Origin of the sequence: Collimonas sp. (genome assembly GCF_035566555.1) — a bacterium.
Classification (GTDB): Bacteria; Pseudomonadota; Gammaproteobacteria; order Burkholderiales; family Burkholderiaceae_D; genus Collimonas.
In genome coordinates, this window is sequence record NZ_DATMRB010000007.1 from 1 (window position 1) to 57,352 (window position 57,352).

The following is a 57,352-nucleotide window of genomic DNA, read 5'->3' on the forward strand; positions in this document are numbered from 1 at the left end:
TTGTCGGTCAGCGACCAGAACCAGGGATAGGTTTTCCAGTCGAGGAATACCATGAAGTCCGGCAGGTTGCTCTGGTAGACGCCGTCGCGGCCGATGGCCCGCATCAGGTACATGCCGTGGGCATAGCCGCCCAGCGCAAAGAATACGCCGTGGCCGAGCGAGAGGATGCCGGTGTAGCCCCATACCAGGTCCAGCGCCAGCGCGGCCATCGCGTAGCACATGAACTTGCCGACCAGCGCCACCGTGTAGCTGGAGATGTGCAGCGCGTGGCCGGCCGGGAAGGCCAGGTTGAGGATAGGCAGCAGCGCCAGGATCACGCCGCAGACGATGATGCCGGCCCAGGCCGGACGCGAAAATAATGGCGTCTGCGTCATGGAAATTTGCATGGATGCGGTTGTCATTCGACGCTCCTGCCTTTCAGTGCAAACAGGCCTTGCGGGCGTTTCTGGATGAAGACGATGATGAACACCAGGATGGCGATCTTGGCCAGCACCGCGCCTGCCATCGGCTCCAGGAACTTGTTGACCTCGCCGAGGCCGAAGGCGGCGATCACGGTGCCGGCCAGCTGGCCGACACCGCCCAGCACCACCACCATGAAGGAGTCGACGATATAGCCTTGTCCGAGGTCGGGGCCGACATTGCCCAGCTGCGACAGAGCGACGCCGCCGAGGCCGGCGATGCCGCAGCCGAGACCGAAGGTCATCATGTCGATCTTGCCGGTGGAGACACCGACGCAGGCCGCCATGCGGCGGTTCTGCATCACCGCGCGGACGAACAGGCCAAGCCGTGTCTTGTTAAGGATCAGCCACACCGCCAGCACCACGAACAAGGCAAAGAAAATGATCACGATGCGGTTATACGACAGCACCAGCGAGCCGAGCACGGTGACGCCGCCGGACATCCAGCTAGGGTTGGCTACTTCGACGTTCTGGGCGCCGAAGATCGAGCGCACGGTTTGCATCAGGATCAGGCTGATGCCCCAGGTGCAGAGCAGGGTTTCCAGCGGCCGGCCGTAGAGCCAGCGCAGCACCAGCCGTTCCAGCACGATGCCGACGGCGGCGGTGACGATGAAGGCGGCCGGTAGCGCCACCAGCAGGTAGCCGTCCAGCGCCGCCGGGAAGTACTGGCGAAAGAGCAGCTGGCACATGTAGGTGGTGTAGGCGCCTATCATCAGCAGCTCGCCGTGCGCCATGTTGATGATGCCCATCAGGCCGAAGGTGATCGCCAGGCCCAGCGCCGCCAGCAGCAGCACGCTGCCGAGTGAAATGCCGTAGAACACCTTGCCGATGAAATCGACCGTGGCCAGGTGGCGGTCCAGCACGCCGAGGGTGCGCACGGCTTCGATGCGGACCGCGGGATCGGCCTCGATGTAGCTGCCGTCCGGGTTTTTATTGAGCAGGTTTTGCAGGGCCGGGCGGATATTGGCGTTGGTGCTGGCGGCCAGTGTCTGCACCGCGGCTTTGCGGGTGGCGGCGTCGGGCGAGTGCAGGTTGGCGGTGGCGATGACCTGTTGCAGGATGTCCTGGATCTCGGGATCGCTTTCTTTGTGGAGTGCCGTGCTGATCAGCGGGATCTGGGCCGGATCAGCGGTCTTCATGAGGTCGGTGGCGGCGGCGATGCGCAGCTTGCGGTTGGGGGAGAACAGCTTCAGTCCCGAGAGCGCGCCTTCGACCACGCCGCGCAGGCGGTTGTTGACGCTGATGCCGTCGGCGTCGTCCGGTGTCGGCAGGGTCTGGCCGGTGGCGGGGTTGAATGCTTTTGTATCGTCGACGATCAGGACGGTGCCGTCTGGCCGGGCGTAGAGGGCATCGGTATTGAGGGCATTGAGTATTTTCAATGCGTCATCGTTGGCGAGCGCGGCGATCTGGTTGACGGCGGCGATGCGGGCGTCAGGGTCGTCGCCGGCCAGCGGCTTGAGCAGCGCAGGGTCGATCGCGGCATGGGCCAGCAGGCCCTGCATGCAGAGAGCAAAAGCGAGAAGAATTTTTCTGGAGATTTTCATCAGTATTTTTTATCGCCACCTGAAAAGCAGTTATAGCGCCGCCTCAACAGCAGCTTTTGAGCTGCGACAAAAGCAGTTAAATGGGGTCAGAGTTTTTTTTCGCGGCCTTTTGCGAAAATTACTCTGACCCCATTTAACGGGCCACGGAGTACATACGGTAGGCATTCGCCTTCAAAACCCTCCAACCCTTCCAGCCATCAAAGCTTCTGCTTACCCTCATTCCCCGGAATATAAGGACTCCAAGGCTGTGCACGAATCGTGGTCTTGGTCTTGTTGACCACATTGAACTGCCCGTCAGCCTTGATCTCGCCGATCATCACTGGTTTGTGCAGGTGATGGTTGGTGGCGTCCATTTCCAGTTCATAGCCGGACGGGGCTTTGAATTTCTGGCCAGCCATGGCGGCGATGACTTTGTCGGTATCGGTGGACTTGGCTTTTTCTACAGCCTGCTTCCACATGTAGATGCCGACGTAAGTCGCTTCCATCGGGTCGTTGGTGACTACGGTGCTGGCGTTCGGCAGATTCTTGGCCAGGGCATAGGCTTTCCATTTCTTGATGAAGGCGGTGTTCACCGGGTTCTTCACCGATTCAAAGTAGTTCCACGCCGCCAGGTGGCCGACCAGCGGCTTGGCGTCGACGCCGCGCAATTCTTCCTCGCCCACCGAGAATGCCACGACCGGCACGTCGGTCGCTTTCAGGCCGGCGTTGCCCAGTTCTTTGTAGAACGGCACGTTGGAATCGCCATTGATGGTGGAGATCACCGCGGTCTTGCCGCCGGCGGAGAATTTCTTGATGTTGGCGACGATGGTCTGGTAGTCGGAGTGGCCGAACGGCGTGTACACCTCGTCGATGTCGCTATCCTTGACACCCTTGCTGTGCAGGAAGGCGCGCAGGATCTTGTTGGTCGTGCGCGGGTAGACATAATCGGTGCCCAGCAGCACGAAGCGCTTGGCGCCGCCGCCTTCTTTCGACATCAGGTACTCGGTGGCGGGAATTGCTTGCTGGTTCGGCGCGGCGCCGGTGTAGAACACGTTTTTCTCCAGCTCTTCCCCTTCATACTGCACCGGATAGAACAACAGGCTGTTAAGTTCCTTGAATACCGGCAATACCGATTTGCGCGATACCGAAGTCCAGCAGCCGAACACCACCGACACCTTGTCCTGCGAAATCAGCTGCCGCGCTTTCTCGGCAAACAGCGGCCAGTTGGAGGCCGGATCGACCACCACCGGTTCCAGCTTCTTGCCCAGCACTCCGCCGTTGGCATTGATCTCGTCGATGGTCATCAAGGCCACGTCTTTCAGCGAGGTTTCGGAAATCGCCATGGTGCCGGACAAGGAATGCAGGATGCCGACCTTGATCGTGTCCGCGGCGAAGGCGGACGGCAGCCAGGAACTGGCGGCAAGGGCGAAAGCGCCGAGTGCGGTGGCTTTCAGAACGGTGCGACGTGACATGATTTTTCTCTCCCTGTAGTGAACTATGCTGTAGTGAAATATGAACAAGCAGCTGTAAAGCAAACCATGAAGCCAGAACAAAAAATCGGACAAAAAAAAGCAGCGCGCCTATGGCAGCCGGCGAGACACCGGAATGCATCGGCTACTACATCGCTATAGCAGAATGCATGCCAATGGCCTGGCAAGGCGTGTAGCGGCGATTTTTATACCGGGGCTTAAATTTGAACGAGGCAGCAGGGCTTCGGGGTAAGGCCGCGCGCCCGGATTTGGTGAAATCGGCCGGCGTGGCGAAACAGCTGCACCAGCATGGTGCCAAAAAAGAAACAGGCCGCCCGCTGAACTGCAGACGCTGCGCATCGGTGCAAAAGTCGGGAGATAGGGGAGACAGGGAAAGAAACGAGAACGGCAAGGGAAGAACGAAAACCGTGTCAGCCGGATTAGTCTGCGCTAATCCGGCCTTGGAACTGCGGGGGCGCTTGGTCGTTCAGGGCACAATCGTGGTGAACAGGTAGACCGCGAAGATCACCAGATGCACCGTGCCTTGCATCACCGTGGTGCGGCCGGTGCCGAGCGACAGGGTGGCGACGATGAAAGACAGCAGCAACAGCACGGTGGACTTGATATCCAGGCCGAGCGACAGCGTCAGGCCGGTAGTCAGCGAGACGATCGCCACCGCCGGAATGGTCAGGCCGATGCTGGCCAGCGCCGAGCCCAGCGCCAGGTTGAGGCTGGTTTGCAGGCGGTTGGCGCGTGCCGCCCGCACTGCCGCCAGGCCTTCCGGCAGCAGCACTACGGCAGCGATGATGATGCCGACCAGGGTTTTCGGCGCACCGATGCTGGCGACCGCGGTTTCCAGCGCCGGCGCCAGCGACTTCGCCAGTAATACTACGGCGCCGAGGCAGACCAGCAGCAGGCCGGCGCTGATGGCCGCGATTTTGCCGGATGGCGGCGGCGCATGCACGTCTTCATCGGCGATGGCTTCCTGCGGCAGGAAATAATCGCGGTGGCGCACGGTCTGCACCAGCACGAAGGTGCCATACAAAATCAGGGAAATGATGGCGATGAAGGCTAGCTGGCTTTTGCTGTAGAACGGTCCCAGCGCGCTGGAAGTGTAGTTCGGCAGCACCAGCGTCAGCACCGCAATCGCCGCCAGCGTCGCCAGCGAGGCGCTCACGCCCAGCAGGCCGAAGCTTTGTTCCTTGTGGCGGCTGGCGCCGACCAGCAGGCAGATGCCGACAATGCCGTTGAGAATGATCATGATGGCGGCAAACACAGTGTCGCGCGCCAGCCCGGTGGTTTCCTCGCCGCCGGCCAGCATCAGCGAGACGATCAGCGCCACCTCGATCAGGGTCACCGCCAGCGCCAGCACCAGCGTGCCGTAGGGTTCGCCGACGCGGTGCGCGACCACTTCAGCGTGGTAGACCGCCGCCAGCACGCTGCCGAGCAGGCCGGCCACCAGCAGTAATGTATAGAAGCCGCCCAGGCTGAAGCTGGCGCCGCCCAGCAAAAGCCAGCCGGCGATCGGGGCCGCAATGGACCATATAGGGAGTACAGGGGAAATTTTCATAAGGCGATTGAACACTTAACAAGCTTTTTTTGCAAGCATTGTGTGCAGCCTGTGTTTGCCAACGGCGGAGCAGGCTATCCTGTGCGTCGCGAATCGGTAGGAATTTCACTGAAATTCTGTCGGATTTGTCTCTAATTTCTGCCCGCATGCGGGCGCCGGCACTCAGGCGCTGCAGCAGTGGCCGTACAGCGCCTGGTATAAGGCGCCGACCGAGACGTCGTCCCGCTTTGTCGCCGACAGATGTAGAAAACGCAAGCTGCCGATGCCGGCCGACAGGACCGACATGACATGTTGTCCGGCCGCGCTGTCGTCGATCAGGGCTATCACCGGCAAGTCCGGCTTGAGCTGGCTGGCAGCACGCATGCTGGCAGCCAGTGGCCCGTCCGCCTGCCAATCTTCGGCGGCAATGGCGAACAGGGCCAGGTCGGCGTTCGCCAGCGCAGCGCGCGAGCCGGCATCGTCGTGTTTCGGCAGGTGGACCAGGATGTCGTGATAGCTGCTTTTGGCGGCGGCCAGTTCAGCGCCGACATCCTTGGCGGCGATGCCGCGGATTTCAGCGCCGGTCTTGATGGCAGTCGCCAGCCAGCCGGCCTGCGGCATTTTCGGATTTTGATAAACCAGCAACACATTACGCCCGGCGCGTGCCCGCCGCCGTGCTATCGCTGCAGCCAGCGAAGCGGCGATATCGGTTGCAACGGTAGAGACATGTTCAGAAGCGATAGTCAGGATCATGAACGGCTCATCTCACCAGCCCCAGTTGCCGCGATCGGCCGCCGGCGGCGTATCCCTGCTTTTCGATTTTCATCGCAAACGGCAGCGCCATCAACTCGTCCAGCGCGCGCGCCAGCTTGACCCGGCCGACCGCCGACATCGGCGTCATCGGCAAGCGCAGCTCATCCTGGATGTGGCCCTGCAGCGCCAGCGCGGCTTTCACCGGCGCCGGGTTGGGTTCGGAAAACAGCAGCTGGATCACCGGCAGCAACTGCTTGAAGAGGGTGCGTGCGCGTTCGATCTGGCCGGCCCGCAGCAGTTCGAACAGGCGCACGAAAAGATCCGGCCGGATATGGGCGGCGGCGGAAATCGCGCCGTGGGCGCCCAGGCAGAGCGTGCTGAACAGCGCGGCGTCGTCGCCGCACAGGATGTTCAGGCGGCTGTGATGGAGCAGTTCCGTGGTCTGCGCCAGGCTGCCGCCGCACTCCTTGATGGCAACGATATTGGCCTGGCATTCCAGCGCGATCACCGTGGCCGGCTCGATGTTGACGCCGGTGCGGGAAGGAATGTTGTACAGCACCACCGGGTGCTGCGCCGCCGCGGCGACGGCTTCGAAGTGCAGCCGTATGCCTTCCTGCGACGGCCGTACATAGGACGGCGCCGACACCAGGAAGCCAGCCGGCTGCAGCGTGTTCAGATGGCTGATTCTTTCGGCCACGACGCGGGTATCGCTGCCGCTGACGCCCATCAGCACCGGGCAGCGGTTTTGCACCGCTTCGATGACGCCGCACAGCAGCTTGTCCTGTTCGTGTTCATTCAAGGTGGCCGCCTCGCCGGTGGTGCCGCACACCACCAGTCCGTGGATGCCGGCGCCGGACAGGTTCAATGCGAGCTGCTGCGCGCTGTAAAGATCCAGCTTGCCCTGGCGGAAAGGCGTGACGAGAGGAACCCAGATACCTTCGAAGGTGGTCATGATGTTCTGATTTCAGTAAGAGTTGAAAATGTTTTGCAGCAGAATGCCGGTGGCGGCAGGGGCTGGGCGCTTATGCAGGCAGCATCGGCGTGATGCGGCCGAATTCGGCCTGCGGCAGGGCGCGCATGATGTTGCCGATGACGGAGTCTATCGATTTCTTGTTCAGGCACAGCGAGAATTTCATCTTGCTGGCATGCTCCACCGGCTTGACGCGCATGTAGACCATGAGGTCGCCGCAGGTGCTGACGATGACCCGGCGCAGCTCAGACACCGAGGCGGTATCGACCGTGATCAGCATCATGAAATCTTTTTGCGTGGGGAGATGTTGTTGGCGCTTGAAGCCGAATTGTTGCGGGAGCGGAAAAGGCAGGACGGCGGCTTGCATTTTTCTTGATACAGCTTCTGGAAGCAATGAGAAGTGCCATGTCGATGCTGCTGAAATTACCTGATTCATAGATGGGTTCTACTGGTCGTTTTGGTAGTTACAGATTAGCAGCGGCGACGTAAAGATTCTCTAAAAAGGGATGGTGCAGTTGTAAACAATCCGTAAAAAATGGCGTTATAGACAGCCTCAGCCGCGATCTTGCCTGTTGCGCTTGCGTGGGGCGGCAGCGGCGCCTGCGGCCGGCATGCTGGCACGCAGGAAGTCGACAAACACGCGCAAGCGCGGCAGCATGTGGCGGCTGGAAGGCCATAGCACCGAGAAGCTGCCGTGGCTGACCGCGTAGTCGTCCAGAACCGTACACAAACGGCCGTCGGCCAGCGCTTCCTGCACCACGAACGAGGGCAGGTAGGCCAGCCCGAGGCCGTTCACGGTTGCGGCCAGCAAGGCTTCGATGTTGTTGCAGGTCAGGGTCGCCGGCAGCCGCAGTTCGGGTGCGCCTTGCTCGCTGCGCAAGATCCAGTCCTGCAGCTTGCTGCTGGAGAGGAATTTGTAGCGCAGGCAGGCATGCCGCAGCAGGTCTTGCGGCCGTTGCGGCCGGCCCTGGCGGCGCAGGTAGTCGGGCGCGGCGCAGATCATGAAACTATAGGGCCACAAGGTGCGCGCCAGCAGGCGCGAATCGGCCAGGCTGCCGCTGCGGATCACGGCATCGAATCCTTCTTCGATCACGTCCACCATGCGGTCGCTGAAATCGAGGTCGAGTTCGACTTCCGGATAAGCCTGCATGAAGGCCGACAGCTGTTTGCTGAGCAGCCGGTAGCCGACCGCGGGCAAGCTGATCTTGAGGCGTCCGCGCGGCGCTTCGGTCGATTTCAGCAGTTCGTTTTGCGCATCCTCGATATCGTCCAGGATGCCACGGCAGCGCTCGAAGAACAGCGTGCCTTCGTCGGTCAGCCTGATTTGCCGCGTGCTGCGATGGAACAGACGCACCCCGAGTTTCGCCTCCAGCCGGGCAATGCTCTTGCCGATGGCCGAAGCCGACACGCCCAGCTGGCGGCCGGCCGCCACGAAGCTGCTGGTTTCGGCGGCTTGCACGAAGGCCGCCAGGCCGCTCAGGCTATCCATGCATGGTCTCCATTAAGGATATTTTGTCCGTATATAGCGGACATTCAAGTGATTTAAACATGATTAAAGCCACTATATCATCCAAATCACTTGATCCGAAAAGGAAGCCTTCATGCCCGATACTCTCCATTCCAGCGCTGTCCGTCCGCCGCTCCAGCGCTTCCTGATGCTGGGGGCGGTCTGCCTGGCAGCCTTGGTGCTGCCGCTCAGCTTTACCGGCCCGGCGCTGGCGACGCCGGCGATTGCCAAGGCGCTGGGCGGTAGTCCGATCGCCCTCAACTGGATCACCAACGCCTTCATGCTGGCGTTCGGCAGCTGCCTGATGGCGGCCGGCGCACTGGCCGACAGCTATGGCCGCAAGCGCGTGTTCATCGCCGGCATCGGCGCTTTCGCCTTGAGTTCGCTGGCGCTGGCCTGGGCCCCTGACATTCTCTGGCTGGATCTGTTGCGGGCGTTGCAGGGAGTGGCCGGCGCCGCCGCCTTTTCGGGTGGCATGGCGGCCCTGGCGCAAGAGTTCGACGGCCATGCACGCACCCGCGCCTTTAGTTTGCTGGGCACTACTTTCGGCGTCGGCCTGGCGTTCGGGCCAGTGCTGGCCGGCGCCATGCTGCAAGGTTTCGGCTGGCGCGCCGTCTTCCTGTGCGTGGCCGCGTTTGCCGCGCTGGCGCTAGTGGCCGGTTTGCGCTGCATCCGCGAATCGCGCGATCCCGGTGCCAGCGGCCTGGACTGGCCGGGGGCCATCAGCTTTACTGCCGCCCTCAGCTTGTTTACCTATGGCGTACTGGGCATCCCGCAAAGCGGCTGGAGCAGCCGTCCGACCTTGCTGCTGCTGGGCGCCGCGCTGCTGTTGCTGTTGGTCTTCATCGCGATTGAAAACCGGGTGCGGCGGCCGATGCTGGATTTGTCCCTGTTCCGTTACCCGCGTTTCGTAGGCGTCCAGTTCCTGGCGGCGGCTCCCGCCTATTCGTATGTAGTGCTGCTGGTGTTGCTGCCGCTGCGCTTCATCGGCATCGAAGGTTACAGCGCGATGCAGGCGGGGCAGATGATGATGGCGCTGTCGGCGCCGATGCTGGTGCTGCCGTTCATCGCCGGTATGCTGACGCGCTGGATTTCTGCTGGCGTGATTTGCGGCGCCGGTTTGCTGATCTGCGCTGGCGGCCTGCTATGGCTGGCGCAGGTCGGTCCAGGGCAGGCCACCGGACTGCTGCTGTCGATGCTGCTCATCGGCTTTGGCATCAGCCTGCCATGGGGCTTGATGGACGGACTGGCAGTCAGCGTCGTGCCGAAGGAGCGGGCCGGAATGGCTGCCGGCATCTTCAGCACTACGCGGGTAGCGGGCGAGGGCGTCGCGCTGGCCATCGTTGCGGCGATTCTTGCCGCATTGGTGCAGGCGCGCTTGCAAGGCTTGCCTGGTCCGGCGGCGCCGCAGCTGGCCGAAGCGGCGCAGCGGCTGGCGATGGGCGACATGCCGCAGGCTTTGCAATTGCTGCCGCAAGCCAGCCGTGCGTTATTGTTGCAGGGCTATGCCGAGGCCTTCCATATCCTGCTATGCATCCTGGCCGGGATCACGCTGCTGTCGGCGGCGATGGTGTTCGGCTTTCTCAGCCAGCCGCACGTGCCGGCAGCCAGGCGGCAGGCGGAGCTCATCAAGGAGGAAGAGGCGGAAGCCGCCTGATCTGTGCAACAGCCTGCTATTCCGGCTGGGACAGGCACTGGCGGATACCGCCGGCGATCGCGCCGGCGGCGCGCTCGGCAAACTGCGGCGCCGCCAGGCGCGGTTCTTCATCGGGATTGGCCAGCACGCCGACCTCGATCAGCAGCGCCGGCGATTGCGCGGTTTTCAGCACCACCAGATCGTCAAAACGATGTATGCCCAGAGCGCTGTCGATCAACGGCCGGTTTTCGCCGGCTATCGGGGTGGCGTGATACAGCGACGGATGTTCGCCGATCGCCTGCATATGGCGGCTGATGTCTTTGGCGCATTCCAGGCTGCGTCCGTATTGCGGCTTGCTGGCGGATACGAATAGCGCATAGCCGGAAAACTCGCGGCTCCTGCCTGCATCCAGCCAGGCCTGTTGCATCGAGTCATGATGGATCGAGACGAACAGTGCGGCGCCGCTGCTGGCCTTGGTGCGCGCCTGCAGGGATAGCGGCGAACCGGCCGCGGCGACGTCGGTCACCTGCGCTCCCTGGATGCGCAAGGCTTTGACCAGGGCCACGGCCAGCTGCCGGTTGAGATCGAATTCGCGCTTGCCGGCCGGGCCGGTGGCGCCCGGCTTTTCAGCGCTGTGGCCGGTATCGATCACCAGTTGCTGCGCGCTGCAGAGAGTGCTCAGCCCGTACAGGCAAACCGCCAGCAGCGCTGCTTTGCCTGGCTGGGTGCGCCTCATGTGCTGATCGCCAGCCGCGGACGTTCCAGCGGCTTGAGGTCTGCCGCCAGATGTTGCACCAGATAATCGATGAACACCCGCATCTTGGGCGCCAGGTAGCGGGTCGGCAGGTATTGTATGTAGGCGGTGCCTTGGTAGGCCGAGACGAATTCCCAGTCGCTCAGCAGCACTTTAACCAGGCCCTGTTCGATCGCGCTGCGCGCGGTGAAGTAGGGCAGGCAGGCGATCCCCAGGTGCTGCAGCACGCCTTGCAGCCGCGCTTCGCTATGATTGACGACGTAGCGGCCGCTGATCTTGACGATGGTGGCTTCGCCCTTGTGCAGGAAGCGCCAGTCGGCGTCGCCCGGGGTTTCTCCCAGCGACAGGCAACTGTGGCCGCACAAGTCTTGGGGCTGGCGCGGCGTGCCATGCCGCGCCAGGTACTCTGGCGTGGCGCACAACACCTGCGCCACCGACATCAGCGGCCGCGCCGCCAGTCCTTCGACCGGATGGCGGGTGATCTGGATCACCAGGTCGGCATCGTCGTCAAGCAGGTTCAGCTGGCGATCGTTGAGAATCAGCTGCATGTCGATCTGCGGATACTGCTTCAGGAAACCCGGCACCAGCGGCGCCACCACCGCCTTGCCGAAGGCCTTAGGCATGCCCACCCGCAGCAGGCCGCGCGGCGCCGCAACGAATTTGTCGGCAACCTCCATCGCGGCCTTGGCGGCGTTGACCATCTCCTGACAACGCTGGAAGGCCTCGTTGCCGGATTCGCTCAGGCGCAGCTTGCGCGTGGTGCGTTCCAGCAGCCTGACCGCCAAAGCCTGTTCCAGCCGCGACACCTGGCGGCTGACGGCCGACGGCGTCATGCCCAGTTCCGCTGCCGCGGCGGAAAAACTGCCGGTTTCCACCACACGCACGAACACCGCCATATCCGGCATCAGCTTGATGTATCGATGATTGCTCATTTATTCCCGTTGGGTACAAGTGTTGTTCCGAGCCGATAGATTATCGTATCTGCCCTAGTAAAACATAATAAGCGCTGGCGTGGAGCACGCCAACGTCTTCCCGCTCCGCGGCTTTTCATATGAATGCAGCAGCAACGATTCTTGCCGTTTTATCCTAGGCGAATTTGCCTTTGCTTCCGCCTGGCTCCACGCCGGGCGGGATTTTTTTCCACCGAATGCGGCGGCGACGCCGGCGACAAACCATGCAAGTTCCGGCATCCTCTTCCACCGTTCTCCCAAAAAAAATCTGGATCGCCGACTTGCTGCTATTGCTGGTCGCGGTGGTCTGGGGCACCAGTTACGGTGTTGCCAAACAGGCTCTGGTGTTTTATCCGGTATTCGGTTTCCTGGCGCTGCGCTTCGGCATGACCTTCCTGCTGTTGCTGCCCAGTCTGCGCCAGCTGACGCAGCCGCAAGGCAGGGCGGCCTTGCGCGCGGGTTTGCCGCTAGGGGCGATCCTGCTTGCGATATTGACATGCGAAACTTTCGGCGTCGCCCTCACCAAAGCCTCGAATGCAGCTTTTCTGATCAGTCTGTGTGTCGTATTTACGCCACTGGCAGAATGGCTGCTGATGGCGCGGCGCCCTACCGCCAGTGCTTTCCTGATGGCCTTCGTCTCGCTATCCGGCACCTGGCTGCTGACTTACGGCAGCAGTTTGACATTCAATCTGGGCGACGGCCTGATGCTGGCCGCTGCCTTGCTGCGCGCGGTAATGGTGTGCATGACCAAGCGCCTGACGCAAAACCGCAGCATGTCGACGCTGACCTTGACTGCGGTGCAATCCGGGGTGGTCGGTCTGGGCTGCCTGCTGATCGCCGGCCTGTTCATGCGGGGCGGACTGCCGCCCCTGCCCAGCGCTGCCGGCTTCTGGATGGCCACGCTGTACCTGGTTTTGTTTTGCACCATCTTTGCCTTTTTTGCACAGAACTACGCTGTCCGCCAGAGCGATCCGACGCGGGTGTCCCTGCTGATGGGAAGCGAGCCGGTGTTTGGCGCGCTGTTCGCGGCTTTCTGGCTGGGCGAGCAACTGAGTCTCATGTCCTGGTTCGGCGGTGCGCTGATCGTTGCCGCAAGCGTATGGGCGAGCTTGCCGCGTTCGCTATTTATCGCGCGGCTGGCAAAATAAATGTTCGTTGCCATGTAACATCCAGAGCAGCGGGCAAGACCGCATTTGACTAAATGATTTCATCTTTTCCGCAATGGACGCCGGAGCATCCGGGGGATGAAAACCATCTATGGGCGGCGATAATGCTGTGGGTTTGATTCGTCGGCAGAATTTCAGCTGCGTCCATCATCCAGTGCATGGTTTGACATTTGAATTCTGGTGTGCACATTCAAGCTTTATCAGATGCCAACTAAATTATCCGAGACAGAAAAGCCGCTCTAATAAATTCTGTTTACATGTATCTGAAGCTGTCATATGATTAGTTCCAATAACTATACAGACCTGTATGTACATAAGCAATTTTTCATAGGGCTGTTGATGTTCAAGAAGCATGAATTTGATATTTTCATATCTTTTCATGTCTCTGCCGCAGAGATAAAAAACGATAAATATTAAATAGTAAATTGTTGGCTTGGAACCTGCTGTTGCAAGTAGAACCCTGCCGATTTTTACGGAGATCAATTAAGTAAGCAGGTCGTTGTCGAGACCTGTGTCTGGACCAATATCCTCGGTGCTCCCGCCGTTTGTTCCGCCTGCTCCCCGCGGGCGGAACGTTTTTTTTCCTGCTGATGGTGCTATCTGCTGGCGCCGGCTTTTTCCAGTACAGTGTTTTGTAGGTAATGGCGCTTCAGAAATGGTGAATTTTCGTGCCAGGCTAGGCGCGAAAAGGCGCGGCCGGCCAGGCGCCGTTTCTGAAGTGTCATTATCTGCAAGACACTGCGCTAAATATGTAAAACAGTCGATGAAAATGAGATTTTCTTCTGTCGAGAACGCGAACGAAATACGCGATTCGATAGAAGAAAATATCAGACTATTTTGTATTGCCACTCGGAAATAAATGATTTATTCTGATTCATCGAAAAAGCATATTGAAGTTGCAGGAACAAGATGCATAGCGTTGATTTTTTACACGGCGCCCGCTCCAAAAGAGTAACCGGCGCCGCTGTTAATCCTCAAGAGGGAAGTCCCATGATTTGCGTCAGACCCGATTTGAAATTTCTGCTTTTGCACGCGCCGCATGCATGTCGCGCCACAGCTCCCCCATCTTCCGGCACAGGCGGCGTTAACGCTGTCGCCAACCCCTTAACGGACTAGCGCCGTTATCCGCTGCAGCGCTACCCGCGTTGCAGACTCCAGCGCCAACATCCTTTGCATTGCAGATCGCCCTGCAAGGCTGTGGCGTCCTTCATTTGTTCCATTCAAGAGGAATAAGTATATGAAATCGAGAATCAAAGCAGCGAAAGTACCAGCAGGAAGTTTCAAGTTCCCCCAGGCTTCGGCGTTGTCTATCGCGCTGTCGCTGGTGTTTGCATCTTTGTCCGTGCACGCTGCCGTGGCTGACAACAGCACCTGGGTAGCGACCAAGACCCAGGCTTTCCTGCCGCAGGTCCAGGCCAATCAAAAGAGCGTGGCTGCCGACGCCAGCATAGCGACCCCGGCGGAATCCGCCGTGCAGCTGGCGCAAGGTGAACCGGTGCATGTGACGCTGAGCCTGAACCTGCGCAACGAAGCCAAGCTCGACCAGTTCCTGCAAGACCTGCATACCCCAGGCAGCGCTGCCTACGGCAAGTTCCTGACGCCTGTGCAATTCAATGAAAAGTTTGCGCCGACAGAAAAAGATGTGGCTGCGGTGGTGGCCCATCTGAGCAAATCGGGTTTCATCAACATCGCTGTCTCGCCTAACCGCCAGCTGGTCTCGGCCGACGGTACCGCGGCGACCGTGCAAGCCGGCTTCCGCACCGGATTGAAACGCTTCCAGCAAGACGGCCGCAATGTCTTCGCCAATACCGATGCAGCACAAGTGCCAGCTGCCCTGAGCAACATCGTCGGTTCGGTGCTCGGCCTGCAAAACGTCGCGCTGGCGCAGACCCATCACCGTTTCGTGCTGGATGCCGCGCCAGGCAGCACGCTGCAAGCCAAGGCCACGCCGGCTGCAACGCCGGTGGCGACACCGCACAGCCCGGTAGAGTTTCCTGCGCTGTATAACGTCGGCACCACGCCGACTGCTTCCAACACCACCGTCGGCATCATCTCTGCCGGCGACATCAGCCCGACGATTACCGACCTGAAGGCATTCACCACTGCCAAGGGCCTTGCCACTGTCAATACCGCCATCGTCCAGACCGGTCCTGCCGGCAGCGACTACAGCGATACTTCCGGCCAGGTCGAATGGAATCTGGATAGCCAGACCATCACCGGCACTTCCGGCGGCGTCAAGAAACTGATTTTCTACGCGTCGCCAGACATGCAGTTCAGCAGCATCACAGCTTCCTACAACAAGGCAGTGACTGACAACGTGGCGAAAGTCATCAACGTCTCGCTCGGCGGCTGCGAAGCAGACACCCATAGCACCGGCACCCAGGCGGCCGACGACAAGGTATTCAAGCAGGCGGTTGCACAAGGCCAGACCTTCTCGATCTCTACCGGCGACGCCGGCACCTACAACTGCCAGACCAGCTCGATTTCCGGCGCGCCTGGCGTACCGAAAAACAAATCGACCTATGACGTCAGCGAACCGGCCAGCTCGCCGTACGTGATCGCGGTCGGCGGCACCACGCTGTACAGCAATGCCGGCGCCTACAGCAGCGAAACCGTGTGGAACGAAGGCCTGAGCGCAATCGGCGTCTACGACGACCAGGGCGATTCCGATCCTACCAAGCGTCTTTGGGCAACCGGCGGCGGCTACAGCAAGTATGAGGCAGCGCCTAGCTATCAGTCTGGCGTGATCGCCAGCGGTAAGACCACCCGCGGCCTGCCGGACATCGCCTTTGATGCAGCCAGCGCCAGCGGCGCCACCATCTACTACAACGGTCGTACCGGAACAGTAGGCGGCACTAGCCTGGCGGCGCCGATCTTCAGCGGCGTCTGGGCGCGCCTGCAATCGGCTAACGCCAACGGCCTGGGCTTTCCGGCAGCCAGTTTCTACAAGTACTTCCCGCTGGCGGCCAACGCTGGGCTTCTGCATGACGTCACTTCCGGCACCAACGGCGCCAGCAGCTCCTACGGCTACAAAGCCGCCAAGGGCTGGGATGCGGCGACAGGCTTCGGTAGCTTGAACATCTCTAACCTGAATACCTTCGTCAAGAACACTTCGGATTTTGCGCGCTGATCGGCAAAGCAGTCATCCGGATTTTTTGTAGAAGTTGAGCTGGACCTCACCGCTGCGGGCATTCCGGTTCGCGGCGGTGATGCAACAACAGTAGCAACGGCAGCAATGGCGAAGTCTGCGTAATGTGTTTTTACAGAATGGTGATGACGTACGGAGAAGCGAGATGAAAAAATCGAATCTGGCCTGGCTGGGTGCGGCGTTTGCTTTGGGTGTCGGCAGCATTTATGCGGTCTGGGCAGCCGAGGATTCGGGCACGGCAAAGCACACAGCCAGCGCGGTTGCCGCACAGGGCAAGGGCAGCTCTCCAGGCGCGGCATCGGCGCAGCCAAAAGACGCCGTCAATATCAATCCGTTTGGAAAATAGTCATGACAGGCGCGTATTCAGAGCGCCTGCAGCAAACCAGCATGTGTAGAAGGAAGAATCAGCAATGACCGCATATCTGCAGCGACAAGACCGGCTGGCGCTGGTGACCCAGGCTACCGCAAACGTGACCGGCAAACGCTATTGTTCGCACCATCAGGGCGAAGTGGCGGTGACCGAGGGCGACTTCGTGATGCGCAACAAGTCGCGCCGCTGGATTTGCTTTCGCTGCCAGGAACGCAGCCAGGCGCATCGCGATGCGCTGCTGAAACGGGCAGGGTAATCCGGCCAGGCGAAAAAAAATCGCCAAGGCATGGCGATTTTTTTGCCGGCAGGCCGCGCTGCGGCCTAGCGGAATGCCGCCAGCGGATCGTACTGTTGTCCTGAAAGCTCTTCCTGTTCCTTGGCCTTCGCGCCATTCCTGATGAAGTTGACCGTCGTGACGCGCCATTCGCCGCGTTGCAGCTTCCAGCCGTGGATCACTTTTTGCCAGCCCGGCTTCAGATAATGCTGGTCGGTGCGCGCCAGTTCCCAGTGACCTGCTTCCCATACGTACCAGCCATCCACGTAATCCCAGAACCCGGGGCTCCACACCAGTCCGGCGCGCGAATGCGGCTCGGCTTCCTGCTTGGCCGGCGGCGGCGGATTCTTGAGGATCGGGGCAGGGCCGCCCGGTGCAGGGCTGGCCGGCGCCTTGTTCGAGGGAGCCACGAAAGACGAAAAACGTCCAGAGATGATTGCTGCGATGCTGAGATGCTGTTTCATATGCGCTCCTGAATGTTTCCAGTGCTATCGATTGTACGAAGCGCGACCCCAAAAAATGTGTCCTGTGCATTTACTTACACTTTTCACCGCTCATTTACAGCGGCTAGCCAGGGCGGACATGCGTCATGGCTGCCGGTTTCGATGTGATTTACCTATGAAAAATGGCCCTGTGTAGTGTTTCTGGCTAACCGCCAAGACGCTGCGCGTGCTTTGTCGATAAGACAATAAAACCGCGTTTTCTGCCATCCAAATAGAGGATTTCGACTAGCCCGGCAGACGAAAAAGCCGGATTTGTTTCTTAATGTGTCATCGCTCCTTGGGATATATTAGGCGTTCCAATCGCTGCTTAAAATCAAAAGGAAAGCGCCATGACAGAGACACGCCGCGTCACTTTTTTTCATTGTCCGAATACCCGCTCCAAGGGCACCCGCATCCTGCTGGAAGAACTGGGCGCCGACTATGAGCTGCACGCCCTCAACATGAAAGCCGGCGAGCAGCGCAGCCCGGCTTATCTGGCGGTCAACCCGATGGGGAAGGTGCCGGCAATCCGGCATGGCGACGCCCTCATCACGGAGCAAGCTGCGGTATACCTGTACCTGGCGGACCTTTACATGGACAAGGGGCTGGCGCCGGCGCTAGACGATCCCTTGCGCGGCCCTTATCTGCGCTGGATGGTCTACTACGGTTCCTGTTTTGAGCCGGCGCTGATCGACCGTGCACAGAAAAATCCGCCGGCATCGCCATCGACGTGTCCCTACGGCGATTTCGACACCATGCTGAAGACGCTCACCGACCAGTTGCAGAAGGGGCCGTACATGCTGGGCGAGAAGTTCAGCGCTGCCGACGTCCTCTGGGGCACGGCGCTGACCTGGACCACCGGTTTCCAGCTGGTGCCGATGTCGCCGGTGATCCAGGCGTATATCGACAGGATCAATGCCCGCCCTGCGGTGCAGCGGGTGACTGCTTTGGATGCCGAGTTGTCGGCGCAGCTCGCCAGCCAGGCTGCAGCGAAACCTTAGGCCAGGCTAGCGCAGTAAAAACCGTCGGCCTGCGGCCATGCCACATGAATAAATCAAATAATCCAATAATAGGGAGCCTGTCTTGAATACTGTCGTCAACCTGCTGATCGCCTTGGTCGCTCTACTGCATGTATATTTCCTGGTGCTCGAAATGTTCTTGTGGGATAAGCCGTTCGGCCGCAAGACATTCAAGCTGACGCAAGAGTTTGCCACTGCCTCGAAAGTGCTGGCCGCCAATCAGGGACTGTACAACGGCTTCCTGGCCGCAGGCCTGGCGTGGGGCATCTGCCTGGGGAGCGAGGGCCTCGCGATCAAGATCTTTTTCCTGACCTGCGTGATCGTCGCCGGCATCTTCGGCGGCATCACGGTCGGGCGCAAGATCTTGTTCATACAGGCATTGCCGGCTGCGCTTGCACTGGTCTTGCTGCTGGCGTTCCGCTAATTCTGCAAACTAAAAACTAGAGCCCCGCTGCGCGGCCGGCGGTCACTGCGGCGCACAAGGCCGCCAGTGCGGCGCGCAATGCGGCGGAAATTTCCGGATCCGCGGCAATCTGCTCTTCGCTCAAGCCTGAACCCAGGATAGGCACGGTGACCGAAGCCTGTTCGACGATCTGCGCCGACATCATCGTGACAATCTCTCTGAGCGACGCCTGGGCATGCACAGCGCGCGGCGAAGCATTCAGCAACGCTACCGGCTTGAACACGAAAGCTTCACAGCCGACCATCCAGTCCAGCGCATTTTTCATGACGCCGGTGATGCCGTGCGCATATTCGGGACTGGCGATCAGCAGGGCATCGGCGCCGATGATCTGAGCGCGCAGGGCGGCCACCGGCGGCGGATCGCTGGTTTCGATATCGGGATTGAAGAGCGGCAGATCGCCCAGGCTGCGACACAGCTCGACGCTGGCGCCGGCCGGCGCCAGGCGGGCCATGGCGCGCAGCAGGGCGGAATTATGCGAGGCGGCGCGCAGGCTGCCTGAGATTGCGAGGAGTTTCATGTCGCCCGAAGGATGTGCAGGGGCAACCATTATGCCTACAAGCCTGGTTTATTGCCGGCGCAAAAAAGCCCGCGCGAAGCCTGTTCGGCGCGGGCTTGGTGCGGCAAGCTGGCCAGGCGCTTGCTTACTTGGCGGCCGCCGGTTGCGCGGCATGTGCCGCGGCCGCCTGATCGGCCGCTTTTTTATTCGCCAGGTGACGTCCGACGACACAGCCGCCGATCGCGCCAACCACTGCATGGTGGCCCGCATAGTGGCCGGCCACGCCGCCTACCGCGGCGCCTTTCAGGCAACCCTTGGCGCTGGCGCTGCCAGCGGCGCCAGCCAGTGCAACTGCGCATAACATGACAGCAACGATTCTGGTATTCATGGTGTTCCCCTATTGATGGTGGATGGCGGCGCTTGCGCCGTTTTCAGCTTGTTTCGCTGTTTTGCTTGTTTCGCATTAACGCCTGGTGCCGGGCCTCCGGTTGACAAGCCGGCAAAAAATACCCGGAGGCCACCATTGTTGACCTTTCCGCGCCAGCGATCAAGTGGCCGGCTCGTGCATCTTTTAATGCAAATGAGCAATCCCGGTCAGGTGGGAAAAACTGCAGCCCCCTACAATTGCATTCATCCCCGGTGCAAGCAGCCGGCTTATCCCTTGGAGAAAAGCTATGCTCTACGTACGTACAGTGATGTGGATCTGGATGGCGCTATGCAGCGCACTGGCGCAGCAGACGTTGGCCGCCGATCAGACCAGCAATATCGGCATGCTCAGCCTCAGCACCAGCGGCGAATACGTGGTGCCGGTCGCCGTCTGGTATCCCACCAATGCAGCGCAAACAGAATGGCACGCCGGCCCCTATCTGATCCACGCCACCCGCGATGCGCCGCTGACCCCCGGCTTGCATCCGCTGGTGATCATTTCGCACGGCAGCGGCGGCGGGGAGTTCGGACATGCCGACCTGGCCGAAGCGCTGGCCCGGCATGGCTATATCGTGGCGGCGCCGCGCCACCTCGGCGACAGCCACGACCAGCCGCAGGGGCGCGGCACCGATCAGCAGATCATAGGCCGCCCGTGGCAAGCGGTGGCCACGCTGGATGCCGTGCTGGCCGATCAACGCCTGGCGCCGGCGATTGACGCCAGACGCATCGGCATGGCCGGATTCTCGGCGGGCGGCTACACCACCATGGTGATGGCCGGCGCCAAGCCAGACACGTCCCTGATCGTGGCTTACTGTTCGGCGCACGCCGACGACCATGGGTTATGCGACGCCAGTGCGGAGAAAAAGACGATAGTGACGCGGCCAGGCTGGGCCCTGCCTGTGGACAAGCGCGTGCGCGCGGCGGTCGCCATGGCACCGTTCAGCGTCATGTTCGACGCCAAGGGTGTAGCCGATGTCACGATCCCGCTACGCATCTACAAGGCCAGCGACGACCAGGTCCTGCGCAATCGCTGGAACACCGATCATCTGCTAAGCCTGCTGCCAGCCAGCGTCGAACGCGGCGAAGTCGCGGGCGGCCACTATGTGTTCCTGGCGCCATGCAGCGAGACGCTGAAGGCTGCCGCCCCGGCCATCTGCAACGACGCCGCCGGCATCGACCGCAGCGCGCTGCATGCCAGGCTGAATGCTGAAATCGTTGATTTCTTTGACCGCAAGCTGCCGCCGCAGCCGTGAATCGCCGGCAAGGAAGCGTCCGAGTGCGCAAAAGTGCGCAGCCGGGTGCTTCCGGTTATAGAATTGAGGTTTTCACGGACGGATACTTCAATGCCTCATTCCACCCATATCGGCGCCGCCGCCGCCTTGCAGACCCTGACCACCTGGACCGCCGCCGCAGGCCGCGACGCGATTGAAAAAACCTTCAAGTTTGCCGATTTCAACGCTGCCTTCGGTTTCATGACCCGGGTTGCCCTGCTGGCCGAGAAAATGGACCATCATCCCGAGTGGTCCAATGTGTACAACCGCGTCACCGTGCTGCTGACCACGCACGACGCCAACGGCGTCACCGATCTCGACCTGCGCCTGGCGCAATTCATGGATGGCAGCGCCGCCGCTGCCGGCAAGCATTGAGCACCGCCGCCGCGCCGCAGCCGGTGGCGCTGATCACCGGTGCCGCCAAGCGGGTCGGGCGGGTGATCGCCGAGCGTTTCTCCGCGGCAGGCTACGCCGTGGTGGTGCACTACGGCGGCTCGCAACAGGAGGCGCTGGCGACGGTGCAAGCGATTGCAGCGGGCGGCGGCGTTGCCGTCGCCCACCAGGCCGACCTGCAGTCGCCGCCGCAACTGACGGCGATGATAGCCGCCGCTTATGAACGCTTCGGCCGGCTTGACGTACTGATCAACTGCGCGGCGATTTTTTTTCCCGACACGCTGGCCGATTTTGCGCTGGATGACCTGGAACGCTCCTGGCAAGTCAATTGCCGCGCGCCGCTGTTGCTGACCCAGGCCTTTCACCGGCAAGCCCGGCAGCGCGGCCAGCAGGGCGTGGTGATCAATGTGGTGGACCAGAAAGTGAAGGCGAATTTCCATCCGGAGGATTTCAGCTATACGGTGGCCAAGGCAGCGCTCGGCAACCTGACCGCGATGCTGGCCATGTCGGCGGCGCCGGTGCTGCGCGTGAATGCGCTGTATCCTGGCCTGATGACGCCCAGCGGCGACCAGACCCAGGCCGATTTCGAATATTCCTCGGCTCGCTCGACGCCGCTAGGCTATATCGCGCCGACCACTGAAATCGCCGACGCCATCCTGTTGTTGACCAGGCAATCTTTCAACGGCGCGGAATTCGTCGTCGATGCCGGCCAGAACCTGGTGCGGGTGGATAAGGATGTGATCAACCTGTACCGGGCGCCATAGGGACGGATGTAAAACCTGGCGGATCTGTAAGGAAACGGCCTGCAGAACGACCAAGCTGTACATGACCAGCCAGGAGACGCAAGTGTCTATTTTTATCAAGCTTATCCAAACCTTTGCCCTGGGCGCGCTTGCGTTCGGACTTTCCGCCAGCGCCCACGCCGTCGAATACACAGCACAGAGCCCGGCCAGCCGGGTTGCGCTGGTCGAGCTGTACTCCAGCGAAGGCTGCAGCAGCTGCCCGCCAGCCGACCAGTGGCTGTCCAGGCTGGGCGCCCAGGCCAAGCCGGAACAGGTAGTGCCGCTGGCCTTGCATGTCGACTACTGGGACAACCTCGGCTGGAAGGACCGCTTCGGCGATCATCGTTTCACCGCGCGCCAGCAGGAACTGGCGGGCTATGCCAAAACCACGCTGGTGTATACCCCTGAAATCTTTGCCGGCGGCCGCGAGCTGCGGCGCTGGAGTTCCGGCAGCGCGTTCGACGCCGCCATTGCCAAGATCACGGCGCAGCCATCGCCGGCCGATATCGCGATCAAGCTGTCCGGCACCGCGCCGCGCAATTTCGATCTGGCGGCCAGCATCAAGCTGCGCCAGGATTCCAAGGATAGCCACGACGCTTATGTCGCGGTGTATGAAAACAAACTGGTGTCGAACGTCGCCGCCGGCGAGAACGGCGGCGTCACCCTGCATCATGACTATGTGGTGCGGCGCTGGCTGGGGCCGTTCGCGCTGAAGAACGGCATGGTGCAGATCCATGAAAAGCTCGCACTCGACAGCATCGCCGCCGACCTGCGCGTCGACCGCTTCGGCATCGTTGCTTTCGTCCAGAATACGAGCAGCGGCGAAGTGCTGCAAGTGGCCAGGCTGGCGGTTGATCACTGATCATCCAGCCTTGCTGCATTACGCATATTGAGAACGTCATAAAGTGTGACGAAACTGTAACCCGGTTTTCGTTGCGCTTAACGTCTGCAGCTAACTGGGGTCAGAGTGAATTTTATGCGTGCTTTTTGCAGAACTACACCCTGACCCCACTTAGCGGCACTACGGAGCGCATGCCTCGTTGTTTGAAAAAAAACCAAATAATGCGCTCTGTCTTTCTCCGAATCCGTCATGCGGGGTCAGAGTAATTTACGACGATACAGCCGTCGTAAAAAAACTCTGACCCCGCATGACCCTGTTCATTTAATCCTTGCGCAACAGAGCCTCCACCGCCAGGCCGATCTCCAGGATCTTCCTGTCCTGGCCGGCAACACCCGCCAGCATCAGCCCGACCGGCGCTGCGCCGGAGGCATGGCAAGGCAGCGACAAGGCGCAGCCGTCCAGGAAATTGATCAGCGCCGGATTGCGCAGGATCATGCCGTTGGCAGCGAAGTAGGCTTCATCGCTACCTTCCAGCACCGAGATTTGCGGCGCGACGATCGGCACGGTCGGCATCAGCATGGCGTCGTAGCCGGCGATGCGTTGTTCAACTGCCGCGATCCATTGCTTGCGCGCGGCGAACAGGTCGAGCAGGTCGGCGGCGCTGATTTCCTTGCCGCGCTGTATGCGTGAAATCACGCGCGGGTCGTAGCTGGCGGCGCGTTCGGCGATCAGCTTGCGGTGCCAGGCGAAGGCTTCCGCCGCGGTGAAGCCGCCTTTGGCGTTGATGGCCGTAGCGGTCGCAAATTCTGGAATCTCGACATCATCGATCATGGCTCCGGCCGCTTGCAGCCGAGCGCGTGCGCGGGCGAACGCCGCCGCCACCTGCGGATCGACGCCATCCAGCACCAGCGTGCTCGGCGCCGCCAGGCGCAAGCCGCGCAAAGAAAAGGGTGTCAATGTCGGTACAGGTTCGCCGGCCAGGATCGCGTCGAGCATTGCGCAGCAGCTGACGCTGGCGGCGATCGGGCCCAGCGAATCCAGCTGCGTTGACAGCGGCAGCACGCCTTCCAGCGGAACGCGGCGTGCGGTCGGCTTGAAGCCGGTCAGGCCGCACAGCGCCGCCGGGATGCGCACCGAGCCGCCGGTATCGGAACCGATGGCGGCAACCGCCATGCCGTCGCTCACCGAGACCGCGGCCCCGGAGGAGGAGCCGCCGGGAATCCTCGCATTGGCGCGGTCCCAGGGATTGCGCGGCGTGCCGTAGTGCGGATTGATGCCAAGCCCGGAGTAGGCAAATTCCGTCATGTTGGTGCGGCCGACGATCACCGCGCCTGCCGCCAGCAGACGCTGCACCGCCAGCGCGTTGACGCTGGCCGGCGCGGCATCGTTCAGCGCCACCGAGCCGGCGCGGGTCACGCTGCCGGCGACGTCCAGCAAATCCTTGACCGAAATCGGCAAGCCCTCAATCGGCGAACGCGCCTGGCCGCTGGCGCGCAACAGATCGGAAGCTTGCGCCGCCGCTCTGGCCGGAGCGGCATACAATTCCGTGAACACGCGGCGGCCTTCGCCGGCCGGATCCAGCGCGCGCGTCAGCGCTGCTTCGGTGAGCGCGATCGAGCTGGTGCGGTTCTGGCGCAAGGCTTCGGATAAGCTATGCAGAGTAGGGAGCGTGTCAGTCATACATTCTCGCAAGTGAAGTAAAGGCAGTGCTGGATTCAGGCGACTTCCGGCAGCACTTCAACCGTGTAATGGTGGCGCAGCGTGCGTTGCCGGCGCGGATCGAACAATTCCATTGTAAAGGAATGCGAGGGCCGGATGCCGCCGATCGCCGCCACGGTGCCGCAGGTCATGCCGCTGCCTTCTGCCAGGATGGCTGCGCCGCTGGTATAGCCGGCGATCAGGTCCTGCGGCGTGCGCAGCGAGGCCAGCGCGCCTTTCTGGTACAGCAGCCGCTCACCGTTTTCTTCAATATAGGAACGGATCACCAGTTCATCCCAGTAGTCGGCCACTTCGGCCAGGCGCCAGGCGCTGCTGGCCACCGGCTTGACGCAAGCCTGTTTCGACAGCGCCACGCTATGCGCTTCGAGTTTGCGGTCGGTATGGTCGGAGGCGATGCTGACATACAGTTCGCCGTTGGCGGCGAAGACAAAGGTTTCCACCTCGCCGGACGAATCCGGGCCGACGACCTGCACCTGCGACGCCTGCGTCAGCTGATTGCTGGCGATACGGTAATACAGCGGCACGGCGCTCGGGCGCGAGATGCCGAGTGCGGCCAGTTCTTCAATATGGTGCTCGATAGCGGCGTGATCGCGCCCGGCCCAGCCGGCGACGATCAGGGTATGGATATCGGTATCGAGTTGGCGCGAGCCTTGTTCGGTGTCTACTTGAAAAGAGATGTGCATGATGATTCCAGCTTTAAAAAATAAGGAGTGACGGCTCTTGCCTGTCGATGAAAAAGGACAGCAGGATCAGCGGACTTTCTTGATGAACAGCAGCACCAGTACGGTCGCCGTGAATTCCAGCCCGGCGACAAAGTACAGGCCGGCCGACAGGCTGCCGGTGCTGGTCTTCAGCGAGCCGATCATGTAAGGCGCGGCAAAGCCGGCCAGGTTGCCGATCGAATTGATCAGCGCGATGCCGCCGGCGGCCGCGGTGCCGGTCAGGAACGCCGCCGGGATCGACCAGAACACTGGGAACGCCGCCAGGATGCCGACCGCCGCCAGCGTCAGGGCGCATAGCGCCAGCACCGCGTTGCCGAGGAAGAAGCCGGTCAGTATCAGGCCGATGCTGGCCACCAGCGTGGCAATGGCGCAATGCAGGCGCCGTTCGCCGCTTCGGTCGGAGTGGATGCCGTTCCACACCATGGCGATGGTGCCGGCCAGGAAAGGAATCGCCGAGACCAGGCCGATCTGCAGGTTGCCGACCACGCCGATTTCCTTGATGATGGACGGCGACCAGAAGGCGATCGTGGCATTGCCGCTGACCACGCAAAAATACACGGCGGCGCAGATCCAGACCCGCGAATTGAGAAAGGCGTCGCGCAGCGAAGCATGTTTGCCGCTATGATTTTCCGCCGCCAGCGCCTTGGTCACCGCCATTTGTTCGGCGGCTTGCAGCCATTTGGCGTTGTGCGGCTTTTCCGGCAGATAGATCAGCACCAGGATGCCGGCGATCACCGAGGGAATCCCTTCCAGCAGGAACAGCCACTGCCAGTTGGCGAAATGGCCGACGCCATTCATGCGGCTCATGATGAAGCCCGCAATCGGGCCGCCGACCACGCCGGCGATGGCGAATGAGGTCATGAACAAGCCGTTGATGCGGGCGCGCCGCTCGGCCGGGAACCAGTAAGTCAGGTACAGCACCACGCCGGGAAAGAAACCGGCCTCGAACACGCCCAGGAAAAAGCGGATGATGTAAAACATGGTCGGCGTCTGCACGTACACCATCGCCATTGAAGTCAGGCCCCAGAGGATGGTGATGCGTGCCAGGGTTTTGCGGGCGCCGATTTTTTCCAGCAACAGGTTGCTTGGCACCTCAAACAGGAAATAGCCGACGAAGAAAATGCCGGCGCCAAGCCCGTAGACCGCCTCGCTGAACTGCAAGTCCTGCAGCATCTGCAGCTTGGCGAAGCCGACGTTGACGCGGTCTACCCAGGCCAGCACGAACAGGAACACCAGGAAAGGAATCAGGCGCCAGGCGATTTTCCGGTAAGTGCTTTCCAGCAAGTCTGGCGCTGCGTTGATATTGTTGCTCATGTGATGTCACCCGATAAATGGTTCTGCTGCGCCGCGGGGGCGCAGGATGAAGCGGCGTTTCTGTGACGGCCGTCACCGGCGGCTGCGAGTGCTGCCGGATGAATCGAGTATGCGTAAGGGGCTGGCGGCTGTCCAACAAGAAATTGTCAGCGCGATTGATTGGAAAATCTTATGAGCAAAAGTGGGGCGCCTGCGCACCATTAGCGTCGGCAGAGGCTGGCAGTCTTATATAGCGGGAAACGGCAGTTCCAGCGGTTCCGACGGCAGCCTGGCAATCTCCGGTCCCCAATTCAGTGCGAATTCGGAAGCGGTTTCCTGGGCAATGCTGGCGATAGTCTCAGTCAAGGCATTCTCCGGATCGTTGCGGAACGAAGCCATCAGCAGCAGCGCCGGGAAATCGGCGTCGACCCGCAGCTGCTGCAGGCTGCCGTCGTTCAGTTCGCGCTGGATGATGGCAGGCGGCACCACCGCCACGCCGAAACCGTCGCTGACCAGGCGGATCATGGTGGCCACGGAAGTAATGCAATTGATATGCAGGGACCCGCGCTCGCTGTCGGAAAACAATTGCTCCAGCACGGTGTGCGGCCCGGAATTGCGGGCGAAGCTGACCAGCGGGAAGGCTGCCAGGTCGGACAGGCTCAAGGTTTCGTTGCCGATCTCGAGCTTGGCGCTGCCGACCCAGCGCATCGGGAATTCGCACAGCTTGAGATTGCGGATGTTGGGGGCGATCACTGCATCGGCCTGCAGCACCAGGTCGAGGTCGCCCTTGCTGAACTGCTCGCGCAGGTGGATGGTGGTGTCGCTGGCGATTTCGATTTCCAGCTGTGGAAACAGCTTGTGGATGCGGCCGATCAGGTCCGGGAACCAGCTATGCACGATAGATTCGATCACGCCTATGCGCAGCACGCCGGAATAGTGATCCTTGGCCGACATCTCATCCTTCATTTCACGCATCAGCTTGACGATGCGCTCGGCGTACACCAGCGCCTTGCTGCCGTCGGTGGTCAGGGCCACTTCGCGGGCGCCGCGGTCAAACAGGCGCACGCCGAAATCCTGCTCCAGCGTGGCGATGCGGCTCGATACCGCGGCCTGCGTGGTGTGCAGCTTTTCCGCCGTCAGCCGGAAATTCTTGAGCTTGGCCAGCCAGACGAAAGTTTCGAGGAAGCGGATGTTCATCGGTGCTGTCAGGAATCCGTGATGGGTCGTACCTTAGTGTAGCGCATTGCCTGCGGCATCAGATACGCAGGTTCATTCCTCATCCAGCGGCAGCTTGCCGTCGTCGGTCAGGCTGATGAAGCGCCGCAGCAGGGTGCGCAAGGCGATGGTGTCGACCGTACCCAGACTGTTCAGCAGTTCCCGTTCGGTCTGCTTGCCGCTGTCGCCGATCTCCTGCGCCAGGGCGCGGCCGATGGCGGTCAGGTAGAACAGGCCGCGGTCGTTGCGTTCGCCTTGGTCCACCACGACTTGCAGCAAGCCGCGCGCGGTCATGTCGTCCAGTACATTGATCAGCGGCGTGTGGCCGGCATACACGAACAGGCGGTTCAGCTCGGCCAGGCTGCGGCCATCGCGCGCCGCCAGCGTGTTCAGCACGAAGAACTCGGCATCGTTCAAGCCCTTGGCGGCGCCGAATTCGCGCAGCTTGCCGTACAGATGGAAATACGCGCTGCCGAGCAGGTGGCTCATCGAGCTTTCATCGAAACTGCTGGAGGCAGCGGTGGCCTTGATCAGGGCTTCCGCTTCGTCGGCCAGTTCCTTGCGGGTGGCAATGGCGTAATTACCGCGCTGGTAGACCAGCGGGGCGATATCGGAATGCTCGAAATGCATCACTTCGCCGACCATGATGATATGGTCGCCGCCGTCATAGCGGTAGGCGGTCTTGCATTGCATGCGGGTGGTGCAGCCGGCCAGCAAGGGCGCGCCGCCCATGCCGGGTTCGACTTGCAGGCCGGCGAACTTGTCGTGCGCGCGCTTGCTGAAATGAGTGGCCAGCTGGTCCTGGTCGTGCGACAGGATATGCACCGCCCAGTGCTCGGCGGCTTCAAACGCCGCCAGGCTGTTGGACGATTTGGCCAGGCTCCACAGCACCAGCGGCGGATCCAGCGAGACCGAGTTGAAACTGTTGGCGGTGACGCCAACCAGCTTGCCGTCGGCCTGGCAGGCGGTAATGATGGTGACGCCGGTGGTGAAGGTTCCCAGGGCGTTGCGGAATTCACGTTGATCGAACGGGGTGGACGGCTGGTGTGCGGTGGACATCTAGATTGCTTTCTAACAAATACTTTTTTGCATCATGTTATCAGGCTCTGAGGCGGAACGAGAAATGTTTATGTTTAGCCTTATAGGAGAGCAAGAAGGTCCATGCTACGATATCAATCTATCAATCCCCCCAAGTGCTGAGGCGTCTGATATACGCCTGATAATTTTCCGAGGACCGCCCGATGTGGATAGACACGCACTGCCATCTGGATGCCGCTGAATTCGGCGGTACGCAGACGCAGGTCGCCGCTGCCGCCGCCGAGCAGCAGGTCAGGTGGATCGTGATCCCTGCCGTGGAACGCGCAAACTTCGCGACGGTGGCGGCGCTGGCGGCGCAACTGCCCAACTGCAGCTATGCGCTCGGCATCCATCCCCTGTATGTAGAACATGCCGACGACAGCGATTTGCTGGCCCTGCGCGCCGCCATCGGCAGCGCCATGGCCGACCCGCGCTTCGTCGCCATCGGCGAAATCGGCCTGGATTTCTTTGTGCCCGGAATGGACCACGGGCCATTGCGCGACAGGCAAGAGCATTTCTATGTCGAGCAGCTCAAGCTGGCGCGCGAGTTCGGCCTGCCGGTGCTGCTGCACGTACGGCGCTCGCAAGACATCCTGCTCAAGCATCTACGCCGGATCAAGGTCAGCGGTGGCATCGCGCACGCTTTCAACGGCAGTTTCCAGCAGGCCGAAGCCTTCATCGGCCTCGGTTTCCGGCTTGGCTTTGGCGGCGCCATGACTTTTACCAGGGCCTTGCAGATCCGCCGGCTGGCGGCGGATCTGCCGCTGGACGCTCTGGTGCTGGAAACCGATGCCCCCGACATGTCGCCGGCATGGCTGCATCCGGCCATCAACCAGCCCCAGCAAATCCCCCGCATCGGCGCCGTGCTGGCCGAGCTGCGCGGCATGCCGCCGGCCGACCTGGCGCGCGCCACCGCCGCCAATGCCCGCGCTGCGTTACCGCGCCTGGCTGCCTTAGCCTGAACCAGGCACGAGCGCGCTCCGCATGCGTAGCGCAATCCTTGGCTTCGTGCTTGGTGTTGTGTTTTTGCAAAGCAGAGCTGCCTTGCCTGCGATCTGGCTGCTGGCTTGCCTGGCGCTGGCGTCGGTATTGCTGGTGTGCGCTGCTTATAAAATCCCTTGCTGGCAACTCAAGCTCGCTGCTCGCCTGCTGGCAGGTTTTATCTGCGGTTTCGTCTGGGCGGCCTTGTTTGCCCGCCACTATCTACAGCAGGAACTGGCGCCGGAATGGGAGGGGCGCGATGTCACGGTGATAGGCACAATCGACAGCCTGCCATCGTACTTGGATACCGGCGTACGCTTCAATTTTGCCGTCGAGAAGGTCGTGCAGCAGGGCGGCGAAGCGCCGCTCATTCCCTGCCGCCTGGCGTTGGCCTGGTACCGCAATGGCGACGAAGCGCAAGCGCCGCAGTCCCATCTCACGGCTGGAGCGCGCTGGCAGTTGACGGTGCGCCTGAAGCAGCCGCACGGCAGCGCCAACCCGCACGGGTTCGACTACGAAGCTTGGTTGTTGGAACGTAATTTGCGCGCTACCGGCTACGTCCGTGCAGATCAAGGAGCAAATTCGGCAAACCGGCAATTGCAGCCCTTCGTTTTCACTCCCGGCAATCTGGTGCAGCTGATGCGCGGCCGTTTGCGCGAGCGCATCCTGGACGCCTTGCCTGAACATCGCTACGCCGGCGTGCTGGTGGCGCTGGCGATCGGCGACCAGCGCGCCATCGACCAGTCCGACTGGGAGATCTTCAACCGCACCGGCATCAGCCATCTGGTCGCCATCTCGGGCTTGCATATCACCATGATTGCCGGCCTGTTCGCTGCCGTCATGACGGCATTGTGGCGCCGCTCTTTCTTCGCGAACGCCGCCTTGCCCCTGTTGCTGCCGACGCCCAAAGTCGCTGCCCTGAGCGGCGCCCTGGCCGCCCTGGGCTATGTGCTGCTGGCCGGATTCGGCATCCCGGCGCAGCGCACCCTGTACATGCTGCTGGTGGTGGCGCTGGCCTTGTGGAGCGGCCGCATCGCCAGCGTCTCGCATGTGCTGAGCATCGCGCTCGCCGTGGTTTTGGTGATCGATCCCTGGGCCGTGCTATGGCCCGGATTCTGGCTGTCGTTCTGCGCCGTCGGCGTGATCCTGTACACCAGCGTCGGCCGCCGCACTGCTGCCGGCGATGGCGGTGACTCGCGCCTCGCGGCCGGCTGGCGCAGCCTGCGCACGGCCGGCGCCACGCAATACGCCGTCACCATCGGCCTGCTGCCGCTGACGGTGCTGCTGTTCGGCCGTGTCTCGCTGATCTCGCCGCTGGCCAATGCCGTGGCGATTCCCTTGGTTGGCCTGGTTGTCACGCCGATGACGCTGGCCGCCAGCGCGCTGCCGGCGCCGCTATCGACGTGGTTGTGGCGTGCTGCACATGCATTGGTAGAACAGCTGGCGATCCTGCTCGGCTGGCTCAGCGCCTTGCCGTTCGCGGTATGGCAGACACCGGCGCCGCAGGCGTGGACAGCGGCGCTGGCGCTCTTTTCCACGGCATGGCTGCTGGCGCCGCGCGGCTGGCCGCTGCGCTGGCTGGCGCTGGCCGGCTGGCTGCCGCTGCTGCTGGACGAAGGCAGCCGTCCGCCCGCCGGTGAAATGTGGGTGACCGCGCTCGACGTCGGCCAGGGCATGGCGGTGCTGGTGGAAACCGCCGGCCAGCGTCTGCTGTACGACAGCGGCCCTTATTACTCGCCGGGTTCCGACGCCGGCAACCGCATCATCGTTCCCTACCTGAAAGCGCGCGGCATCACGGCATTGGATGCGCTGGTGATATCGCACGTCCACAATGACCACTCCGGCGGCGCCCTGTCGGTCATGGATGCCGTCAAGGTCGGCGCCGTGTACTCATCGCTGCCGCCGCAGCATCTGATAGTCCGGGGCGCAACCGTTCATCAACGCTGTCAGGCAGGGCAGGCATGGCAGTGGGGAGAAGTGAAGTTTGAAATGCTGTATCCGGAGATGGAACAATACCAGGCATCGGCCGCGCAGCAAACAGACAAGCCGCACATGGTCAGTTGCACGCTCAAGGTCAGCCTCGGCCAGAATGCCATTTTGCTGCCCGGCGATATCGAAGCTGCGCAGGAGCAGCAGCTGCTTGCCCGCCATGGCGGAGATTTGAAATCCACCGTGCTGCTGGCGCCGCATCATGGCAGCGGGACTTCATCCTCGGCGGCATTCCTGGCGCAGGTAGATCCGAAGATAGTGTTGTTCCAGGTTGGCTACCGCAACCGGTTCCATCATCCCAAGCAGCAGGTGGTAGCGCGTTATGAGGAGCGCGGGGTAGAGCGGTTCCGGAACGACGAGGGAGGAGCGATCTTGCTGAAATTTGGCGATAGCGTGGCGATTGATACCTACCGGAATCAGCATCGCCGTTATTGGTATGGACGTTGAATTGTCGGCATTCCGGCGCGCTACCTTGCCTGGCTAGCGGCTCCGCGTCGCCAGTCCCACGGACTGGACGGGATGGATGCGTTTAGCGTCTTCTGAGTAGCAGCTCTAATATTCCCTTTGTCGCATCGCAACTTTCGGTTTTAAATAAGACCCCATCAAAACAGGTTTGTTGTCTTATCTATGACTGATCCGATTCGCCCGATTTTGCATTTTATTCACGGCAACAGTTTCCCTGCAGGCACTTATCGACAGTTCTTACAGTTCCTGGAGCGCGACTACGACGTCCGCTCGCTCGACGTTCATGCCCATAATCCCAAGTATCCCGTTACCGACGGCTGGCCGGCGCTGGTGCAGGAACTGATCGACGAACTGGCGGCGCGCTACAGCCAGCCGGTGATCCTGCTCGGCCATTCGATGGGCGGCGGGCTGGCCTTGCTGGCGGCGCAGCGGCGGCCCGACCTGGTCAGCTGCGTGGTGATGCTGGATACCCCGGTGGTGGTCGGCTGGCGTGCTACCTTGCTGCGCGGCGCCAAGGCGCTGGGTCTGAATAACCATGTGCCGCCGGCCAAGTTTTCCGCCAAGCGGCGCAATCTGTGGCCTAGCGCCGAAGCGGCCTACCAGCATTTCGCCGGCAAGCAGGTGTTTGCCAGCTGGGCGCCGGAAGTCCTGCGCGACTATATTACCTACGGGCTGGAAGAGGATCAGGGCAATATGGTGCTGCGCTTCCGGCGCGACATCGAAACCGCGGTCTACCGCACCTTGCCGCACAATATGGCTAGCGTGCTGAAGCGGGGGTTTCCGGTGCCGATCGGTTTTGTCGGCGGCATCGATTCGGTCGAGTGCCGCCAGGCCGGGCTGGATGCCACCAAACGCCTGGTCGGCAAATATTTCAAGCAGATCCCGGGCGGCCATCTGTTTCCGATGGAGTCGCCGGAACTTGCCGCCGCCACCACGCATCGGATGATCGAGTCACTGTTGAACCCCGGCGAAGCAAAGCTGCGGCAGCCGCGCAACCGGGCATCTAACGCATAAATGATGGTCAATTCGTGGTTCCAGGCCCGGCATGTTGTAGGATACAGGGCTATTTCCCTCGAATATTGTTATGTCATCAACAAATAGAACCAAGCAAGATACAAACAACACGCGCTCCGGCAACGGCAGGAAAAACGGCAAGGGCAGCGTAGCCCACGCATTGCTGCTGACGGTGGGCGGCCTGTTCCTGGCGGGCGCGGTGATCGGCGGGCTGCTGCTGACCTATGCGCTGGTGGTCATGACGCCGCAGTTGCCGGATCTGGGCGCGATCACGGATTACCAGCCTAAGGTGCCGCTGCGCATCTACACCGCCGACCATGTCTTGATCGGCGAGTTTGGCGAAGAACGGCGCAGCCTGGTCAAGCTGGACGATATTCCGGCCGACATGAAAAATGCGGTGCTGGCGATCGAAGATGCACGCTTCTACCAGCATGGCGGCATCGACGTCATTGGCATCTTGCGCGCCGGCCTGACCGACATCCTGCACGGCGGCGCTTCGCAGGGCGCCAGCACCATCACCATGCAGGTTGCGCGCAACGTCTTCCTGTCCAGCGAAAAAACTTATTCGCGCAAGATCTACGAAATCCTGCTGGCCTACAAGATCGAATCGGCGCTGAGCAAGGACCAGATCCTCGAGGTCTACATGAACCAGATCTACCTGGGCCAGCGTTCCTTCGGCTTCGCCGCGGCCGCGCGCACCTATTTCGGCAAAGACCTGAAAGACATCAGCCTGGCGCAGGCAGCGATGCTGGCCGGCTTGCCGAAAGCGCCTTCGGCCTACAATCCGGTGGTCAATCCCAAGCGCGCCCACGTGCGCCAGCAATACATCCTGAAGCGCATGCTGGACCTCAAGTTCATCACCCAGGAACAGTATGACCAGGCAGTGGCGGAAGACATCCAGGTCAAGACCAAGGGCAACAACTACAACGTGCATGCGGAATACGCCATCGAAATGGTGCGCCAGATGCTGTTCGCGCAGTACAAGGAAGATACTTATACGCGCGGCCTGACGGTCATCACCACGCTCAATTCGGCAGACCAGGACGCCGCCTACGACGCCGTACGCAAGGGCGTCATGGACTATGACCGCCGCCACGGCTACCGCGGTCCGGAAGCGACCATCGAGTTGCCGGCCGAAGGCGATGCGCGCGACCAGGCGATTGAAGACGCCTTGCAGGACAAGCCGGACAATGACGATATCCTGCCGGCGGTGGTGCTGAGCGCGGATCCCAAGCAGGTGCAGGTGATGCTGCGCAACGACAATACCGTCACCATCAGCGGCGAAGGATTGCGGCTGGCCGCTGCGGCCTTGAGCGCCAAGGCTGGCAAGGGCTTGAAGATCCAGAAGGGTTCGGTGATCCGCGTCATCAATACCGCCAAGGGCTGGCAGATCACCCAGCTGCCGCAAGTGGAAGCGACCATGGTGTCGCTGACGCCGCAGGACGGCGCGATCCGTTCGCTGGTGGGCGGTTTCGACTTCAACCAGAACAAGTTCAACCACGTCACGCAAGCGTGGCGCCAGCCGGGTTCGACGTTCAAGCCGTTCATCTATTCGGCGGCGCTGGAAAAAGGTTTCGGCCCGGCGTCCATCATCAACGATGCGCCGGTGTCGTTCCCGGGCGGTCCCGGCCAGGATGCCTGGGAACCGAAGGACGACGATCAGCCTGACGGTCCGATGCCCTTGCGCACCGGCTTGCAGCGCTCGAAGAACCTGGTCTCGATCCGCCTGCTGGATGCGATCGGCGTCAAGTATGCGCAAGAATTCGTCACCAGCCATTTCGGCTTCGATATCGACAAGACGCCACCTTACCTGCCGCTGGCGCTGGGCGCCGGCCAGGTGACCCCGCTGCAGCTGGTGGGCGCTTATGCGGTGCTGGCCAACGGCGGCTATCGCGTCAATCCTTACCTGATCTCGCAAGTGACGGATTCGCGCGGCAACGTGCTGTCCAAGGTCGAGCCGCAGGTCGCCGGCCAGAACGCGACGCGGGTGCTGGATCCGCGCAACAGCTTCATCATGACCAGCCTGCTGCAATCGGTGGCGCAGCGCGGCACCGGCGCCGGCACCAACGTGCTGCACCGGACCGACCTGGCCGGCAAGACCGGCACCACCAACGATGCTTTCGACGGCTGGTTTGCGGGTTACCAGAATAGCCTGGTGGCGGTTGCGTGGATGGGTTACGACCAGCCGAAGAGCCTGGGCAGCCGCGAGTTCGGCGCCCAGCTGGCCTTGCCGATCTGGACCGAGTACATGGGCCGTGCCTTGCGCGGCGTGCCGCAAACGCAGATGCCTATGCCTGCCGGGATCAGCACCATCAACGGCGAGTTCTACTTCGATAATTTCACGCCGGGCAATGGCTTCATCGCTTCGCTGGGATTAGGCGCCGGTGCGCCGGCGCCGCTGGAAATCGGCCCGGATGGCGTGCCGTTGCCGCCGCCAGCGCCGCCGGCGCCCGGCGCGGCGCCGACCACGCCGCAAGAGGATGAGAAACAGAATATCCTGAAGCTGTTCAGCGGTCACTGACGCTGCGCTGACAGGCGCCAGCAAAGCCGGCGATGCCCACAAAGGGTATCGCCGGCTTTTTTTTGAATGTCAAATAGATTGCCGCTTATTTTTGGTTTTGTCTCGCTTTTGTTTCGACATGCAAGTGGTTTTTTTAAGGAAAGAACAATACACTGCGTGACAGCCGCGCTTGCATAGACCATTCATTCATCGACCGCATGGAGAAAACTGTAATGCCTTTTAGACGCTTGCAAGGAATCCGCCGCTTTCCCGCTTTGTTCATGCTGTGCCTCATGTGCGGCGCGGCTGGCGCCCAGGCCGCGGCCAGCCTGCCCAGCGTTGAAAGTTTCTTTGCCTATCCGACCCTGGTCAACGCCCAGCTGTCTCCGGATGGCCGCTACGTGGCGATGCTGGTGCCGGCCAAGGATGGCTATGTGCGGCTGGGCGTGATGGATGTCGCCACGCGCGTGCCGAAAGTGATCGCCAGTTTCGATGCTGCCGATATCAGCCAGTTTCACTGGGTCAACAGCGACAGGCTGGTGTTCGATGCCGGCGACCGGACCATCGGCCTCGGCGAGCAGACCCAGGCCGGCGGTTTATATGCAATCAATCGGGACGGCACCGATTTCCGCCAATTGGTCTTGCGCGATCTCCAGCAGCAAAGCGGCAGCGTGCGCAGCGTCTTGCCGTGGTATACCTTTTTCTATTCGACGATCCGGAATTCAGACGATATCTACGTCGGCCAGGTTGATCCGGGCGGCACCGGCAAGATCAAGCCGATCCACCTGCTGCGCCTGAATACCCGGACCGGCCGTTCCGCGATAGTAGACCGTCCCGGCCTGACCATCCGCTGGCTGATGGACTGGCAAGGCGAGCCGCGGGTCGCCACCACGCAGGATGGCGACATGGAGTCGGTCTTCTATCTTGATCCCGAGCAGAAAAGCTGGCGCAAGCTGATCGAATTCAATACCTTTACCGGTCATGGCTTCGTTCCTTATTTCCTGGGGCCGGACGGCAGCCTGTACGTAAGTTCGCGCCAGGGTACGGATAAAACCTCGCTGTACCGCTACGACCTGGCGAAAAACAGCGTGGAGCCGCAGCCGCTGGTCTCGCTCCAGGGCTACGATTTTTCCGGCGCTATCGTCAGCAACGACAAGAAATTCCTGGGTGTGCGTTTCGAGACCGACGCCGAAGACACCAAGTGGTTTGATCCGGAGATGCAAGCGATGCAGCAGGCGGTCAATGATTTGCTGCCGTCCACGGTGAACCGGATCAGCGTTGCCGGCCATGCGCAGACGCCCTATGTGCTGGTCAGGTCGTATTCCGATATCCAGCCGGTCGCCTATTTTCTGTATGACAGCAAGGAGAAAAAGCTGACCGCGCTCGGCAACTCGATGCCGCAGATTAATCCGCAGCAGATGTCGGGCAAGGACATGGTCCACTATAAAGCGCGCGACGGCCTGGAAATCCCGGCTTACCTGACCATGCCGAACGGCGCCGGCAAGAAAAACCTGCCGATGGTGGTGCTGGTGCATGGCGGCCCTTATGTGCGCGATGGCGCGTGGAACTGGAATCGTGAAGTGCAGTTCCTGGCCTCGCGCGGCTATGTGGTGCTGGAACCGGAATTCCGCGGCAGCACGGGTTTCGGCTGGAAACACTTCCGGGCGGGCTGGAAGCAATGGGGCCTGGCCATGCAGGATGACGTTGCCGACGGTGCCAGGTGGGCGATTGCGCAAGGCATCGCCGATCCCAAGCGGATCTGCATTGGCGGTGCCAGCTATGGCGGCTACGCCACGCTGATGGGCTTGATCAGGGATCCGGATCTGTATCGCTGCGGCTTCGAGTGGGTCGGCGTGACCGACATCAACCTCATGTACAACGTCAGCTGGAGCGATATCTCCAGCGAGTACCTGAAGTACGGCATGCCGGTGCTGGTGGGCGACCAGCAAAAGGATGCCGCGCAGTTGCAAGCCACTTCGCCGCTGGAAAACGCCGCGCGCATCAAGCAGCCCTTGCTGCTGGCTTACGGCGGTGCCGACAAGCGGGTGCCGATCATCCACGGCAGCAAATTCCGCGATGCCGTCAAGGCCACCAATCCGGACGTTGAATGGATCGAATATCCGGAAGAGGGCCATGGCTGGCATCTGCAGAAGAACAATGTCGATTTCTGGAGCCGCGTCGAGAAATTCCTCGGCCGGGAAATCGGCAAGCCTTCATCGGCCTCTGGCGACTAGCTGGCCCAGGTCCGCTGCAAGATCGTCTTCTGCAGATGCGGCGCCGCCAGGGTGCCGTAGACGCGGCCGCCCATGGCTTCGCCGCGGCTGGCGATGAAGGCCTCGGCGACCACGGCCGGCGCATGCTGCAGCATCAATGCGCCTTGCACCGTCAGCACCAGGCGCTGGACGAAACGCCGCCCCAGCATTTCGCGCTGTTCCGGCGGCGTCGCCAGGTCTTTCATCAGATCGTCCAGCATGCTGGCCAGGCCAGGGTGCTGGCTGGCGCTCTCACCCAGCTGCGCCAGCAGCAGGCCGAAGCCGGCCGGCTCGCGTTCGATGGCGCGCAGCACGTCCAGGCACATCACATTGCCTGAGCCTTCCCAGATCGAATTGACCGGCGCCTCGCGGTAGAAGCGCGCCATCGGTCCGGTTTCCACATAGCCGTTGCCGCCCCAGATTTCCATGCATTCGCCGGTGAATTCCAATGCTCGCTTGCAGATCCAGAATTTGGCGGCGGGCGTGACGATGCGGCGCCAGGCGCGCTGCAGGGGATCGTCGGGATGCTCGAAGGCGCTGGCCAGCTGCAGCATCAGCAGGGTCGCTGCCTCGCTCTCCAGCGCCAGGTCGGACAAGACGTTCTGCATCAGCGGCTGTTCCGCCAGTGCGCGGCCGAAGGCGCTCCTGTTGCGCGCGTGGTGCAGCGCCTGCACCAGCGCCTGGCGCATCAGGCCGGCGGCGCCGATCACACAGTCCAGCCTGGTGTGGTTGGCCATTTCGATGATGGTCGGGATGCCGCGCCCTTCATCGCCGACCATGATGCCGAAGGCCTCGCGGAATTCGACTTCGCTGCTGGAGTTGGAGCGGTTGCCAAGCTTGTCCTTGAGACGCTGGATCTGCACCGGATTCTTGCTGCCGTCGGGCCGCCAGCGCGGCACGAAAAAACAGCTCAGGCCCATCTCGGTGCGCGCCAGCACCATGTGGGCATCGCACATCGGCGCCGAAAAAAACCATTTATGGCCGGTCAGCAGGTAGCCGGCGCCGCGTCCGCTGCCGCCTGCCAGCGGCAGCGCTGCTGTGGTGTTGCTGCGCACGTCGGAGCCGCCTTGCTTTTCTGTCATGCCCATGCCGATCAGGATCGAGTGCTTATGCTCCAGGGCGAGGTCGCGGCTGTCATGTTCGCATGACAACAGTTTTGCCTGCAGCGCGGCATACAGCGCCGGTTCCTGCTGCAGCACCGGGATCGAAGCAAAGGTCATGGTGGTGGGGCAGAGCGAGCCGGCTTCAAGCTGGGCATGGAGGAAATAGCCGGCCGCGCGCGCTACGTGGCTGCCGCTTTGCGGCTTGATCCAGGGCAGGGCGTGCAGGCCCTCGCGCCGCAGCATGCCCAGCAAGGCATGCCAGGCCGGATGGAATTCGACCGCGTCGATGCGGTTGCCGAGGCGGTCGAAGGTGTTCAGTTCGGGCTGGTGGCGGTTGGCCAGCTCGGCCAACTGCCAGCTTTCCTTGCTGCCGAGTTCGGCGCCGTAGCGCGCCAGCGCATCGGCATGCCACTGGCCTTGCAGACGCTGGACGCCGCTTTGCAGGATGGCGTCGTCGAGATAAAGATTGTTGCCATACAGTTCAGCAACCTGGTTCGTCACTTCGTGGGTTTGCCCTTGCATGCCTGGTCTCCTGATATGCTTCGGTATTGGGGGATATCTCTTGACTTTACCCTTTGCTGCGGCCTTCGGATAGCTGCTTTATTGCAATTGTTTAGAGCCCGCTTTCAGTCCCGCAGCCATTCCCCGGCCGACCGGTTTCTGGGTTGCCGGCCGCTGCCGTCAAGCCGCCGAGTTTAAAAAGCATGCTGGCTTCGTCTGTCAGGTAAAATGCCGGTTGTACTTCACAACATGCAGACCTTATTCGCCTCTATGTCCTACCAAGTCCTCGCCCGTAAATATCGCCCCAGAAGCTTCGATACGCTGGTCGGCCAGGAACACGTCGTAAGGGCCTTGACGCACGCCTTGGAGCAACAGCGTCTGCACCATGCCTATCTGTTCACCGGTACGCGCGGCGTCGGCAAGACGACCTTGTCGCGGATCCTGGCGAAATCGCTGAATTGCATCGGCGCCGACGGCAACGGCGGCATTACCGCAACGCCGTGCGGCGTGTGCGACGCCTGCGTGGCGATCGATGCCGGCCGTTTTGTCGATTATATCGAGATGGACGCCGCCTCCAACCGCGGCGTCGACGAAATGGCGCAATTGCTGGAACAGGCTGTGTATGCGCCGTCCAATGCCCGCTTCAAGGTCTACATGATCGACGAAGTCCACATGCTGACCAACCATGCCTTCAACTCGATGCTGAAGACGCTGGAAGAGCCGCCGGAACATGTCAAGTTCATCCTCGCCACCACCGATCCGCAGAAGATCCCGGTGACGGTGCTGTCGCGCTGCCTGCAGTTCAACCTGAAGCAGATGCCGCCCGGCCATATCATCAGCCACCTGGACAATATCCTCGGCCAGGAACAGATCGAATTCGAAACCCCGGCCTTGCGTTTGCTGGCGCAGGGCGCGCACGGCTCGATGCGCGACGCGCTGTCGCTGACCGACCAGGCGATCGCCTATGCCGCCGGCAAGGTGACGCTGGAAGCGGTACAGGGCATGTTAGGTGCGCTGGACCAGTCCTACCTGATCCGCGTGCTGGATGCGCTGGCGCAAAAAGACGGTCCCGGCCTGCTGGCGGTGGCCGACGACATGGCCAGCCGCAGCCTGTCCTACAGCGCCGCGCTGCAGGACCTGGGCACTTTGCTGCACCGGATCGCGCTGGCGCAAAGCGTGCCGGCAGCGCTGGCCGACGATTTGCCGGAACGCGAAGAAATCATCCGTCTGGCAGGCTTGTTCGATGCCGAAGAAGTGCAGCTGTTTTACCAGATTGCTGTCCACGGCCGCAACGAACTGGGCCTGGCGCCCGACGAATACGCCGGCTTTTCGATGACCTTGCTGCGCATGCTGGCTTTCCGCCCGCAAGCCGATGGCAGTACGGTGGCGCCGCCGGTTGCCAGCCGGCCGCGGCCGCAGGCTAGCGCCGCTCCGGCAGCTGCGGCTGCACGGCCAGCTGCTGCGGCGCAAGCCGCTGTTGCGAATGCCCCGGCTCCTGCCGCGGCGCGCTTGAGCAGCCCGCCGCAAACGCTGAGCACCAGTGCTCCGGTAGCCCGTCCCGATACCGCTGGCATGAGCCCTGCCAGGGCTGCACTGGAAGCAGCCCGTGCGGCAGCTTCCTCACGCAAGGGTGGCGCGGCACGTCCGGCGCCAGCGCAGCCGGTTGCCGCCGAGCCTGCGCCTGCGCCGGTAGCGGCCGCTGTTGCGTCGGTGGCTGCGCAGCCGCGGCCTGCGGCGCCAGTCTACGAGCCGCAAAATTCCTCGGTGCCGCCATGGGAAGAGGAAATCCCGCTGCCGATGGATTTGCCGGATACCGAGTTTTCCAGTTCGGCGGCTGAAAAAAAAACTGAATCGTATGCGCTAGCGCCGTCGCGCCCAGTTGCCAATGGCGCCGGCAGTGCGCGCCAGGCGCAGCGCCCCGAGCCCGTGGCGCCAGCGCCTGAAGTACCGGCCGAGCCCTTGCCGCCGCTGGTGCTGCAGCCCGACGCCAATCTCAACTGGGACGGCAACTGGCCTGTGCTGGCAGCCGGCCTGGCGGTGCGCGGCGTGGCCCACCAGCTGGCGCAGCAGAGCGAACTGATCAAGTGCGACAGCAGCGGTCCCGCCACGCTGATCCATCTGCGGATTCCGCTCGACACCTTGCGTTCCGCCGGCAGCGTTGATAAATTGGCGGCCGCGCTGACGGAACATTTCGGCCGCACGGTGAAAGTGGAAACCGAACTCGGCACCGTGCGCCATACCGCCAATGCGCAGGCGATGGCAGCGCAGGCCGAACGGCAGCGGCTGGCGGAACAGACCGCGCAGAACGATCCGTTCATCCAGAGCATGATGCGTGAATTCGGCGCATCGATCGTACCCGGATCGATCAAGCCGATAGGTGAGGCGAAGTAGGAGGGCCGATAGCGCCTGGCCTTTGCTTTGCAAATTTAATTTTTTAACAGGAGAAGCACCATGATGAAGGGCCAACTGGCAGGGCTGATGAAACAAGCCCAGGCAATGCAAGACAATATGAAAAAGATGCAAGACCAACTGGCCTTGATCGAAGTCGAAGGCGAATCGGGCGCTGGCCTGGTGAAAGTCGTGATGACTTGCAAGAACGCCGTCAAGCGTGTGGCGATCGATGCTTCGCTGCTGGCGGACGACAAAGACATGCTGGAAGACCTGGTGGCTGCCGCGTTCAACGATGCAGTGCGCAAGGCAGAAGCGTTGTCGGCTGAAAAGATGTCGGGCCTGACCGCCGGCATGCCAGCCGGTTTCAAACTGCCGTTCTGATCATCCCGTCATTGAGCGCTGCGTGAAAGTACCTTCCAGTCTTACCTTGCTCACCGAAGCCTTGCGTCATCTGCCTGGCGTCGGTCCGAAATCGGCGCAGCGCATGGCGTATCACCTGCTGCAGCATGACCGCGACGGCGCCGCTCTGCTGGGGCGGGCGCTGACGCAGGCGGTCGACCAGATCCGCCATTGCGCGCAGTGCAATACCTTTACCGAGAACGAGGTTTGCGAAACCTGTCTCGATCCTGAGCGCGATCCGACCTTGCTGTGCGTAGTCGAAACACCAACCGACCAGCTGATGATTGAGCAGACCCTGACTTTCAAGGGGCTGTACTTTGTGCTGATGGGGCGGCTGTCGCCATTGGATGGCATCGGCCCCAAGGACATCCAGCTGGAAAAACTGGTGGGCCGCGCTACCGACGGCATTGTCAAGGAAGTGGTGCTGGCGACCAATTTCACCAACGAAGGCGAAGCCACGGCGCACTACATCAGCGAAACCATGAAAGCGCGCGGCTTGCAGGTGAGCCGCCTGGCGCGCGGCGTGCCGGTCGGCGGCGAGCTGGAATATGTGGATGCGGGCACCATCGCCCGCGCCATGCTGGACCGGCGGGCGACTTAGCCGTCCGTTCCGTGAAGAACACGAAACCCACGAAAGAAGCGCAAATCAGCTCATGTCGATTTCTGCTTTCTTCGTGGGTTTTTCGTTTTTCGGAAAGATTTTTTTAGAGATGGCTAGACAGATCGTGCCGCTCAACTGAATTTCTGTTATTTTGCATAACTAGAGCGAAAGATATCGCCGCGCATGTAAGGCCCCGTTAGGGAGTGAGTTGAACATTTGTGCTGGCCGTACCTGGCGCGTTGCTGCGTTGCCCACCGCTTGCAGTGCTCGCACTGCGGCGCGTTGGGCGCCTTGCATCGCATCCAGCTACGGCCGCACAAATGTTCAACTTGCTCCCTAACGGGCCCTAACTCAAAATCCCGAAAAGAATCATGAGGAGACAACATGAAATTAAGCTGGAAGCAGTTCGCAATTGCTCTTTGTTTGTTCCTGGCCGGTTATCTGACATTCAACAGCAATCTGTTTGCGCAGACGCCGGAGAAGACCAAGGTATCCATCGCGGTCGGTGGTAAAAACCTGTTTTATTACCTGCCTTTGACGATCGCCGAGCAGCTCGGCTATTTCAAGGATGAGGGCCTGGATGTACAGATTTCCGATTTCGCCGGCGGCGCCAAGGCCTTGCAGGCCCTGATCGGCGGCAGCGCCGACGTGGTTTCCGGCGCCTTCGAGCACACCATCAGCATGCAGGCCAAGAACCAGCGCATCACTGCTTTCGTACTGCAGGGCCGGGCGCCGCAGATCGTCATGGGCGTCTCCAACAAGACCATGCCCAACTTCAAGAGCATCGCCGACCTCAAGGGCAAGAAAATAGGCGTCACGGCGCCGGGTTCGTCGACCAGCATGATGTCCAATTTCGTGCTGGCCAAAGGCGGCCTCAAGCCGACTGACGTTTCCTACATCGGCGTCGGCGCGTCGGCCGGCGCCTTGTCGGCGCTGCGCTCCGGCTCCATCGACGTGATCGTCAATCTCGATCCGCTGATCACCATGCTGCAGCAGGATAACGAGATCAGGATCATCTCCGACACCCGCACCCTGAAAGACACCAACGCCGTATTTGGCGGCCCGATGCCGGCGGCCACCTTGTACGCTTCCGCCGATTTCATCAAGAAATATCCGAACACCACGCAGGCCCTGACCAACGCCATGGTGCGCGCGCTCAAATGGCTGCAGAAGGCCACCCCGGCTGACGTCGCCAAGGTGGTGCCGGAAAGCTACCAGCTGGGCGACCGCGCCTTGTATCTCGACGCTTTCAACAAGATGCGGGAAGCGCTGTCGCCGGACGGCATGATCCCGGAGGAAGGCCCGAAGGTTGCATTGCATACGCTGGAAGCCTTCGATCCCGAACTGGCCGGCAAGAATATCGACCTGTCGCAGACTTACACCAATGAGTTTGTCAAGAAGGCTGACGCCAAGTACAAGTGATCGGCCGCCCGCCGCCTGTTCCGCCTGCGGGCGGCACAGCTGGAACAGGCGGCGGACTGTAGACGGCTTCCGTTGAAATCTTCTTCGGCTCAGGCCGTATCTCCCATGACTTCCGCATCGACTCCTGCTCTATTCCTGGACAATATCAGCTGCACCTTCGTCTCCAAGGACGATCGTTCGCAGCGCTATACCGCGGTGGCCGACACCAGCTTGTCGATTGCGCCGGGTGAATTCGTTTCTGTGGTGGGCCCGACAGGCTGCGGCAAGTCGACCCTGCTGAATGTCGGCGCCGGTTTGCTGCAGCCTTCCAGCGGCAGCGTCAAGGTATTCGGCGAGCCGCTGGCCGGCATCAATCGCCGTGCCGGCTACATGTTCCAGGCGGAAGCGCTGATGCCTTGGCGCAGTGCGCTGCAAAACGTCATCGCCGGCTTGCAATACCGCGAGACCGATGAAGCCAAGGCTCGCCAGCTCGGCGAAGAATGGCTGGCGCGGGTCGGCCTGCAAGGCTTTGGCGACCGTTACCCGCATCAATTATCCGGCGGCATGCGCAAGCGGGTGGCGCTGGCGCAGACCCTGATCCTGGATCCCGACATCATCCTGATGGATGAACCGTTTTCCGCGCTCGATATCCAGACCCGGCAGTTGATGGAAAACGAAGTGCTGGCGCTGTGGAGCGCCAAACGCAAGGCGGTGCTGTTCATCACTCACGACCTGGATGAAGCGATCGCCATGTCGGACCGGGTAGTGGTGTTGTCGGCCGGACCGGCCACCCATCCTATCGGCGAATTCGCGATCGACCTGCCGCGCCCGCGCGACGTCGCCGAAATCCGTAGCGAGCCGCGCTTCGTCGAACTGCACCAGCAAATCTGGAGCGTGCTGCGCGACGAGGTGCTGAAGGGCTACCAGCAGCAAAAAAAAGCTAGTTAACGCGATCTCTACAAATAGCGTCATCCCCGCGAACGCGGGGATCCACATTGCTGAATATGGCAGTGAACATGGATTCCCGCGTTCGCGGGAATGACGGGGCGCCTAGGCGTCGCCGACGAGGCCGGGGCGCGTAGCTGGGGGCGCCCAGGCGTCGCGACAACTTCAACGTTCAATAATGACTGGACAGTATTATGTGGAAAGCCATCAAGCCGAATTACAAGAACCTGCGGGTCTATCAGGCGCTGGTGCTGTTGCTGTTCTTCGGCATCTGGCACCTGGCCACACGCAATCCGCAGACGGCGTTTTTCTTTGGCGAGCCGCTCAAGGTGCTGCACCGGGTCTGGCAATGGTTCACGGTCGGCAGCGGCAGCCTGGAGGTTGGCTTCGGCGACCATACCTGGTTTACCCTCAGCTTTCCGGCGGAAATCTATTCGCACCTGCTGGTGACCCTGACCGAAACCATGCTGGCGTTCGGCATCGGTACGGTGCTCGGCCTGGGCGTCGGTTTGTGGCTGGCGCTGTCACCGCTGACCTCGGCCATCCTCGATCCCTACATCAAGGCCTCCAACGCCATGCCGCGCGTGATTTTGGCGCCGATCTTCGCCATGTGGTTCGGCCTCGGCATCTGGTCCAAGGTGGCGCTGGCGGTAACGTTGGTGTTTTTCATCGTCTTCTTCAATGTCTACCAGGGCGTGCGTGAAGTCAGCCCGGTAGTGCTGGCGAACGCCCGTATGCTGGGCGCCAACCAGCGCCAACTGCTGCGCACGGTCTACCTGCCGTCGGCCACCTCCTGGGTGTTTTCCAGCCTGCATACCTCGGTCGGGCTGGCGTTCGTCGGCGTCATCGTCGGCGAATACCTGGGCTCGGCGCGTGGCGTCGGCTATCTGATCTTGCAGGCGGAGGGGGCGTTCGACGTCAATACCGTGTTTGCCGGCATCCTGGTGTTGACTGCGTTTGCCCTGGTGCTCGATACGGTGGTGGGGATGATCGAGAAGCGCTTGATGAAGTGGCAGCCTAAGAGTGGTGAGACTGAGCGCTTGTGACATTCATCCTGCATGGCTGGCTGCCGGCCTTGCAGGAATCAGGCGCATGTATATCAACTGCGCTTGAAGCTATCCACCGCCCGCCGTCCCACCGCCGGATCGTCGGTAAAGAAACCATCGATGCCGGCCTTCAGGTAAGCCTGGATTTCCGCCACCGAACCATCCACATTGCGGGTGGCCGCTGAGCCGTTGCTTTTCAGGCTGGTCGGCAGGAAGTTGTTTTCCGGGCGGAAGGTGTAGGGATGCACACGCAGGCCGGCGGCGTGGGCGTTGCCGACCAGGGCGGTGGGCGTGCCCAGGTTGCCCTTGCTGTCCTGCGGGATGATGCTTAGCTTGTAAGGGCCGACGCCGTCGGCGTAGGCCGCCACTTCCTGCATGCCGGCCGCCGTCATCAGGTCGCCATATGTGCGCTTGCTGCCGGCCAGCACGAAATCGGGCGGCTGCACCTTGTCGTCATCCATCAGCTGGATCAGGCGGTAGGTCGGATGGCTTTTGCCGATTTTCGCGCGCAGCGTTTTCAGGTTGGCGGTTTCAAACGACTGGATGTAGATGGTGGCGCGCCTGGCGCTGTAGTCGTCCTGTGCCAGCACCGTCAGCAGGCGCTCTTCCAGCGGCAGGCCGATGGACTGGAAGTAGCTTGGATGCTTGGTTTCCGGGTAGAGGTGGATGGTACGACCGGTCTTGGCCGACATGCTCTTGGCGAGGGCGACGATCTCAGTCAGGGTCGGGACTTCAAACTGGCCGTCGTATTTGGTATTGTCGGGACGGATCTGCGGGATTCTTTCCTTGGCGCGCAATTCCTTGATCTCGGCCAGGGTGAAGTCTTCAGTGAACCATCCCTCCAGCTTGTTGCCATCGATGACTTTGGTGGTCTTGCGGCCGGCAAACCTGGCGACCGTGGCGACGTTGGTGGTGCCGGAGATTTCATTCTCGTGGCGGGCCACCAGGAAACCGTCCTTGGTCGCCACCAGGTCTGGCTCGATGACGTCGGCGCCGTCTTCAATGGCTTGGGTGTAGGAGGCCAGGGTGTGTTCCGGCCGCAGCGCGCTGGCACCGCGGTGGCCGATCACCAGGGCCTTGCCGTGGTCGCTGTTCAGTTCACCGCCGCCGCTGCCGCAGGCGGTGACGGAAAATGCCGCAACCAGCGCCAGCGGCAGGGTAACAAAGCTTGCTCGTATCATGATGGCTCGGAGGAGAGTGGCAGAAATGGCCGATTCTACAAGTAAGTTATGACCTTGGAATGACAATCATTCAAGAAAAACTCGATGCGTAATAGCTTGTTTTATAACAATTAAATACAAAAGCAATTGCGATTGCCCTCAAATCACCTATTCTCATCATGTCATAGTGATTATGTTGTCCGTTCTCCAATGTAATAAAATGCCGACCCCCAGATGAATGCCCGGCAGGGGCTTTAGATGGATCTTATGGACATGCACGATCGCCGCCGGCAGCTGAAACGGTTGCGGCGCTGAGGCTGTTCCCTGGTTTTTGAGGAGAAATACATGACAAAACTCGACCTTTCGCGTCGCAGTTTTTTGAAGGCCAGCGTCGTCGCCGGAGTTTCGGTCTACGTGGCACCGATGGGCGGCAAGGCTTTTGCCGCTCTGTTTGAAGAAAAAATCCTGACGCCCATCCAGTGGGACAGCGGCAACGGTCAGGTCAAGTTCCGTATCGACGGCATTGCCAAGGTCACCGGTTCCAAAGTGTTTGCGCGCGATGTCCGCGCCCGCGACATGCCGCACTGGCCGAACCAGCAAGCCCACGCTTTCATCCTGCGCGCCACCAAGGCCGACCGCAGCTTTCTTGGTTTCGACCTCAGCCTGCTCGGCGACGATCTCAAGCCCGACCGCGTGATCAGCGCCGCCGACCTGGCGCGCGACGGCATCGCTTTCCCAGCCTTCTATGGTGAAGACATGCTGCTGCCGGCCGGCAAGACCCCGGCCTATCTGGGGCACGCCGTGGCGATCCTGATCTATAACGATTTCGCCCGTTTCCGTTTCGCCAAAGACAAGCTGCAATTCAAGGATGAAGTCATCCAGTACGGTCCGGTCACCGGTCCGCTGGAGCGCGATCCCTGGGGCACTTTCCGCTTCGTGCGGGTGGGCGGCGCCACTTCTGCCGACGACGATATCTTCTCCAGCCTGAAGAATGCGCCGGTGTTCCCGAGCATGATGCGCAAGCACCAGCCGGTCTGGCCGGACGGCCAGGAACACGGCAAGCTGGGCGAGCAGGGCATGTTCTATGCGGTCCAGATCCAGCAGCAGCTGGACCATCCGCCGGCCGACTGGCTGGTCATGGAGCGCAACTACAATACGCAGTCGGTGGATACCGCGGCGCTCGAGCCGGACAACGCTAACTGTTGGTATGACGCGGCCAACGAGGCCCTGCACATGGTGGTGCCGACGCAGTCGCCGGGCGAGATTGTCGACAGCACCATCGAGATGATGAAGAAGGGTAAATTCCCTCTGAAGAAGCTGTTCCTGCATCCTTGCTATACAGTCGGTTACGGCTCCAAGGATCACTACAACTTTCCGTTCTATGGCCTGCTGACTGCGCTGTACGCGGACGGCAAGCCGGTGCGCCTGGCCAACGACCGCTACGAGCAGTTCCAGACTTCGATCAAGCGCCACGCTTTCAAGATGCACTACCGCATCGCGGTCGACCGCAAGAGCGGCCTGCTGCAATCGTTCAAGGGCGAGTTCGAAGCCAACGGCGGCGGCCGTGCCAACTTCTCGCCGTCGGTGGCGATGGTAGGCGCCACGGCAGCGCAATCGATCTACTACTTTCCGAAGAACGACCTGGCGGCGGTCGCGATTGCTACCCGTGCGATCGACGCCGGTTCGGCGCGCGGCTACGGCACCCTGCAGAGCATGGCCGCGACTGAAATGATGATTGACGAGATGGCTGAAAAGCTGGGCCTCGACGCCATCGATTTCCGCCTCAAGAATGCGTTGCGCTCCGGCATGAAGAACACCCAGGGAGCGATCCCGGCCGGCGCCATCCGGGTCGACGAAGTATTGGAAAAAGCCAAGCTGCATCCGCTCTGGATCAACCGTGCCAAGAAGAAGGTTGAGTACGAAACCAGCCATCCTGGCTACCGCTACGGCGTCGGCTTTGCCTGCGTGCAGAAGGATTTCGGCACCGGCGCCGAGACTTCCTTCGCCAAGGTCGAGATCAGCGCCGACGGCCAGATTCACCTGTCGCACAGCGCCGCCGAAATCGGCACCGGCATGTCGACCTCGCAGGCGATCGCCTGCGCCAAATGGCTGGGCAAGCCAGCCAATGAAGTGCGCACCTCGGTCACCGACTGGAGCGATCTGCCGGTGCTCACCAGCGGCGATCCTTACATCATGAGCCAGGCTGAGCAAGACAAGCTGGCGGCCAATCCGCGCTGGTCGCCGGGATATTCCTCGCCGTCCAGCGCCACCAACTCCGCCTTCTATTTCACCCACAGCACGCGCGAAGCGGCGCGGGTGGTGTTCATGCACGGCCTGTGGCCGGCGGCGATGGCGATCTGGAGCACGGGCATCGGCGGCGGCCAGGCGGCGCCGCTGGTGGTGCGGGTGGAGGATGCGCGCTGGGTCGACGGCAAGCTGTCGGCCGCCGGCCTGCAGGCGCTGCCTTACGAACAGCTGGTCAAGAAGGCCCATGAACTGGGGCTGGTGACAGGCGCCACGGTGCACGTCTTCAATCGCTGGCAATGGACCGAAGCCGATTTCGAAATTCTCGGCAATCTGGTGCGGGTGCCGCTCGACGGCCTCTCCGTACGCTACGGCGAGGGCGCCAGCAAGGCCCAGCAAGCCAAGATGAGCACCAGCGGCGGCTACGATGTGCTGAACCGCAAGAAGGTGTTGATCCCGCCGACCCAGCGCAACAACGCCGCCGTGACTTACTACAGCGCGGTCGGCACCTTGGTCGAACTGGCGGTGCACGAAGCCAGCGGCAAGGTCGAGCTGCTGACCCATCATTCGATCATGGAATGCGGCAACCAGATTTCGCCGCAACTGGTCTCCGGCCAGCTGCAAGGCGGCCTGGCGATGGGCATCGGCCATGCCTTGCATGAATATCTGCCGCTCTACGAGGACGGTCCCGGCAACGGCAGCTGGAACTTCAACCGCTACCAGCTGCCGCGCGCCAAGGATGTCGCGGTCTGGAGCCAGACCAGCGAAGTGCTGCCGCCGCTGACCGAGACCGATCCGCCCAAGGGCATCGCCGAAGTGGTGATGATCCCGGTGGTCGGCGCCATCGTCAACGGCATCGCCCACGCCATCGGCCACCGTTTCACCGATCTGCCGGTAACCCAACAAAATATTCAGGAGGCTCTGGCATGAGCATGACCATACATCCCATCACCATGCATATCAACGGCAAGCCGGTCGGCCCCGTGCCGGTGCCGGAAGGCATCATGATGATCGATTTCCTGCACGAATACCTGGACCTGACCGGTTCCCGCCTGGGCTGCGGTCAGGGCATCTGCCGCGCTTGCGTGGTGATCCTGGACCAGCCGGACGGCACTAGCGAAGAAGTACGTTCCTGCATCACCGGCGCGCATTTTTTCGAAGGCAAGAAAGTGCGTACCGTGGAAGGCCACGCCCAGCGCAATGAGCAGGGCGAAGTGGTGGCGCTGTCGCCGATCCAGCAGAAGTTCCTGGAGCATTACAGCTTCCAGTGCGGCTATTGCACGCCAGGTTTCGTCAATGCCGCCACGGTGCTGGTGGAAAAGCTCAAGCGCCAGCCGGTGACCAAGGCCCAGCTCGACGACACCATCACCGAAGGTCTGAACGACCACATCTGCCGTTGCACCGGCTACGTGCGTTACTTCGAAGCGGTCAAGGAAGTGGTGCTGAGCACGCCAGGACTGGTGAAGGACGCCAAGTGATGACCACGCCTCGATATCTGCGCACCGCCCTGAGCGGCCTGGCGCTGCTGACGGCAACCCTGCTGGCCGCCTGCGACGGCGGCAGTAGCTCGGCGGCGGCATCCGCCCAGGCCGCCGGCCAAGTCGCGGACAAAAACGCGGTCAAGCCCGGCAGCGCTGACCAGATCGCCCTTGGCCGCTACCTGACCAAGGCCGCCGACTGCGCTGCCTGCCACACTACGGCCACCGGCGCCCCGTTCGCCGGCGGTGTCGAACTGGCTTCGCCGTTCGGCAAGTTCTACGGTTCCAACATCACGCCCGACAAGGAGCACGGCATCGGCAAGTGGAGCGCCGACCAGTTCTACAAGGCGCTGCACGATGGCGTTACCCCGGACAAGCATCTGTATCCGGCCATGCCGTATACCTCCTACCGCTCAATGACGCGCGCCGACACCGACGCGATCTACGCCTACCTGATGCAGCAGAAGCCGGTCGCCGTGCCAACCCGCGCGCCGGATCTCAGTTTTCCGTACAACATGCGCTTCGGCATGATGTTCTGGAATGTGCCTTTCCTCAAGGATCAACTGGCCGATGCATCGACCGGCAAGTCGGCCATGTGGCAGCGTGGTCAGTACCTGAGCAACGCCTTGGGCCATTGCGCTGAATGCCACACGCCGCGCGGCGCCTTCGGCCAGCTGGATCTGTCGAAATCGCTGACGGGTTCTGCGCTAGGCCGTGTCGCGGCGCCGAACATCACGCCGGCCGGCCTGGCGGCGGTGGGCTGGACTGCGCCAGACTTGCAGACCTTCTTCGCCACCGGCATCGCGCCTCAGGGCTCGGCTTATGGCGAAATGTTCCCGGTGGTGCATCTGAGCACGCAGTACCTGAGCAAGGATGACCTCACCGCGGTGACGACGTACCTGATGGGTGACCAGCCATTGCCGCCGCAGCCGATCAAGACCATCAATGCGGACGCCATGGAACTGGATGCCGGCAAGCGCCTGTACACCGCGGTGTGCGCCGGCTGCCATGGTTTCCAGGGTGACGGCAAGCCGCACGTGGCGGTAGCGATGAAGGGTAATTCGACGGTGCGCAACGCCGATCCGCATAACCTGATCGTGGCCATGCTGGACGGCATCGAAGCGCAGAAGTTTCCCGGCACCGAAAGCCTGCAAGACATGCCTGGCTTTGCCGGCCAGCTGAACGACAAGGAACTGGCGCAGCTGTCCAATTTCCTGCGCGCTACCTGGGGCGGCCAGCCGGCCAGCATCACTGCCGATCAAATCAAGGCTTTAAGGCTGAGCGCCGCTGCACATTGATTGGTAGGGTGGGCACCCGTGCCCACGCGGAGTGGCGCGGCAAATAATAGAACACCGTTTCAGCGTGGGCAGAAAATCTGCCCACGCTACGGCCATCGCGGCCAGCAGTCTGCCAGGATCCACCGCGCAAGCGGTCGATCCTGTTTTTCATTACACTGGTGTTAATTAAAAAGGAAGCAAGCAGGCATGAACGCAGTCGACTATCAAGTACTGAAAAGCGCCGCCGCCTGGCTGGAGCAGGGCAAGCGGGTCGCCATGGTGACCGTGGTGCGCAACTGGGGTTCGGCGCCGCGTCCGCTGGGTTCGCTGTTTGCGATTACCGATGCCGGCGATTTCACCGGTTCTGTCTCGGGCGGCTGCATTGAAGACGACCTGATGCAACGCTTCGCCGCCGCCTTCCCGGAGAAAATCGAACTGGTCCGTTACGGAATCAGCGCCGAGCAGATGCGCCGTTTCGGCCTGCCTTGCGGCGGCACGCTGGAACTGGTGATCGAGCCGCTCGGCTCGGCTGCCGCGCTGAGCCCTTTGCTGGAGGCCGTCAGCGGCCGCCGCCTGGTGCAGCGCCGCCTCGACCTGCGCAGCGGCGTGGCCACGATCGAAACGAGCGATGCCGATTTTGCGTTGCGTTTCGATGAAGAAGAACTGCTGCAGGTATTCGGGCCGCGCTGGCGCCTGCTGATCATCGGCGCCGGCCAGGTTTCGGAATATCTGGCGCAGATGGCGCCGGCGCTGGATTTCTCGGTGTACCTGAACGATCCGCGCGAAGAACAGCGCCGCAACTGGCAGGCCGACGACGTCACCTGGCTGGAAGGCATGCCGGACGATGTCGTGCTGGCGTTCAAGCCCGACCGCCGCACCGTCATCGTCACCCTCAGCCACGATCCGAAAGTGGATGACATGGCGTTGATGGAAGCACTCAAGACCGATGCCTTCTACATCGGCGCGATCGGTTCGATGGCGAGCACTGAGGCGCGCAAGGAAAGATTGCTGACGCTGGACCTGAGCAGTGAACAGATCGAACGCCTGCATGCGCCTATCGGCCTGCAGATCTGGAGTCGTTCGCCGGCCGAAATTGCGGTCTCGGTGCTGGCTGAGCTGGTGTTGCTGCGCAACCGCGGCAGCGTGGCGGCTTCGCCCTCCAGCTGCGCAGTCGGCGGCAATGATGTGCGGATAGTTGAGCGCCCCTGAATCACAGGGCAGCCGCCTCCGAGCGTATCAACACACAGAAAGACAGAAAAGCCATGAAAATGACTGACATCCCTTTCGGCAGCACCGACTGGGCTAGTGTTGTGTCCTGCCTCATCTGCCGGTATATCGCGCCGGCCTTGGCGCGTAGCGCTAGGCGTGCCGAGGAGACATAGCGGGGCTATGGCGACAAGGCGCAACGACGCGATACGGGTCAAGGACCAGCGAGATGCCGGCAGATGAGGCAGGACACGACACTAGCATCGAGCGCACCGAACACCAGGGCGAAAGCGGGATGGCCTATTGGCGTACCCGCAATTTCGGCGCCATACGGGTGCGCATGGTCGAATATACGCCGGGCTACCTGGCCGACCACTGGTGCAGCAAGGGGCATGTGCTGCTCTGCCTGGAAGGCGAACTGGAGACGGAACTCGAAGATGGCCGCAAGTTCGTGCTGAAACCGGGCATGAGCTACCAGGTAGCGGATGGGGCCGAGCCGCACCGCTCGTTTACGGCGCTTGGCGCCACGCGGTTCGTGGTGGATTAGCGGACCGTAATAGCCACGAATATTGCACTGCATCCTTTACTGTTGCGCCTAAGCTGCTAGTATGAAAATAGACGATCCGCAGCAAACCGGGACATCGGTGGCTGGCTCGCCGCCGATGCCAGAATCGTCAAAAGGCCAGGCGAGCAGACAGGAGTCCAGTCATGGATTTCACGCTGGAACAGGAGCGGCCGGCCAGGAAGCTGGTCGGCGTCAGCGTAGTCGTCTTGATGCATATCGCGGTCGTCTATGCGTTGGTGACAGGTCTGGCCCGCAAAGTCGTAGAAGTCGTCCAGGAACCGGTGATCACCAAGATCATCGCTGAAATCAAGCCGCCGCCACCGCCTCCACCTCCGCCCGGAAAGCCGGCGCCGCCGCCGCCAAAATCCGCCGCGCCGCCACCGCCCTATGTGCCGCCACCTGAAGTCAAGGTGACGCCGCCGCCTCAGGAAAACACGATTGCCGCCGTCACCAACGTCAAGCCGCCGACCAACGAGCTGCCGACGTCTGTCGCGCAGCCTTCGCCGGCGGCGGTAACGGCCGCGCCCGCCGGGCCGGCACATACCAGCGCGCGCGTGACAGGGAATTGCGAAAAACCGGAGTATCCCAGGACGTCGCTGCGCAACGAAGAGCAGGGGACTGTGAATGTGAAACTGGTCATCGGCGCTGACGGTAGCGTGGTCGAGGCCTCGATTGAGAAGAGCAGCGGTTTCAAGGACTTGGACCGAGCCACCTTGAAAGCCTGGAGCCTCTGCCATTTCGTTCCGGCCATGGCAGATGGCCAGCCGGTGCAGTCGGCAACTCGCGTGCAGTATGTCTGGAAACTGGAATGAAGCTTCGTACTTAGGCGGGAAGCGCGCGGCTTCCCGTTCCTGTTCTTATTTTTCGGTCGGCAGCTTGTCGCGATACTGGTCCCAGTGACTGCTCAGTTCGCGCGTCACCCTGCTGCCGACCTCGAAGGCTGCTTCCAGCGAGGGCAGGTAGGCGGAATAACTGCCTTCATGCTCGGCCGCCAGGCTGGCCGCGGCGCTCTTGCCGGGATACGGCATGGTGTAGTTGCTGGCGGTGCGTAGCACCAGCAGGCGGTTGAAGTCGGCGCGGCCGGCTTTGCTGAGGAAGGTCAGCGCCTGCGCGGTGCCGGTTTCTTCCATCGCCGAGGTGGCGAAGCTGCCCTGGCCGCGGGTCCAGTAGTCTACCCATTTTTCCGCCCATGCATTCATCAGCTTGCCGTGCCAGAAAGTCTGGCCCGCCAGCTGATCGCCCTTGATCACTTTCGGCGGTTGTTGCGCTGCCGGGTAGCCGGTATAGCGGCTGCGCAGTTGCCGCAGATCGGCGTTATCTGCCAGCGGCGTGTCCTTGGTCAGCTGGTAGGCCCAGTTGCTCAGGCCTGGGTTGAGGTGGTACACCGCACCCTCGTTATCGGCCGGCACCGGTTGCTGGAACGGCTGGGCCGAGCGTAGCGGGATTTTACCGGTGGACCAGCCCTTGGGAATTTCGCGGGCGTCGATTTCATGCGACAGGTCGCCATCCACCAGCCATTCGGCCCAGGCCGCGGAACCGGCCGACATGGTGTCGGGATTGGCGCCGGCGATGCCGGCCACCAGCCAGTAAGCCTTGCTCAGGTCGAAGCGCGGGTCCATGCCGAGCGCCATGATGCTGGCCGACGAGCGCGCCGTACCGATGCCGGTGACGATGCCTAGCACTCCTTGCTCCGGGTTGTAGCGCAGATTGCGGTAGCCCTGCGGGAAGGCGATGGTCTGCGGCAGCGGCAGGCGTTCCACCCAGGTCTGGAATTCGCCGGGCTGGTCGCCTGTATCTGCACCGATTTCAAACATCGTCACCACCACCACCTTGATCGGGATCGGCGCCGCTGGCGCTGCAAGTGCCGCGGTTGGCGCGGACGCCGGCGTCGCTGCCTGCGACTGCGCGCCAAGGCCGCCGATAGCCAGGGCGATGGTAAGGAACTGAAAGCGGTTCATCAAGAAGACCTTTATATGAAGCGTGGAAGAAAGCGGGGCGAGCGCAGCAGAAAACGCATCGCGATGCGCGATTTTATCTTTTTACCATCGTTTTGACGCGCGATTGTGCCGGCCTGATTTGAATTTTATTGCGGCACATTGCTCTCCACCCGGTCCTTTTGTGATTGGCTGTTTTCACGGATACCACAGTTACAAAATTGAATGTAATTCAATGTCGGTATTTATAAAACTGGTAAGTATAATTGCCCCGCGGTATTTTTTGTCCCGCTAACCAATGCCAGCCAAAGACCAAGGAAAACTGTCATGCCATTTCTTCCCCTGAATCGGGACCTGAAACGATTGCGCCGCCAAGCCAGCCTGATATGCATCATGGGCTTTGGCCTGTTAGCCACGGGCTGCAGTTCGCCCAAGCAAAATGTTGATCCGATCGCGCCCAAAGCCGCGGTCGCCGGAGCCGGTGGAAGTGTCGTCAGCGCAGTCAATCCTCCGGTTGTGACAACCTATGCCAGTCCTCGTCTTGCCTCAGCCGCCAAGCCTGGCGTCACTCAGGCTGTGGCTAGCCGCAACGTTGTGGCGCCAGCCGCAAACATCCCGCGCGATACGCCACCGAGCGTGGTAGCGAGCAGTTGCCAGGCGCCTGATTATCCGAGAAGCTCGCGGCAGAATGAGGAGCAGGGCACCGTCGGCGCCAGGTTGACTGTCGGCAGCAACGGCCATGTGCTGGACATTACACTTGAAAAGAGCAGCGGTTTCACCGCTCTGGACAAGAGCGCGATGCAAGCCTGGGCGCTGTGTCAATTCGTACCGGCCATGCGCGACGGTGCACCGGTGCAATCTGAGACGAGAATCCAATATGCTTGGAAACTGGACGGTGTAGCGCTACAGCCGCCAGCTGCGGCGCCGGCCGCCAAGTCGGCCTCTGCCGAGACCTGGCATTAAAGACCGGCATCGCAGGCTGCCGTCCGGGATCTATTCCTTGATCTTGCCGGCGGCCTGGAAAATCCTGTCTCGCACCACGCGGATCGCCTGCTTGAGCGTGTACACATCCTGGAAATAACGCTGCGGAATCCGGATCTGGCTGGCGTTGGCGTCGATGTTTTCGATATCCTCGCGCCACTGCGCAATCTGCTCCGGACTCGGCTGCTTGCTT

At 61.6% G+C, this 57,352-nt stretch carries 51 protein-coding genes (1 of these 51 cut by a window edge); 29 read left to right on the plus strand and 22 right to left on the minus strand.

The features are described from left to right. The 8 genes from VNZ65_RS00835 to VNZ65_RS00870 all read right to left on the minus strand — a co-directional run. Positions 1-401 (minus strand): ABC transporter permease subunit (locus VNZ65_RS00835; RefSeq protein ID WP_414649007.1); only part of this gene is annotated, 401 nt, incomplete at its 3' end. Next, a complete protein-coding gene (gene urtB / locus VNZ65_RS00840; RefSeq protein ID WP_325665122.1) occupies positions 398-2,002 on the minus strand; it encodes an urea ABC transporter permease subunit UrtB in 1,605 nt (534 codons plus the stop codon). The genes VNZ65_RS00835 and urtB, both read right to left, overlap by 4 nt. Positions 2,003-2,199: 197 nt before the next feature. Then, on the minus strand, positions 2,200-3,453 hold the full coding sequence (gene urtA / locus VNZ65_RS00845; RefSeq protein ID WP_325665123.1) for an urea ABC transporter substrate-binding protein: 1,254 nt from the start codon (positions 3,451-3,453) through the stop codon (positions 2,200-2,202). A gap of 484 nt (positions 3,454-3,937) precedes the next feature. Continuing rightward, the gene (locus VNZ65_RS00850; protein ID WP_325665125.1) at positions 3,938-5,020 is read right to left on the minus strand and encodes an ionic transporter y4hA; all 1,083 of its coding nucleotides are present in this window, start codon (positions 5,018-5,020) and stop codon (positions 3,938-3,940) included. A 162-nt stretch (positions 5,021-5,182) separates the two neighbouring features. Then, on the minus strand, positions 5,183-5,752 hold the full coding sequence (locus VNZ65_RS00855) for a hypothetical protein (protein ID WP_325665127.1): 570 nt from the start codon (positions 5,750-5,752) through the stop codon (positions 5,183-5,185). 7 nt (positions 5,753-5,759) lie between these two features. Beyond that, positions 5,760-6,704, minus strand: a complete 945-nt coding sequence (dapA, locus tag VNZ65_RS00860; protein WP_325665129.1) for a 4-hydroxy-tetrahydrodipicolinate synthase — start codon at positions 6,702-6,704, stop codon at positions 5,760-5,762. 70 nt (positions 6,705-6,774) lie between these two features. Beyond that, positions 6,775-7,005 carry a hypothetical protein gene (locus VNZ65_RS00865; RefSeq protein WP_325665131.1) on the minus strand — a complete coding sequence of 77 codons (231 nt, stop codon included), beginning with the start codon at positions 7,003-7,005 and terminating at the stop codon, positions 6,775-6,777. A gap of 270 nt (positions 7,006-7,275) precedes the next feature. Then, the gene (locus VNZ65_RS00870; RefSeq protein ID WP_325665133.1) at positions 7,276-8,211 is read right to left on the minus strand and encodes a LysR family transcriptional regulator; all 936 of its coding nucleotides are present in this window, start codon (positions 8,209-8,211) and stop codon (positions 7,276-7,278) included. A gap of 112 nt (positions 8,212-8,323) precedes the next feature. Between VNZ65_RS00870 and VNZ65_RS00875 the strand changes: the two genes are divergently transcribed. Further along, a complete protein-coding gene (locus tag VNZ65_RS00875; protein ID WP_325665135.1) occupies positions 8,324-9,886 on the plus strand; it encodes an MFS transporter in 1,563 nt (520 codons plus the stop codon). A 16-nt stretch (positions 9,887-9,902) separates the two neighbouring features. On the opposite strand, the gene VNZ65_RS00880 is transcribed toward VNZ65_RS00875, so the two are convergent. Together VNZ65_RS00880 and VNZ65_RS00885 are read right to left on the minus strand one after the other, a co-directional pair. Further along, entirely contained in the window at positions 9,903-10,601 is a 699-nt protein-coding gene (locus VNZ65_RS00880; protein WP_325665137.1) for an N-acetylmuramoyl-L-alanine amidase, read from the minus strand. Next, positions 10,598-11,551 carry a LysR family transcriptional regulator gene (locus VNZ65_RS00885; protein ID WP_325665139.1) on the minus strand — a complete coding sequence of 318 codons (954 nt, stop codon included), beginning with the start codon at positions 11,549-11,551 and terminating at the stop codon, positions 10,598-10,600. Before VNZ65_RS00885 ends, VNZ65_RS00880 begins: the two co-directional genes overlap by 4 nt. Before the next feature lie 242 nt (positions 11,552-11,793). Between VNZ65_RS00885 and VNZ65_RS00890 the strand changes: the two genes are divergently transcribed. The 4 genes from VNZ65_RS00890 to VNZ65_RS00905 all read left to right on the plus strand — a co-directional run bounded on the left by VNZ65_RS00890 (position 11,794) and on the right by VNZ65_RS00905 (position 16,509). Continuing rightward, positions 11,794-12,717 (plus strand): DMT family transporter, encoded by a 924-nt coding sequence (locus VNZ65_RS00890; RefSeq protein WP_325665141.1) that lies wholly within the window; start codon positions 11,794-11,796, stop codon positions 12,715-12,717. Positions 12,718-13,972: 1,255 nt separating this feature from the next. Beyond that, entirely contained in the window at positions 13,973-15,865 is a 1,893-nt protein-coding gene (locus VNZ65_RS00895; protein ID WP_325665143.1) for a S53 family peptidase, read from the plus strand. A gap of 163 nt (positions 15,866-16,028) precedes the next feature. Continuing rightward, complete coding sequence (locus VNZ65_RS00900) at positions 16,029-16,229, plus strand: hypothetical protein (protein WP_325665145.1); 201 nt, start codon at positions 16,029-16,031, stop codon at positions 16,227-16,229. A gap of 64 nt (positions 16,230-16,293) precedes the next feature. Next, positions 16,294-16,509, plus strand: coding sequence for a hypothetical protein (locus VNZ65_RS00905; protein WP_061939163.1), 216 nt, complete (start codon positions 16,294-16,296; stop codon positions 16,507-16,509). A gap of 65 nt (positions 16,510-16,574) precedes the next feature. Here the strand turns inward: VNZ65_RS00905 and VNZ65_RS00910 are convergent, their stop codons facing one another. Further along, complete coding sequence (locus VNZ65_RS00910) at positions 16,575-16,991, minus strand: hypothetical protein (RefSeq protein WP_325665149.1); 417 nt, start codon at positions 16,989-16,991, stop codon at positions 16,575-16,577. Between the two features lie 368 nt (positions 16,992-17,359). On the opposite strand from VNZ65_RS00910, the gene VNZ65_RS00915 reads away from it, so the two are divergent. After that, positions 17,360-18,010, plus strand: a complete 651-nt coding sequence (locus VNZ65_RS00915) for a glutathione S-transferase (RefSeq protein WP_325665151.1) — start codon at positions 17,360-17,362, stop codon at positions 18,008-18,010. A gap of 82 nt (positions 18,011-18,092) precedes the next feature. Further along, the gene (locus VNZ65_RS00920) at positions 18,093-18,452 is read left to right on the plus strand and encodes a DUF1304 domain-containing protein (RefSeq protein WP_325665153.1); all 360 of its coding nucleotides are present in this window, start codon (positions 18,093-18,095) and stop codon (positions 18,450-18,452) included. Between the two features lie 16 nt (positions 18,453-18,468). Here the strand turns inward: VNZ65_RS00920 and VNZ65_RS00925 are convergent, their stop codons facing one another. Continuing rightward, positions 18,469-19,008, minus strand: a complete 540-nt coding sequence (locus VNZ65_RS00925) for an NADPH-dependent FMN reductase (protein ID WP_325665155.1) — start codon at positions 19,006-19,008, stop codon at positions 18,469-18,471. Between the two features lie 124 nt (positions 19,009-19,132). Further along, positions 19,133-19,375 carry a hypothetical protein gene (locus VNZ65_RS00930; protein ID WP_325665157.1) on the minus strand — a complete coding sequence of 81 codons (243 nt, stop codon included), beginning with the start codon at positions 19,373-19,375 and terminating at the stop codon, positions 19,133-19,135. A gap of 286 nt (positions 19,376-19,661) precedes the next feature. Between VNZ65_RS00930 and VNZ65_RS00935 the strand changes: the two genes are divergently transcribed. The 4 genes from VNZ65_RS00935 (at position 19,662) to VNZ65_RS00950 (ending at position 22,721) form a co-directional block, all read left to right on the plus strand. Beyond that, a complete protein-coding gene (locus tag VNZ65_RS00935) occupies positions 19,662-20,666 on the plus strand; it encodes an alpha/beta hydrolase family protein (protein WP_325665159.1) in 1,005 nt (334 codons plus the stop codon). Positions 20,667-20,756: 90 nt separating this feature from the next. Then, positions 20,757-21,059 (plus strand): 4a-hydroxytetrahydrobiopterin dehydratase, encoded by a 303-nt coding sequence (locus tag VNZ65_RS00940; protein WP_414649009.1) that lies wholly within the window; start codon positions 20,757-20,759, stop codon positions 21,057-21,059. Then, a complete protein-coding gene (locus tag VNZ65_RS00945) occupies positions 21,056-21,841 on the plus strand; it encodes an SDR family oxidoreductase (protein WP_325665163.1) in 786 nt (261 codons plus the stop codon). The genes VNZ65_RS00940 and VNZ65_RS00945 overlap by 4 nt, the downstream gene beginning before the upstream one ends. A gap of 82 nt (positions 21,842-21,923) precedes the next feature. Beyond that, complete coding sequence (locus VNZ65_RS00950) at positions 21,924-22,721, plus strand: DUF1223 domain-containing protein (RefSeq protein ID WP_325665165.1); 798 nt, start codon at positions 21,924-21,926, stop codon at positions 22,719-22,721. Between the two features lie 300 nt (positions 22,722-23,021). Here the strand turns inward: VNZ65_RS00950 and VNZ65_RS00955 are convergent, their stop codons facing one another. From VNZ65_RS00955 to VNZ65_RS00975, 5 genes are all read right to left on the minus strand, one after another. Next, on the minus strand, positions 23,022-24,380 hold the full coding sequence (locus VNZ65_RS00955; RefSeq protein ID WP_325665167.1) for an amidase: 1,359 nt from the start codon (positions 24,378-24,380) through the stop codon (positions 23,022-23,024). Positions 24,381-24,415: 35 nt separating this feature from the next. Further along, positions 24,416-25,102: a DUF2848 domain-containing protein gene (locus VNZ65_RS00960; RefSeq protein WP_325665169.1), complete on the minus strand. Its 687-nt coding sequence runs from the start codon at positions 25,100-25,102 to the stop codon at positions 24,416-24,418. A 66-nt stretch (positions 25,103-25,168) separates the two neighbouring features. Next, the gene (locus tag VNZ65_RS00965) at positions 25,169-26,455 is read right to left on the minus strand and encodes an MFS transporter (RefSeq protein WP_325665171.1); all 1,287 of its coding nucleotides are present in this window, start codon (positions 26,453-26,455) and stop codon (positions 25,169-25,171) included. 225 nt (positions 26,456-26,680) lie between these two features. Continuing rightward, a complete protein-coding gene (locus tag VNZ65_RS00970; RefSeq protein WP_325665173.1) occupies positions 26,681-27,631 on the minus strand; it encodes a LysR family transcriptional regulator in 951 nt (316 codons plus the stop codon). 72 nt (positions 27,632-27,703) lie between these two features. Further along, on the minus strand, positions 27,704-28,708 hold the full coding sequence (locus tag VNZ65_RS00975; protein ID WP_325665175.1) for a flavin reductase: 1,005 nt from the start codon (positions 28,706-28,708) through the stop codon (positions 27,704-27,706). 182 nt (positions 28,709-28,890) lie between these two features. Between VNZ65_RS00975 and VNZ65_RS00980 the strand changes: the two genes are divergently transcribed. The 5 genes from VNZ65_RS00980 to VNZ65_RS01000 all read left to right on the plus strand — a co-directional run bounded on the left by VNZ65_RS00980 (position 28,891) and on the right by VNZ65_RS01000 (position 37,909). Next, positions 28,891-29,688, plus strand: a complete 798-nt coding sequence (locus VNZ65_RS00980; protein WP_325665177.1) for a TatD family hydrolase — start codon at positions 28,891-28,893, stop codon at positions 29,686-29,688. 22 nt (positions 29,689-29,710) lie between these two features. After that, on the plus strand, positions 29,711-32,143 hold the full coding sequence (locus VNZ65_RS00985) for a DNA internalization-related competence protein ComEC/Rec2 (RefSeq protein ID WP_325665179.1): 2,433 nt from the start codon (positions 29,711-29,713) through the stop codon (positions 32,141-32,143). Positions 32,144-32,323: 180 nt separating this feature from the next. After that, a complete protein-coding gene (locus VNZ65_RS00990) occupies positions 32,324-33,175 on the plus strand; it encodes an alpha/beta hydrolase (protein WP_325665181.1) in 852 nt (283 codons plus the stop codon). Positions 33,176-33,245: 70 nt separating this feature from the next. Further along, positions 33,246-35,696: a penicillin-binding protein 1A gene (locus VNZ65_RS00995; protein ID WP_325665183.1), complete on the plus strand. Its 2,451-nt coding sequence runs from the start codon at positions 33,246-33,248 to the stop codon at positions 35,694-35,696. Between the two features lie 212 nt (positions 35,697-35,908). Beyond that, the gene (locus VNZ65_RS01000; RefSeq protein WP_325665185.1) at positions 35,909-37,909 is read left to right on the plus strand and encodes an alpha/beta hydrolase family protein; all 2,001 of its coding nucleotides are present in this window, start codon (positions 35,909-35,911) and stop codon (positions 37,907-37,909) included. Here the strand turns inward: VNZ65_RS01000 and VNZ65_RS01005 are convergent. Then, positions 37,906-39,552 (minus strand): isovaleryl-CoA dehydrogenase, encoded by a 1,647-nt coding sequence (locus tag VNZ65_RS01005; RefSeq protein ID WP_325665187.1) that lies wholly within the window; start codon positions 39,550-39,552, stop codon positions 37,906-37,908. The two genes, VNZ65_RS01000 and VNZ65_RS01005, sit on opposite strands and share 4 nt — an antisense overlap. A gap of 249 nt (positions 39,553-39,801) precedes the next feature. On the opposite strand from VNZ65_RS01005, the gene VNZ65_RS01010 reads away from it, so the two are divergent. From VNZ65_RS01010 to VNZ65_RS01035, 6 genes are all read left to right on the plus strand, one after another. Then, positions 39,802-41,922 (plus strand): DNA polymerase III subunit gamma/tau, encoded by a 2,121-nt coding sequence (locus VNZ65_RS01010; protein WP_325665189.1) that lies wholly within the window; start codon positions 39,802-39,804, stop codon positions 41,920-41,922. Between the two features lie 60 nt (positions 41,923-41,982). After that, positions 41,983-42,303, plus strand: coding sequence for a YbaB/EbfC family nucleoid-associated protein (locus tag VNZ65_RS01015; protein WP_014006791.1), 321 nt, complete (start codon positions 41,983-41,985; stop codon positions 42,301-42,303). A 22-nt stretch (positions 42,304-42,325) separates the two neighbouring features. Beyond that, positions 42,326-42,922: a recombination mediator RecR gene (gene recR, locus VNZ65_RS01020; RefSeq protein WP_325665191.1), complete on the plus strand. Its 597-nt coding sequence runs from the start codon at positions 42,326-42,328 to the stop codon at positions 42,920-42,922. Between the two features lie 384 nt (positions 42,923-43,306). Continuing rightward, positions 43,307-44,344 carry an ABC transporter substrate-binding protein gene (locus VNZ65_RS01025; RefSeq protein WP_325665193.1) on the plus strand — a complete coding sequence of 346 codons (1,038 nt, stop codon included), beginning with the start codon at positions 43,307-43,309 and terminating at the stop codon, positions 44,342-44,344. Between the two features lie 105 nt (positions 44,345-44,449). Continuing rightward, positions 44,450-45,271 (plus strand): ABC transporter ATP-binding protein, encoded by an 822-nt coding sequence (locus tag VNZ65_RS01030; protein WP_325665195.1) that lies wholly within the window; start codon positions 44,450-44,452, stop codon positions 45,269-45,271. Positions 45,272-45,462: 191 nt separating this feature from the next. Next, a complete protein-coding gene (locus VNZ65_RS01035; RefSeq protein WP_325665197.1) occupies positions 45,463-46,314 on the plus strand; it encodes an ABC transporter permease in 852 nt (283 codons plus the stop codon). Positions 46,315-46,367: 53 nt separating this feature from the next. On the opposite strand, the gene VNZ65_RS01040 is transcribed toward VNZ65_RS01035, so the two are convergent. Next, on the minus strand, positions 46,368-47,498 hold the full coding sequence (locus VNZ65_RS01040) for a glycerophosphodiester phosphodiesterase (RefSeq protein WP_325665441.1): 1,131 nt from the start codon (positions 47,496-47,498) through the stop codon (positions 46,368-46,370). A gap of 321 nt (positions 47,499-47,819) precedes the next feature. Here VNZ65_RS01040 and VNZ65_RS01045 point away from each other — a divergent pair, with 321 nt between their 5' ends. The 6 genes from VNZ65_RS01045 to VNZ65_RS01070 all read left to right on the plus strand — a co-directional run bounded on the left by VNZ65_RS01045 (position 47,820) and on the right by VNZ65_RS01070 (position 55,056). Next, positions 47,820-50,648 carry a xanthine dehydrogenase family protein molybdopterin-binding subunit gene (locus VNZ65_RS01045; RefSeq protein WP_325665199.1) on the plus strand — a complete coding sequence of 943 codons (2,829 nt, stop codon included), beginning with the start codon at positions 47,820-47,822 and terminating at the stop codon, positions 50,646-50,648. Next, positions 50,645-51,196, plus strand: coding sequence for a (2Fe-2S)-binding protein (locus VNZ65_RS01050; protein WP_325665201.1), 552 nt, complete (start codon positions 50,645-50,647; stop codon positions 51,194-51,196). Before VNZ65_RS01045 ends, VNZ65_RS01050 begins: the two co-directional genes overlap by 4 nt. After that, complete coding sequence (locus VNZ65_RS01055; protein ID WP_325665203.1) at positions 51,196-52,494, plus strand: cytochrome c; 1,299 nt, start codon at positions 51,196-51,198, stop codon at positions 52,492-52,494. Before VNZ65_RS01050 ends, VNZ65_RS01055 begins: the two co-directional genes overlap by 1 nt. Positions 52,495-52,680: 186 nt before the next feature. Next, positions 52,681-53,682 (plus strand): XdhC family protein, encoded by a 1,002-nt coding sequence (locus VNZ65_RS01060; RefSeq protein WP_325665205.1) that lies wholly within the window; start codon positions 52,681-52,683, stop codon positions 53,680-53,682. Positions 53,683-53,908: 226 nt separating this feature from the next. Further along, positions 53,909-54,226: a DHCW motif cupin fold protein gene (locus VNZ65_RS01065; protein ID WP_325665207.1), complete on the plus strand. Its 318-nt coding sequence runs from the start codon at positions 53,909-53,911 to the stop codon at positions 54,224-54,226. Between the two features lie 161 nt (positions 54,227-54,387). Then, positions 54,388-55,056, plus strand: coding sequence for an energy transducer TonB (locus tag VNZ65_RS01070; protein ID WP_325665209.1), 669 nt, complete (start codon positions 54,388-54,390; stop codon positions 55,054-55,056). A gap of 45 nt (positions 55,057-55,101) precedes the next feature. Here the strand turns inward: VNZ65_RS01070 and VNZ65_RS01075 are convergent, their stop codons facing one another. Next, positions 55,102-56,202, minus strand: coding sequence for a purine nucleoside permease (locus VNZ65_RS01075; RefSeq protein ID WP_325665211.1), 1,101 nt, complete (start codon positions 56,200-56,202; stop codon positions 55,102-55,104). A gap of 303 nt (positions 56,203-56,505) precedes the next feature. On the opposite strand from VNZ65_RS01075, the gene VNZ65_RS01080 reads away from it, so the two are divergent. Next, a complete protein-coding gene (locus VNZ65_RS01080; protein ID WP_325665212.1) occupies positions 56,506-57,141 on the plus strand; it encodes an energy transducer TonB in 636 nt (211 codons plus the stop codon). Positions 57,142-57,171: 30 nt separating this feature from the next. On the opposite strand, the gene VNZ65_RS01085 is transcribed toward VNZ65_RS01080, so the two are convergent. Continuing rightward, on the minus strand, positions 57,172-57,352 hold the 3' portion of the coding sequence (locus tag VNZ65_RS01085) for a TAXI family TRAP transporter solute-binding subunit (protein WP_325665214.1). The gene runs 1,163 nt beyond the window's last position; 181 of the gene's 1,344 nt are visible here — the last part of the coding sequence; the start codon falls outside the window, past its right edge; its stop codon occupies positions 57,172-57,174.

Bases quoted from the DNA above. Each gene is read 5' to 3' on its own strand.
- urtB (WP_325665122.1), bottom strand. From the start codon at position 2,002: ATGAAAATCTCCAGAAAAATTCTTCTCGCTTTTGCTCTCTGCATGCAG.
- urtA (WP_325665123.1), bottom strand. From the start codon at position 3,453: ATGTCACGTCGCACCGTTCTGAAAGCCACCGCACTCGGCGCTTTCGCC.
- VNZ65_RS00850 (WP_325665125.1), bottom strand. From the start codon at position 5,020: ATGAAAATTTCCCCTGTACTCCCTATATGGTCCATTGCGGCCCCGATC.
- VNZ65_RS00855 (WP_325665127.1), bottom strand. From the start codon at position 5,752: ATGATCCTGACTATCGCTTCTGAACATGTCTCTACCGTTGCAACCGAT.
- dapA (WP_325665129.1), bottom strand. From the start codon at position 6,704: ATGACCACCTTCGAAGGTATCTGGGTTCCTCTCGTCACGCCTTTCCGC.
- VNZ65_RS00865 (WP_325665131.1), bottom strand. From the start codon at position 7,005: ATGATGCTGATCACGGTCGATACCGCCTCGGTGTCTGAGCTGCGCCGG.
- VNZ65_RS00870 (WP_325665133.1), bottom strand. From the start codon at position 8,211: ATGGATAGCCTGAGCGGCCTGGCGGCCTTCGTGCAAGCCGCCGAAACC.
- VNZ65_RS00875 (WP_325665135.1), top strand. From the start codon at position 8,324: ATGCCCGATACTCTCCATTCCAGCGCTGTCCGTCCGCCGCTCCAGCGC.
- VNZ65_RS00880 (WP_325665137.1), bottom strand. From the start codon at position 10,601: ATGAGGCGCACCCAGCCAGGCAAAGCAGCGCTGCTGGCGGTTTGCCTG.
- VNZ65_RS00885 (WP_325665139.1), bottom strand. From the start codon at position 11,551: ATGAGCAATCATCGATACATCAAGCTGATGCCGGATATGGCGGTGTTC.
- VNZ65_RS00890 (WP_325665141.1), top strand. From the start codon at position 11,794: ATGCAAGTTCCGGCATCCTCTTCCACCGTTCTCCCAAAAAAAATCTGG.
- VNZ65_RS00895 (WP_325665143.1), top strand. From the start codon at position 13,973: ATGAAATCGAGAATCAAAGCAGCGAAAGTACCAGCAGGAAGTTTCAAG.
- VNZ65_RS00900 (WP_325665145.1), top strand. From the start codon at position 16,029: ATGAAAAAATCGAATCTGGCCTGGCTGGGTGCGGCGTTTGCTTTGGGT.
- VNZ65_RS00905 (WP_061939163.1), top strand. From the start codon at position 16,294: ATGACCGCATATCTGCAGCGACAAGACCGGCTGGCGCTGGTGACCCAG.
- VNZ65_RS00910 (WP_325665149.1), bottom strand. From the start codon at position 16,991: ATGAAACAGCATCTCAGCATCGCAGCAATCATCTCTGGACGTTTTTCG.
- VNZ65_RS00915 (WP_325665151.1), top strand. From the start codon at position 17,360: ATGACAGAGACACGCCGCGTCACTTTTTTTCATTGTCCGAATACCCGC.
- VNZ65_RS00925 (WP_325665155.1), bottom strand. From the start codon at position 19,008: ATGAAACTCCTCGCAATCTCAGGCAGCCTGCGCGCCGCCTCGCATAAT.
- VNZ65_RS00930 (WP_325665157.1), bottom strand. From the start codon at position 19,375: ATGAATACCAGAATCGTTGCTGTCATGTTATGCGCAGTTGCACTGGCT.
- VNZ65_RS00935 (WP_325665159.1), top strand. From the start codon at position 19,662: ATGCTCTACGTACGTACAGTGATGTGGATCTGGATGGCGCTATGCAGC.
- VNZ65_RS00940 (WP_414649009.1), top strand. From the start codon at position 20,757: ATGCCTCATTCCACCCATATCGGCGCCGCCGCCGCCTTGCAGACCCTG.
- VNZ65_RS00955 (WP_325665167.1), bottom strand. From the start codon at position 24,380: ATGACTGACACGCTCCCTACTCTGCATAGCTTATCCGAAGCCTTGCGC.
- VNZ65_RS00960 (WP_325665169.1), bottom strand. From the start codon at position 25,102: ATGCACATCTCTTTTCAAGTAGACACCGAACAAGGCTCGCGCCAACTC.
- VNZ65_RS00965 (WP_325665171.1), bottom strand. From the start codon at position 26,455: ATGAGCAACAATATCAACGCAGCGCCAGACTTGCTGGAAAGCACTTAC.
- VNZ65_RS00970 (WP_325665173.1), bottom strand. From the start codon at position 27,631: ATGAACATCCGCTTCCTCGAAACTTTCGTCTGGCTGGCCAAGCTCAAG.
- VNZ65_RS00975 (WP_325665175.1), bottom strand. From the start codon at position 28,708: ATGTCCACCGCACACCAGCCGTCCACCCCGTTCGATCAACGTGAATTC.
- VNZ65_RS00980 (WP_325665177.1), top strand. From the start codon at position 28,891: ATGTGGATAGACACGCACTGCCATCTGGATGCCGCTGAATTCGGCGGT.
- VNZ65_RS00985 (WP_325665179.1), top strand. From the start codon at position 29,711: ATGCGTAGCGCAATCCTTGGCTTCGTGCTTGGTGTTGTGTTTTTGCAA.
- VNZ65_RS00990 (WP_325665181.1), top strand. From the start codon at position 32,324: ATGACTGATCCGATTCGCCCGATTTTGCATTTTATTCACGGCAACAGT.
- VNZ65_RS00995 (WP_325665183.1), top strand. From the start codon at position 33,246: ATGTCATCAACAAATAGAACCAAGCAAGATACAAACAACACGCGCTCC.
- VNZ65_RS01000 (WP_325665185.1), top strand. From the start codon at position 35,909: ATGCCTTTTAGACGCTTGCAAGGAATCCGCCGCTTTCCCGCTTTGTTC.
- VNZ65_RS01005 (WP_325665187.1), bottom strand. From the start codon at position 39,552: ATGCAAGGGCAAACCCACGAAGTGACGAACCAGGTTGCTGAACTGTAT.
- VNZ65_RS01010 (WP_325665189.1), top strand. From the start codon at position 39,802: ATGTCCTACCAAGTCCTCGCCCGTAAATATCGCCCCAGAAGCTTCGAT.
- VNZ65_RS01015 (WP_014006791.1), top strand. From the start codon at position 41,983: ATGATGAAGGGCCAACTGGCAGGGCTGATGAAACAAGCCCAGGCAATG.
- VNZ65_RS01025 (WP_325665193.1), top strand. From the start codon at position 43,307: ATGAAATTAAGCTGGAAGCAGTTCGCAATTGCTCTTTGTTTGTTCCTG.
- VNZ65_RS01030 (WP_325665195.1), top strand. From the start codon at position 44,450: ATGACTTCCGCATCGACTCCTGCTCTATTCCTGGACAATATCAGCTGC.
- VNZ65_RS01035 (WP_325665197.1), top strand. From the start codon at position 45,463: ATGTGGAAAGCCATCAAGCCGAATTACAAGAACCTGCGGGTCTATCAG.
- VNZ65_RS01045 (WP_325665199.1), top strand. From the start codon at position 47,820: ATGACAAAACTCGACCTTTCGCGTCGCAGTTTTTTGAAGGCCAGCGTC.
- VNZ65_RS01050 (WP_325665201.1), top strand. From the start codon at position 50,645: ATGAGCATGACCATACATCCCATCACCATGCATATCAACGGCAAGCCG.
- VNZ65_RS01055 (WP_325665203.1), top strand. From the start codon at position 51,196: ATGACCACGCCTCGATATCTGCGCACCGCCCTGAGCGGCCTGGCGCTG.
- VNZ65_RS01060 (WP_325665205.1), top strand. From the start codon at position 52,681: ATGAACGCAGTCGACTATCAAGTACTGAAAAGCGCCGCCGCCTGGCTG.
- VNZ65_RS01065 (WP_325665207.1), top strand. From the start codon at position 53,909: ATGCCGGCAGATGAGGCAGGACACGACACTAGCATCGAGCGCACCGAA.
- VNZ65_RS01070 (WP_325665209.1), top strand. From the start codon at position 54,388: ATGGATTTCACGCTGGAACAGGAGCGGCCGGCCAGGAAGCTGGTCGGC.
- VNZ65_RS01075 (WP_325665211.1), bottom strand. From the start codon at position 56,202: ATGAACCGCTTTCAGTTCCTTACCATCGCCCTGGCTATCGGCGGCCTT.
- VNZ65_RS01080 (WP_325665212.1), top strand. From the start codon at position 56,506: ATGCCATTTCTTCCCCTGAATCGGGACCTGAAACGATTGCGCCGCCAA.